The 56,056-nt window shown below is 65.3% G+C and carries 53 protein-coding genes (2 of these 53 only partly in view); 27 read left to right on the forward strand and 26 right to left on the reverse strand.

The features are described 5' to 3' along the window. The 3 genes from AC1RQP_RS04000 to AC1RQP_RS04010 all read right to left on the reverse strand — a co-directional run. Window positions 1–1,858, reverse strand: partial view of a penicillin-binding protein 1A gene (locus AC1RQP_RS04000; RefSeq protein WP_492936007.1) — the 5' portion only. The gene continues 644 nt to the left of window position 1, outside the view; the window shows 1,858 of its 2,502 coding nt (coding positions 1–1,858); its start codon is at window positions 1,856–1,858; its stop codon lies off the left edge, out of view. 229 nt (window positions 1,859–2,087) lie between these two features. Then, window positions 2,088–3,383 (reverse strand): N-acetylmuramoyl-L-alanine amidase, encoded by a 1,296-nt coding sequence (locus tag AC1RQP_RS04005; protein WP_239623397.1) that lies wholly within the window; start codon window positions 3,381–3,383, stop codon window positions 2,088–2,090. A 616-nt stretch (window positions 3,384–3,999) separates the two neighbouring features. Next, window positions 4,000–4,866, reverse strand: a complete 867-nt coding sequence (locus AC1RQP_RS04010; protein WP_492936008.1) for a hypothetical protein — start codon at window positions 4,864–4,866, stop codon at window positions 4,000–4,002. A gap of 21 nt (window positions 4,867–4,887) precedes the next feature. Here AC1RQP_RS04010 and AC1RQP_RS04015 point away from each other — a divergent pair, with 21 nt between their 5' ends. Together AC1RQP_RS04015 and AC1RQP_RS04020 are read left to right on the forward strand one after the other, a co-directional pair. Next, window positions 4,888–7,242 (forward strand): Rne/Rng family ribonuclease, encoded by a 2,355-nt coding sequence (locus tag AC1RQP_RS04015; protein ID WP_492936009.1) that lies wholly within the window; start codon window positions 4,888–4,890, stop codon window positions 7,240–7,242. 63 nt (window positions 7,243–7,305) lie between these two features. Continuing rightward, entirely contained in the window at window positions 7,306–8,538 is a 1,233-nt protein-coding gene (locus AC1RQP_RS04020) for an NAD(P)/FAD-dependent oxidoreductase (protein ID WP_492936010.1), read from the forward strand. A 93-nt stretch (window positions 8,539–8,631) separates the two neighbouring features. Here AC1RQP_RS04020 and AC1RQP_RS04025 read toward each other — a convergent pair whose 3' ends face one another. From AC1RQP_RS04025 to AC1RQP_RS04035, 3 genes are all read right to left on the reverse strand, one after another. Beyond that, window positions 8,632–9,966 (reverse strand): dicarboxylate/amino acid:cation symporter, encoded by a 1,335-nt coding sequence (locus AC1RQP_RS04025; protein WP_239623394.1) that lies wholly within the window; start codon window positions 9,964–9,966, stop codon window positions 8,632–8,634. A gap of 82 nt (window positions 9,967–10,048) precedes the next feature. Next, window positions 10,049–10,606: a biotin transporter BioY gene (locus tag AC1RQP_RS04030; RefSeq protein WP_239629749.1), complete on the reverse strand. Its 558-nt coding sequence runs from the start codon at window positions 10,604–10,606 to the stop codon at window positions 10,049–10,051. 90 nt (window positions 10,607–10,696) lie between these two features. Continuing rightward, the gene (locus AC1RQP_RS04035) at window positions 10,697–11,884 is read right to left on the reverse strand and encodes a pyridoxal phosphate-dependent aminotransferase (protein ID WP_239623393.1); all 1,188 of its coding nucleotides are present in this window, start codon (window positions 11,882–11,884) and stop codon (window positions 10,697–10,699) included. 191 nt (window positions 11,885–12,075) lie between these two features. On the opposite strand from AC1RQP_RS04035, the gene AC1RQP_RS04040 reads away from it, so the two are divergent. The 10 genes from AC1RQP_RS04040 (at window position 12,076) to aat (ending at window position 22,012) form a co-directional block, all read left to right on the forward strand. After that, window positions 12,076–13,476, forward strand: coding sequence for a M48 family metalloprotease (locus AC1RQP_RS04040; RefSeq protein ID WP_492936011.1), 1,401 nt, complete (start codon window positions 12,076–12,078; stop codon window positions 13,474–13,476). Between the two features lie 98 nt (window positions 13,477–13,574). Further along, window positions 13,575–14,342 carry a DsbA family protein gene (locus tag AC1RQP_RS04045; RefSeq protein ID WP_492936012.1) on the forward strand — a complete coding sequence of 256 codons (768 nt, stop codon included), beginning with the start codon at window positions 13,575–13,577 and terminating at the stop codon, window positions 14,340–14,342. 224 nt (window positions 14,343–14,566) lie between these two features. Further along, window positions 14,567–15,436: a DUF1236 domain-containing protein gene (locus AC1RQP_RS04050; RefSeq protein ID WP_492936013.1), complete on the forward strand. Its 870-nt coding sequence runs from the start codon at window positions 14,567–14,569 to the stop codon at window positions 15,434–15,436. A gap of 226 nt (window positions 15,437–15,662) precedes the next feature. Further along, entirely contained in the window at window positions 15,663–16,130 is a 468-nt protein-coding gene (gene aroQ / locus AC1RQP_RS04055; protein ID WP_239623389.1) for a type II 3-dehydroquinate dehydratase, read from the forward strand. 35 nt (window positions 16,131–16,165) lie between these two features. Then, on the forward strand, window positions 16,166–16,660 hold the full coding sequence (gene accB, locus AC1RQP_RS04060) for an acetyl-CoA carboxylase biotin carboxyl carrier protein (RefSeq protein ID WP_239623388.1): 495 nt from the start codon (window positions 16,166–16,168) through the stop codon (window positions 16,658–16,660). A gap of 82 nt (window positions 16,661–16,742) precedes the next feature. Beyond that, window positions 16,743–18,101: an acetyl-CoA carboxylase biotin carboxylase subunit gene (accC, locus tag AC1RQP_RS04065; RefSeq protein ID WP_239623387.1), complete on the forward strand. Its 1,359-nt coding sequence runs from the start codon at window positions 16,743–16,745 to the stop codon at window positions 18,099–18,101. A gap of 105 nt (window positions 18,102–18,206) precedes the next feature. Further along, a complete protein-coding gene (locus AC1RQP_RS04070) occupies window positions 18,207–19,733 on the forward strand; it encodes a sensor histidine kinase (RefSeq protein ID WP_239623386.1) in 1,527 nt (508 codons plus the stop codon). Continuing rightward, window positions 19,730–20,170 carry a response regulator gene (locus AC1RQP_RS04075; RefSeq protein ID WP_028177209.1) on the forward strand — a complete coding sequence of 147 codons (441 nt, stop codon included), beginning with the start codon at window positions 19,730–19,732 and terminating at the stop codon, window positions 20,168–20,170. The genes AC1RQP_RS04070 and AC1RQP_RS04075 overlap by 4 nt, the downstream gene beginning before the upstream one ends. Then, window positions 20,167–21,270, forward strand: a complete 1,104-nt coding sequence (locus AC1RQP_RS04080; protein ID WP_239623385.1) for a sensor histidine kinase — start codon at window positions 20,167–20,169, stop codon at window positions 21,268–21,270. Before AC1RQP_RS04075 ends, AC1RQP_RS04080 begins: the two co-directional genes overlap by 4 nt. Before the next feature lie 61 nt (window positions 21,271–21,331). Further along, window positions 21,332–22,012, forward strand: coding sequence for a leucyl/phenylalanyl-tRNA--protein transferase (gene aat, locus AC1RQP_RS04085; RefSeq protein ID WP_492936014.1), 681 nt, complete (start codon window positions 21,332–21,334; stop codon window positions 22,010–22,012). Window positions 22,013–22,031: 19 nt separating this feature from the next. Here the strand turns inward: aat and AC1RQP_RS04090 are convergent, their stop codons facing one another. Beyond that, a complete protein-coding gene (locus AC1RQP_RS04090; RefSeq protein ID WP_492936015.1) occupies window positions 22,032–23,048 on the reverse strand; it encodes a DUF2155 domain-containing protein in 1,017 nt (338 codons plus the stop codon). Between the two features lie 225 nt (window positions 23,049–23,273). On the opposite strand from AC1RQP_RS04090, the gene lipP1 reads away from it, so the two are divergent. The 3 genes from lipP1 to AC1RQP_RS04105 are packed head-to-tail and all read left to right on the forward strand — an operon-like array spanning window position 23,274 to window position 25,572. Then, the gene (gene lipP1, locus AC1RQP_RS04095; RefSeq protein WP_492936016.1) at window positions 23,274–24,221 is read left to right on the forward strand and encodes a LipP1 family hormone-sensitive lipase; all 948 of its coding nucleotides are present in this window, start codon (window positions 23,274–23,276) and stop codon (window positions 24,219–24,221) included. Between the two features lie 10 nt (window positions 24,222–24,231). Further along, complete coding sequence (locus tag AC1RQP_RS04100; RefSeq protein ID WP_492936017.1) at window positions 24,232–25,290, forward strand: Na+-dependent transporter; 1,059 nt, start codon at window positions 24,232–24,234, stop codon at window positions 25,288–25,290. A 27-nt stretch (window positions 25,291–25,317) separates the two neighbouring features. Continuing rightward, window positions 25,318–25,572 (forward strand): PepSY domain-containing protein, encoded by a 255-nt coding sequence (locus tag AC1RQP_RS04105; protein ID WP_239623380.1) that lies wholly within the window; start codon window positions 25,318–25,320, stop codon window positions 25,570–25,572. Between the two features lie 104 nt (window positions 25,573–25,676). Here the strand turns inward: AC1RQP_RS04105 and AC1RQP_RS04110 are convergent, their stop codons facing one another. From AC1RQP_RS04110 to AC1RQP_RS04140, 7 genes are all read right to left on the reverse strand, one after another. Next, window positions 25,677–26,006 (reverse strand): cytochrome c, encoded by a 330-nt coding sequence (locus AC1RQP_RS04110; protein ID WP_492936018.1) that lies wholly within the window; start codon window positions 26,004–26,006, stop codon window positions 25,677–25,679. Window positions 26,007–26,016: 10 nt separating this feature from the next. Then, window positions 26,017–27,258, reverse strand: coding sequence for a molybdopterin-dependent oxidoreductase (locus AC1RQP_RS04115; protein WP_492936019.1), 1,242 nt, complete (start codon window positions 27,256–27,258; stop codon window positions 26,017–26,019). A 46-nt stretch (window positions 27,259–27,304) separates the two neighbouring features. Beyond that, window positions 27,305–27,535, reverse strand: a complete 231-nt coding sequence (locus AC1RQP_RS04120) for a hypothetical protein (RefSeq protein ID WP_492936020.1) — start codon at window positions 27,533–27,535, stop codon at window positions 27,305–27,307. A gap of 219 nt (window positions 27,536–27,754) precedes the next feature. Beyond that, window positions 27,755–28,645, reverse strand: a complete 891-nt coding sequence (locus AC1RQP_RS04125; protein ID WP_492936021.1) for a LysR family transcriptional regulator — start codon at window positions 28,643–28,645, stop codon at window positions 27,755–27,757. Window positions 28,646–28,647: 2 nt separating this feature from the next. Further along, the gene (locus tag AC1RQP_RS04130; RefSeq protein WP_492936022.1) at window positions 28,648–29,706 is read right to left on the reverse strand and encodes a YeiH family protein; all 1,059 of its coding nucleotides are present in this window, start codon (window positions 29,704–29,706) and stop codon (window positions 28,648–28,650) included. A gap of 62 nt (window positions 29,707–29,768) precedes the next feature. After that, the gene (locus AC1RQP_RS04135) at window positions 29,769–30,812 is read right to left on the reverse strand and encodes an alpha/beta hydrolase (protein ID WP_239623374.1); all 1,044 of its coding nucleotides are present in this window, start codon (window positions 30,810–30,812) and stop codon (window positions 29,769–29,771) included. A gap of 246 nt (window positions 30,813–31,058) precedes the next feature. Beyond that, complete coding sequence (locus AC1RQP_RS04140) at window positions 31,059–31,997, reverse strand: GlxA family transcriptional regulator (protein ID WP_239623373.1); 939 nt, start codon at window positions 31,995–31,997, stop codon at window positions 31,059–31,061. A 108-nt stretch (window positions 31,998–32,105) separates the two neighbouring features. Here AC1RQP_RS04140 and AC1RQP_RS04145 point away from each other — a divergent pair, with 108 nt between their 5' ends. After that, window positions 32,106–32,792 (forward strand): DJ-1/PfpI family protein, encoded by a 687-nt coding sequence (locus tag AC1RQP_RS04145; protein WP_239623372.1) that lies wholly within the window; start codon window positions 32,106–32,108, stop codon window positions 32,790–32,792. Window positions 32,793–33,219: 427 nt separating this feature from the next. Here the strand turns inward: AC1RQP_RS04145 and AC1RQP_RS04150 are convergent, their stop codons facing one another. After that, entirely contained in the window at window positions 33,220–33,627 is a 408-nt protein-coding gene (locus AC1RQP_RS04150; RefSeq protein ID WP_239623371.1) for an NADH:ubiquinone oxidoreductase subunit NDUFA12, read from the reverse strand. A gap of 243 nt (window positions 33,628–33,870) precedes the next feature. Between AC1RQP_RS04150 and AC1RQP_RS04155 the strand changes: the two genes are divergently transcribed. From AC1RQP_RS04155 to AC1RQP_RS04165, 3 genes are all read left to right on the forward strand, one after another. Further along, complete coding sequence (locus tag AC1RQP_RS04155) at window positions 33,871–34,578, forward strand: BA14K family protein (RefSeq protein ID WP_239623370.1); 708 nt, start codon at window positions 33,871–33,873, stop codon at window positions 34,576–34,578. A gap of 242 nt (window positions 34,579–34,820) precedes the next feature. Continuing rightward, window positions 34,821–35,243 carry a response regulator gene (locus tag AC1RQP_RS04160; RefSeq protein WP_061876588.1) on the forward strand — a complete coding sequence of 141 codons (423 nt, stop codon included), beginning with the start codon at window positions 34,821–34,823 and terminating at the stop codon, window positions 35,241–35,243. Further along, the gene (locus AC1RQP_RS04165; RefSeq protein ID WP_492936023.1) at window positions 35,240–37,492 is read left to right on the forward strand and encodes a CHASE3 domain-containing protein; all 2,253 of its coding nucleotides are present in this window, start codon (window positions 35,240–35,242) and stop codon (window positions 37,490–37,492) included. Before AC1RQP_RS04160 ends, AC1RQP_RS04165 begins: the two co-directional genes overlap by 4 nt. A gap of 52 nt (window positions 37,493–37,544) precedes the next feature. Here AC1RQP_RS04165 and AC1RQP_RS04170 read toward each other — a convergent pair whose 3' ends face one another. Further along, window positions 37,545–38,441: a DMT family transporter gene (locus tag AC1RQP_RS04170; RefSeq protein WP_492936024.1), complete on the reverse strand. Its 897-nt coding sequence runs from the start codon at window positions 38,439–38,441 to the stop codon at window positions 37,545–37,547. 819 nt (window positions 38,442–39,260) lie between these two features. On the opposite strand from AC1RQP_RS04170, the gene AC1RQP_RS04175 reads away from it, so the two are divergent. Both AC1RQP_RS04175 and AC1RQP_RS04180 read left to right on the forward strand, forming a co-directional pair. Next, the gene (locus AC1RQP_RS04175) at window positions 39,261–43,031 is read left to right on the forward strand and encodes a vitamin B12-dependent ribonucleotide reductase (RefSeq protein ID WP_492936025.1); all 3,771 of its coding nucleotides are present in this window, start codon (window positions 39,261–39,263) and stop codon (window positions 43,029–43,031) included. 1,047 nt (window positions 43,032–44,078) lie between these two features. Further along, window positions 44,079–44,594 carry a ParB N-terminal domain-containing protein gene (locus AC1RQP_RS04180; protein ID WP_492936026.1) on the forward strand — a complete coding sequence of 172 codons (516 nt, stop codon included), beginning with the start codon at window positions 44,079–44,081 and terminating at the stop codon, window positions 44,592–44,594. Window positions 44,595–44,886: 292 nt separating this feature from the next. On the opposite strand, the gene AC1RQP_RS04185 is transcribed toward AC1RQP_RS04180, so the two are convergent. After that, window positions 44,887–45,153 carry a DUF2312 domain-containing protein gene (locus tag AC1RQP_RS04185; protein ID WP_024337920.1) on the reverse strand — a complete coding sequence of 89 codons (267 nt, stop codon included), beginning with the start codon at window positions 45,151–45,153 and terminating at the stop codon, window positions 44,887–44,889. A gap of 110 nt (window positions 45,154–45,263) precedes the next feature. On the opposite strand from AC1RQP_RS04185, the gene AC1RQP_RS04190 reads away from it, so the two are divergent. The 3 genes from AC1RQP_RS04190 (at window position 45,264) to AC1RQP_RS04200 (ending at window position 48,680) form a co-directional block, all read left to right on the forward strand. Then, window positions 45,264–46,046, forward strand: a complete 783-nt coding sequence (locus AC1RQP_RS04190; RefSeq protein WP_492936027.1) for a methyltransferase domain-containing protein — start codon at window positions 45,264–45,266, stop codon at window positions 46,044–46,046. Between the two features lie 231 nt (window positions 46,047–46,277). Continuing rightward, on the forward strand, window positions 46,278–47,483 hold the full coding sequence (locus AC1RQP_RS04195) for a calcium-binding protein (protein WP_492936028.1): 1,206 nt from the start codon (window positions 46,278–46,280) through the stop codon (window positions 47,481–47,483). 405 nt (window positions 47,484–47,888) lie between these two features. Then, a complete protein-coding gene (locus AC1RQP_RS04200) occupies window positions 47,889–48,680 on the forward strand; it encodes a transglycosylase SLT domain-containing protein (RefSeq protein ID WP_492936029.1) in 792 nt (263 codons plus the stop codon). Window positions 48,681–48,784: 104 nt separating this feature from the next. On the opposite strand, the gene AC1RQP_RS04205 is transcribed toward AC1RQP_RS04200, so the two are convergent. The 6 genes from AC1RQP_RS04205 to AC1RQP_RS04230 all read right to left on the reverse strand — a co-directional run bounded on the left by AC1RQP_RS04205 (window position 48,785) and on the right by AC1RQP_RS04230 (window position 52,394). Then, on the reverse strand, window positions 48,785–49,060 hold the full coding sequence (locus tag AC1RQP_RS04205) for a hypothetical protein (RefSeq protein ID WP_239623361.1): 276 nt from the start codon (window positions 49,058–49,060) through the stop codon (window positions 48,785–48,787). Between the two features lie 284 nt (window positions 49,061–49,344). Next, window positions 49,345–49,881, reverse strand: a complete 537-nt coding sequence (locus AC1RQP_RS04210; RefSeq protein ID WP_492936030.1) for a helix-turn-helix domain-containing protein — start codon at window positions 49,879–49,881, stop codon at window positions 49,345–49,347. 158 nt (window positions 49,882–50,039) lie between these two features. Continuing rightward, window positions 50,040–50,717 (reverse strand): cell envelope biogenesis protein TolA, encoded by a 678-nt coding sequence (locus AC1RQP_RS04215; RefSeq protein ID WP_492936031.1) that lies wholly within the window; start codon window positions 50,715–50,717, stop codon window positions 50,040–50,042. A 130-nt stretch (window positions 50,718–50,847) separates the two neighbouring features. Further along, window positions 50,848–51,252, reverse strand: coding sequence for a VOC family protein (locus AC1RQP_RS04220; protein WP_492936032.1), 405 nt, complete (start codon window positions 51,250–51,252; stop codon window positions 50,848–50,850). A gap of 206 nt (window positions 51,253–51,458) precedes the next feature. Then, a complete protein-coding gene (locus AC1RQP_RS04225) occupies window positions 51,459–51,818 on the reverse strand; it encodes a c-type cytochrome (protein WP_492936033.1) in 360 nt (119 codons plus the stop codon). Between the two features lie 123 nt (window positions 51,819–51,941). Beyond that, window positions 51,942–52,394, reverse strand: a complete 453-nt coding sequence (locus AC1RQP_RS04230; protein WP_492936034.1) for a pyridoxamine 5'-phosphate oxidase family protein — start codon at window positions 52,392–52,394, stop codon at window positions 51,942–51,944. A gap of 169 nt (window positions 52,395–52,563) precedes the next feature. Here AC1RQP_RS04230 and AC1RQP_RS04235 point away from each other — a divergent pair, with 169 nt between their 5' ends. Both AC1RQP_RS04235 and AC1RQP_RS04240 read left to right on the forward strand, forming a co-directional pair. Next, complete coding sequence (locus AC1RQP_RS04235) at window positions 52,564–52,737, forward strand: hypothetical protein (protein ID WP_018644642.1); 174 nt, start codon at window positions 52,564–52,566, stop codon at window positions 52,735–52,737. 110 nt (window positions 52,738–52,847) lie between these two features. Beyond that, on the forward strand, window positions 52,848–53,198 hold the full coding sequence (locus AC1RQP_RS04240; protein ID WP_028179780.1) for a zinc ribbon domain-containing protein YjdM: 351 nt from the start codon (window positions 52,848–52,850) through the stop codon (window positions 53,196–53,198). 6 nt (window positions 53,199–53,204) lie between these two features. On the opposite strand, the gene AC1RQP_RS04245 is transcribed toward AC1RQP_RS04240, so the two are convergent. From AC1RQP_RS04245 to AC1RQP_RS04255, 3 genes are all read right to left on the reverse strand, one after another. Beyond that, the gene (locus AC1RQP_RS04245; RefSeq protein ID WP_239623354.1) at window positions 53,205–54,125 is read right to left on the reverse strand and encodes a DMT family transporter; all 921 of its coding nucleotides are present in this window, start codon (window positions 54,123–54,125) and stop codon (window positions 53,205–53,207) included. A gap of 193 nt (window positions 54,126–54,318) precedes the next feature. Continuing rightward, on the reverse strand, window positions 54,319–54,573 hold the full coding sequence (locus AC1RQP_RS04250; RefSeq protein WP_492936035.1) for a hypothetical protein: 255 nt from the start codon (window positions 54,571–54,573) through the stop codon (window positions 54,319–54,321). A gap of 168 nt (window positions 54,574–54,741) precedes the next feature. Then, entirely contained in the window at window positions 54,742–54,945 is a 204-nt protein-coding gene (locus tag AC1RQP_RS04255) for a hypothetical protein (protein WP_061876629.1), read from the reverse strand. Between the two features lie 256 nt (window positions 54,946–55,201). On the opposite strand from AC1RQP_RS04255, the gene AC1RQP_RS04260 reads away from it, so the two are divergent. Continuing rightward, window positions 55,202–56,056, forward strand: partial view of a hypothetical protein gene (locus tag AC1RQP_RS04260; protein ID WP_492936036.1) — the 5' portion only. The gene runs 447 nt beyond the window's last position; the window shows 855 of its 1,302 coding nt (coding positions 1–855); the start codon lies at window positions 55,202–55,204; the stop codon falls past the right edge of the window.

Genomic DNA, 56,056 nt, shown 5'->3' on the forward strand with positions numbered 1-56,056 from the left:
GGTCCTGGATGCGGTCGATCAGCGTCGGCTTCACGCGGCGGCCGCCATTGGCGAGCATCGAGTAAGCCGTGACCATGCGCATCGCCGTGGTCTCACCGGCGCCGAGCGCGTAGGAGAGATAGTTCGGCAGCTCGTCATAGACGCCGAAACGGCGGGCGTATTCGCCGATCAGGGGCATGCCGATGTCCTGCGCGAGGCGCACCGTCACGGTGTTGAGCGACTGCCGCAGCGCATTGCGCAGCGTCACCGGTCCCTGGAACTTGCCCGAGGAGAAGTTTTCAGGCCGCCACACGCCGGCGCCCTGGCCCTGGTCGATTTCGATCGGCGCATCGAGCACGACGGTCGAGGGCGTATAGCCGTTGTCGAGCGCGGCCGAGTAGACGATCGGCTTGAACGACGAACCCGGCTGCCGATAGGCCTGCGTGGCGCGATTGAACTGGCTCTGGTCGAACGAGAAGCCGCCGACCATCGCGAGCACGCGGCCCGTCCAGGGATCCATCACCACCATGGCGCCGGAGACCTCCGGGATCTGGCGGAGCCGGTACTGGCCCTCGACGGGCTGGCCGTCCTTGTAGAGCGGATCGGCATAAATGACGTCGCCGGGCTGAAGCACCTGCGAGACCGCCGTCGGCGTCTTGCCCTTCGTGCCGCCCTGCAAGGCCCGCGCCCAGCGCACGCCGTCGACCGTGACGATGCCGGTCTCGCGCTGCTTGCTGATGGCGCCGCCGAGCTCGCGGCTCGGCTGGAAGCCGATGCGCGCCGACTGCTCGCTGGTCTCCAGCACCACCGCCATGCGCCATGGCGAGATGTCGGAGAGCGATTTGATCTCGGCGAGCTTCACGCCCCAGTCGCCCGAAACATCGAGCTTGCTCATGGCGCCGCGATAGCCCTGCTGCTCGTCGTAGTTCACGAGGCCGGCGACCATGGCCTTGCGCGCCATGACCTGGATCTTCGGATCGAGCGTGGTGCGAACCGACAGGCCGCCTTCATACAGCTTCTTCTCGCCGTAGCGCTCGAAGATGTCGCGGCGGACTTCCTCGGCGAAATATTCGCCGGCGAAGGTGTGGGCGCCGTTGGACCGGCTGGTGACGGCCAGCGGCTCCTTCCGCGCCTTGTCGGCGTCGGCCTGCTTGATCCAGCCGTTCTCCAGCAGACGGTCGATCACGTAATTGCGGCGCTCGACGGCGCGGTCGCGGTTGCGGACCGGATGCAGCGTCGCCGGCATCTTCGGCAGCGCCGCCAGATAGGACGCTTCCGCCACCGTCAGCTCGTTCACCGACTTGTCGAAATAGACCAGCGAGGCGGCCGCGATGCCGTAGGCGCCGAGGCCCAGATAGATTTCGTTCAGGTACAGCTCGAGAATCTTGTCCTTCGAGTAGGTTTTCTCGATGCGCATCGCCAGCAAGGCTTCCTTGATCTTGCGGGCGAAGGAGACCTCGTTGGTCAGCAGGAAGTTCTTGGCGACCTGCTGGGTGATGGTGGACGCGCCCTGCGGGCGGCGGTTGGAGCCGTAGTTCTGCAGATAAAGCAATCCGGCGCGTGCCATGCCGGTGTAGTCGATGCCGCCGTGCTCGTAGAAATTCTTGTCCTCGGCGGCCAGGAACGCGTTGATCACGAGCTTGGGCACGGCCTGGATCGGCAGATACAGCCGCCGCTCCTTGGCGTACTCGCCAAGCAGCGAACCGTCGACCGCGTGCACGCGGGTCATCACCGGCGGCTCGTAATCCTGAAGCTGAGAGTAGTCCGGCAAGTCCTTGGAGAAATGCCAGATCAGGCCTGCCACGGCCCCGACACCGACAAGGAACACCACCGTTCCCGCGGCGAACAGGAAGCCCATGAACCGCACCAGCAAGCGCATTATCTGTTTATCCGTTCAAACTCTGGATCAGCCCAGTATCAGCCCCATGGCGACCCCAAATGGCCGCCAACCTCACGTCGCGAATTCGCCGGCTTACGCAATCACATCAATGCCGGACTTCCGACGCTTGCCGAGCAGGATTCTCGCCGATTCCGACCCCCTGCGGGGTTTTTATAGAGCGTCCGCTGTGGCCAAACTAGGGCCTTTGGATCGGGCGGGATCAACCCATTCAGTTCGGAGTTCCGGCCGTGGCCATCCGCTTGGTCAAAAATCCGTCGATCGCCTGTGCCATCGAGCCAACGGCACGCGACCGCCACCCCTCGGAGACCAGGTGCTCGAGATCCCCCTTGTTGGAGACATAACCGATCTCGACCAGCACGGAGGGTACATCGGGCGCCTTCAGCACCCGGAAGCCGGCGGACTTCAGGGGATGCTTGTGCATCCGCACCGTCGCCTTCATTTCACCCATCAAGAGGCGGGCGAAACGGTTTGAAAAGGTGCGGGTTTCCCTCTGCGTGAGGTCGATCAGGATATCGGCGACGTCGTTGGGCTCCTCCGCGAGATTGAAGCCGGCGATCGCATCGGCCCGGTTCTCCGCATCCGCCAGCCGCTGAGCCTCGGCGTCGGACGCCTTATCTGAGAGCGTATAGATGGTCGCGCCCTGCGCATCGCCCTCGGCACGAGGCAGCGCATCGGCATGAATCGAGACGAACAATGCCGCCTTCTGGTTGCGGGCGATCTTGGTCCGGTCATTGAGGGGGATGAAGGTGTCGTCGTCCCGCGTCATCACCACGCGGTATTTACCGGCCTTTTCCAGCTTGTCGCGGAGCGCCAGACCAAAAGCGAGCACCAGGTTCTTCTCGCTCTCGCCCCCCGACTGCGTGCCGTTGTCGATGCCGCCATGGCCGGGATCAATCACGACCACCGGACGGCCGTCGGCCTTCTGCTGCGCGGCATCCGCGGTTGCCTTGGCGGGAACCGTGGCAGGCGGCGCCTCGGCGATCGCGGGCCGCAACTCGGGACGGTTTTCAGGCGGGAGCGATGCCACGAAGGCGGCGCGCTCGATCTCCTCCAGCTCGAGCACGAGCCGGGCCGGCTGGCCGTTGGCGGCTTCGACCACGTAGGAATTGGCGATCTTCGCCGGCCCCGTCAGGTCGAACACGATTCGCGAGCCGCCGGGCATGACCAGCCCGTAGCGGAAAGCCTTGACCAGCCCCCGCCCCCCGCTTCCGGTGCCGGCGGGCAGCTGGAAATTGACTTGCGGCACGTCCACCACCACGCGGAACGGGTCGGCCAGCGCGGCGGTGCGGAAGGTAATGGTCCGGTCGAGGTCGAGGATGAAGCGAGTCTGCTTGCCGTCGCCGGCCAGCCGGGCGGCCGAGGCCACCGGAAAATTCGCTGCGGCAACAACGGGCTGCGGCTGACTTTCCGCAGCAATGAGGCGCGAGGAATCAGCACACGGCAATGCCGCTGTGCACAGCAACACGCCTCCCAGCAAAACCCGTCGATTTGTGCGGCTCGCCACCGATTCCGTGCCTCCGAGCAGCCCTCTTAACGCAATAGAACCACAGGGTTAATCGCTCCCTAATGACAGAAGTGCGAAACTCGGCGACTGTGACCGCCGTGCGACGCTTCCCTTGCACGGATGGCTCATTCCTCGTATGTACGGAATGCTGACGGCCGATATTTCAGGTTGTGTCGCATTCAGCCTCCCGGCGCTGCGCCGGAACTCCCAAGATTTGGGGATTCCAGCGTTTTCCGTTTCCCTCTAAGACCAGCGCGGTGCGCGGCAGCGAGGTGGAGCGGGTCAGGCACCGGCGGTGGACGGTCTCGGGTTACCACTCATGTTACCGGGACGGTTCTGACGGCGGCGTAACCCATTACCCGGTCCCTTGATCCCAAGGGAGCGGTTCGTGATCCCCAAGGCGAGCGCGCTCGCGCCGTGCCTGGCCAGCAGCAACTGATTGAAGGGCGGCCTCGCCGCCCAATGTTTCATACGGGCCGACGCTTGATGCGCCAGACTGTGCCGACGAAATCTGAAGGACCATTCGCGACGCTGCGGAGTGACAATCCCGCGCGTCGCAACGGTCCTGAAGCTTCCGGTTCGGCAAGGCGCGAGAGACGGCGTTTCGGCCTTCCCCTCACCCCCGAATCAGGTGGACCGTCGCGTCACCCGGCGGCGCGATACGCGCCCACGGTTTATCGCGTCCGCCGCCGCCAAGAGTTAAGACATGCCCAACAAGATGTTGATCGATGCCACCCACCCGGAAGAGACCCGGGTCGTCGTGGTCCGCGGCAATCGCGTCGAAGAGTTTGATTTCGAAACCGCGCAACGCAAGCAACTGCGCGGGAATATCTACCTCGCCAAGGTCACACGGGTCGAACCCTCGCTCCAGGCCGCCTTCGTCGAATATGGCGGCAATCGCCACGGTTTCCTCGCCTTCAGCGAAATCCATCCCGACTATTATCAGATCCCGGTCGCCGACCGGCAGGCGCTGATCGAGGCCGAGGAACAGGCCCATCGCGAGGCCGAGGAAGAGAGCGAGAACCGCTCGCACGGCCGCCGCCGTTCGCGCCACCGCAACGCCCGCCGCCGCGGTCATGGCGAGCGCGTGCGCAGCGACATCGTCGAAGGCCTCGAGGTCGGTGCCGATCCCGCAGCCCAGCCCTCGGAGGGCGAGGCCCCGCGCACCGAAGGCGCGCCGTACGAGGGCGAGCATCTGCACGCCGATGGCGAGCACGAAGGCCACGACCACGATCAGGGCGAACATGCTCATGGCGAGCATGATCACGACGACCATCATGCCCATGATGACGAACACGCCCGTGATCACGATCACCGGCACGACCACGATCACGATCACCACCATGATCATCATGACCATGATCATGCCGACGAGACGCCCGCGCCCGTTGCGGCCGTCGGCGCCGAGCCCGTGGTCGCGACCGAGGCCGCTGCCGAGCCCCAGGATGCCGAAACCTTCGAAGCTCACGTTCCTGAAGCGCATGCGGAAGCTCTGGCTGAGGCCGTGACATCGGCCGCTGAGCCGGCCGATGCGGTGTACGCCGCCGGTGAGAATGCCGAGACGTCCGCCGAGGCTGCGGAAGCAACCAGCGACGACGATGAGGACGAGGACGAAGACGACGGCGAGGAAGCCGAAGAGGAAGTCGTCGAATCCGTCGGCGGCGACGATGTGCTGGAGGAAGTGCCGGAGCGCACCTTCCGTCCGCGCCGTCAGTACAAGATCCAGGAAGTCATCAAGCGGCGCCAGGTGATGCTGGTGCAGGTGGTCAAGGAGGAGCGCGGCAACAAGGGCGCGGCGCTGACGACCTACCTCTCGCTCGCCGGCCGCTATGCCGTGCTGATGCCCAACACCGCGCGCGGCGGCGGCATCAGCCGCAAGATCACCAGCGCGCAGGATCGTTCGCGCCTGAAGGAAGTGGTGCAGGATCTCGACGTGCCCGAGGGCATGGGCATCATCCTGCGCACGGCAGGCGCTTCCCGCACCAAGCCCGAGATCAAGCGTGACTTCGAATATCTGATCCGGATGTGGGAAACGGTACGCGACCTCACGCTGAAGTCGCAGGCCCCGACCCTCGTCTACGAGGAAGGCTCGCTGATCAAGCGCTCGCTGCGCGACCTCTACAACAAGGAGATCGACGAGATTCAGGTCGCCGGCGAATCCGGCTACCGCGAAGCCCGCGATTTCATGAAGATGCTGATGCCCGCCAATGTCGGCGCGGTGAAGCAGTATCGCGACGGCCAGCCGCTGTTCTCGCGCATGGGCGTCGAGAGCCAGCTGGACGCGATGTTCTCGCCGACCGTGCAATTGCGCTCCGGCGGCTACATCGTGATCAACCAGACCGAGGCGCTGGTCTCGATCGACGTCAACTCCGGACGATCGACGCGGGAGCACCATATCGAGGACACCGCGCTCAAGACCAATCTGGAAGCGGCCGAAGAGGTCGCCCGCCAGCTCCGGCTGCGCGACCTCGCCGGCCTGATCGTCATCGACTTCATCGACATGGACGAGAAGCGCAACAATCGCGCGGTCGAGCGCAAGCTGTCCGATTGCCTCCGGCAGGATCGCGCGCGCATCCAGGTCGGCCGCATCTCGCATTTCGGCCTGCTCGAAATGTCGCGCCAGCGCATCCGCGCCAGCGTGCTGGAGAGCTCGACCGATCCGTGCCCGCATTGCGGCGGCACCGGCCACGTCCGCTCGGTGTCTTCGGTGGCGCTGCAGCTGCTGCGCGGCCTCGAAGAGATCCTGATGAAGGGCGCGACCCACAATCTCGTGGTCCGCACCCGCACCGACGTCGCGCTCTACGTGCTGAACCACAAGCGTGGCCATCTGCGCGACCTCGAGAACAGCTTCAAGGTCACGCTGTCGGTGATCGCCGATCCCACCGTCAGCGGACCGCAGGCATATGTGATCGACCGCGGCGAGCAGGTGCATACGCTCGAAGCCGCCAAGGCGCTGCTCGCTGCGCAAGTGGCTGCGAGCCCGCCGCCACAGGCCGAAGAAGCCTATGACGACGAGGATGGCTTCGACCTGGAAACCGAATCCGAGGTCGAGACCGACGAGACCGAAGGTCTTGCTGACGAGCAGGCTGCCGGCGAGGCAGCCTCCGAGCAGGACGGCCAGCGCCGCAAGCGCCGTCGCCGCCGGCGCGGCCGCGGTGCTCAGCGCGAGGGTGAGTTGCGCGAGGATACCGCCCCCACGCTTCCCGAAGCGGCCGTGATGGCCGGTGAAGGTGAAGACGATACCGAGTCCGAGCAGGACGGCGAGGAAGGCGAGGAACAGGCAGCGCGTGGCGAGCAGCAGGGCAGCGGCGAGCGCCGGCGTCGGCGTGGTCGCCGCGGCGGACGCCGCCGTCGCGGTGGCGGCGAGGAAGGTCTCGCCGGCTCCATCGGCGACGAGCTCGGCGCCAGTCAACCGTCGGAGGCGACGGACGCGGTTGCCGATTTCGACGGCTTCGGCAGCGAGCCTGCGCCCTCCATCGCGCAGGCCGAGCATATCCAGGCCGAGCACGCCATCGAGCCGCAACACGCCATCGAGCCGCAAATCGTGCAGCCCGAGCCGCGCGCCGAGGTTCGGACCGAGGCGCCGGCCCAGCCGGAGCCGGCTTCCGCCACGACGACGGCAACGTCAGAAGAGGAGTCCGCCAGCGACAAGGCCGCGCGGCGCCGCTCCACCGTCCGGGAAAAGGTGAGCTTCCTGCTGAACAGCCAGCCCGAGCCGGCAACGCCGGTGGCGCAGGTGACCGAGCCGGTCGCTGCGCCCGCGCCGGCACCCGAGCCTGCGCCGGAGCCCACAAGCGAAACCCCGACGGCCCCGCGCCGCGCCGGCTGGTGGTCGCGCCGCTTCGGCGGCGGCGAATAACAGGGACATCCATGAAACCGCCCGGCCAAGCCGGGCGGTTTTTGGTTGGCAAGGTCAGTTTCGATGCGACGTGCAATAGTTCTCGGCGGCGGCATGGTCGGTGTGAGCGCGGCGCTGCACCTGCAGCAGCGCGGTTGGTCCGTCACGCTCGTCGACCGCAGGGAGCCGGGCCGCGAAACCAGCTACGGCAATGCCGGGATGATCCAGGCGGAAGCGGTGCGCCCCTATCCCATGCCGCGCGACTTCGCCTCGCTCTTGAAGATCGCGACCGGCCGCACCAACGACGTGCGCTACAGCCTCTCCTCCCTCCACCTCCACATCGAGCCCCTGCTCCGCTACTGGTGGCATTCGGCGCCGAAGCGGCATCGCGAGGCGATCGAGGCGTGGGCACGGCTGATCGCCTACGCGACGGCCGAGCACGACATCCTGATCCGCGAGGCGCATGCCGATAATCTCATCCGCCGTGCCGGCTACCGAGCATTGTTTCGCGACCGCGCGTCACTGGATCTCTCGATCAAGGCCGCGGAAGAGGATCAGCGCGAATTCGGCGTGAACTTTCGCGTGCTGTCGGGCAGCGAGCTTGCCAAGGCCGAGCCGATCCTGCGCGACGATCTCCCCGGCGCGATCCATTGGCTCGACACCTGGACCGTGTCGGATCCCGGCGCACTGGTCACAGCCTACGCCGAGTTGTTCGAGCGCCTCGGCGGCACGATCGTGCTCGGTGATGCGCAGTCGCTGCAGCAGACTGCGACCGGCTGGTCGGTCGACACCGACAGCGGACGCCTCGATGCTCCCGACGCTGTCGTGACGCTCGGGCCGTGGTCGCCCGACCTCCTCCACAAATTCGGCTACCGCATCCCGCTGGTGCGCAAGCGCGGCTACCACATGCATTACAGCGGCGGTGCGTCGCTCGACCTGCCGCTGATCGACAAGACCGGCGGCTATGCCATGGGTCCGATGGCCAAGGGCATTCGCATCACGACGGGAGCGGAGCTGACGGGGCCGGATGCGCTGGCAACACCGGTGCAGCTCGCCAGCGCCGAAGCCTCGGCACGCGAGCTGATCGACCTCGGCAAGCGGGTCGAGCCGGACCCGTGGTTCGGCACTCGGCCCTGCACGCCCGACATGCTCCCGGTGCTCGGCCGCGCCCCGCGCCACCCCGGCCTCTGGATGAACTTCGGCCATGGTCATCAGGGCTTTACGCTGGGACCTGCGACCGGCCGCCTGCTCGCCGAGATCATGAGCGGCGAGACGCCGGCGGTCGATCCCATGCCATACCGGCCTGAGCGCTTCTAAGCCTCAATAAAAAGGGCTGATCGAGAATCTCGACCAGCCCTGTCATTTCAAGATCTGACGGCGCGGCCTGCGCCGTCGGACGCGGTTTGCAGATCAGTCCGTCGTGATCGCGGTCTCCATGTCAGTCGGATCGATCTGCTTGGCGAGGTTGGCGTTGAGCTTGTCGCGGTCGAGCTCGCCTTCCCACCATGCCACGATCACGCAGGCGACGCCGTTGCCGCACAGATTGGTCAGCGCGCGGCACTCGCTCATGAACTTGTCGATGCCGAGCACGATCGCCATGCCCGGCACGAGGCGTGGATCGACCACGGCGAGCGTCGCCGCCAGCGTGATGAAGCCCGCGCCGGTGATGCCGGAGGCGCCCTTCGAGGTCAGCATCGCCACCACCAGGATCGTGAGCTGCTGGCCGAAGGAAAGATCGACGCCGAGCGCCTGCGCGATGAACAGGGTCGCCAACGTCATGTAGATGTTGGTGCCGTCGAGGTTGAACGAGTAGCCCGTGGGCACCACGAGGCCGACCACCGACTTGGAGCAGCCGAGCCGCTCCAGCTTCTCCATGAGGGACGGCAGCGCGCTTTCCGAGGACGAGGTGCCGAGCACGATCAGCAGCTCGTCCTTGATGTAGGCCAGGAACTTGAAGATCGAGAACCCTGCCAAGCGCGCGATGAGGCCGAGCACGACGAACACGAACAGCGCCGCGGTGACATAGAACGTGGCGATGAGACCGATCAGGTTGAGGATGGCGCCGGTACCGAACTTGCCGATCGTATAGGCCATCGCACCGAACGCACCGATCGGCGCCGCGCGCATCACGATCGAGATGACACCGAACACCGCGTGCGCAGCATCGTCGATGAAGCTGCGAATCGTATGGCCACGCTCGCCGAGGCTCATCAAAGCAAAGCCGAACAGCACCGCGAACAGCAGCACCTGCAGAATTTCGCCTTGCGCGAAGGCGCCGACCACGGTGTCGGGAATGATGTGCAGCACGAAGTCGACGGACTTCTGGCCGGCGGCCTGCTTGGCGTAAGTTGCGACGGCCGCCTCGCTCGCCGCCGCATTGCCGAAACCGGAGCCCGGCTTGACGAGATTGCCGACGACGAGGCCGATCACCAGCGCGAAGGTCGAGACGACCTCGAAATAGACCAGCGCCTTGACGCCGATGCGTCCGACCTTCTTGGCGTCCTGGATATGGGCGATGCCGGAGACCACGGTGCAGAAGATGATCGGGGCGATCACCATCTTGATCAGCTTGATGAAGCCGTCGCCGAGCGCCTTGATCCATTCGTTGGTGGCGAACTGAGGCCACAGCCAGCCGACGATGGCGCCGAGCACGATGGCGATCAGCACCTGGACGTAGAGGACCTTGTACCACGGCTTGGCGACGGGCGGCGCGACCGGCGCTCCCGCCATCGTTGTCGTCGTCATGGTTTCACTCCCCCTCAAAACACCGGGCCAGCCAAGATCAACTTGGCCGGCGCTGTCAATTGGAACTGCTCGCTACCGGCTTTTACCCGCGGCGCTCGACGATCCGGCGCGCCGCCGGCATCAGGGCCGCCCCGAGCGCATTCTTGACCAGTGAGGCCGCAATGAACGGCACGATGCCGACCTGCCAGGCCTTGGCGGCGCCGAGGCCAAGACCGAACGCCAGCCAGCCGAAGCCCGCAGCCAGAATGACGATGTGGCCAACGGCCATCGCCGCAAACAGCAGCATCACGCTGCGATCCCAGCCGCGCTCGGCGAGCCAGCCGGTCACGAAGGCAGCCAGCACGAAACCGAACAGGTAGCCCGCGGTCGGACCGACCAGCGGCGCAATCCCAGCCACGGGACCGGCGAACACCGGCAGCCCCATCGCACCCTCGGCGAGGTAGGCAATCATGGTTGCGCTGCCAAGGCGCCAGCCATAGGCGGCGCCGATCATCAGCACCACCAGCGTCTGCAGGGTCATCGGCACATAGGGCAGCGGCAGGTTCACCTTGGCCGACAGCGCCATCAGCGCGGTGCCGAGAACGATCAGCACGGCGGCACGCAGCGCGCCGACGGCTTCGCCCGGCCGGGTCGGCCACATCAATGCGGCGAGAGAAGAATGCGGTGCGGCGGCGGACGGGGCGGAACTGTCTGACAAGTTGAACTCCGGAAGGCTGTCGAAAGCTGGCGGCTATTTAAGCCAGTGAGCGATCCGGTCAACTGCCTCGCGCATCTCATCGGGCGAGCGGGCATAGGAAAACCGGACGAATGAACGGCCATGGATGGGATCGAAATCGAGGCCGGGCGTCGCCGCCACGCGCGCCTGCTCCAGCATTTGCTGGGCGAACTCGAAACTGTCCGAGGTGAAGTCCGAGACGTCGGCGTAAAGATAGAAGGCGCCGTCGGCCGGCAGGAATCTCGTCAGTCCGGCCTTGGGCAATCCGTCGATCAGAATACGCCGGTTTTCCTGATAGCCGTGCTTGATTTCCTCCATCTCGGCCGCGCCGTCGAAGGCGGCCTCTGCCGCGATCTGCGACAGCGACGGCACCGAGATCGAGAGGTTCTGTTGGAGCCGCTCGATCGGCCGCACCAGGATCTCGGGCACGACCATCCAGCCGACGCGCCAGCCCGTCATGCAAAAATACTTCGAGAACGAGTTGATCACGAGTGCGTGCTCGGACAGCGCCGCCGCGGTCACGGCTGGAAACGCGTAATCGAGCCCGTGATAGATCTCATCCGAGATGAAGCGGATGCCAGCATCTTCCGCGGCCGCGATGAGGCCGGCGAGCGCTTCGCGGGACATCATCGTGCCCGTCGGATTGGCGGGACTGCCGACCAGCACGCCCTTCAGCGGCGCCTTGCGATGGGCGGCGATGAGCGCCTCACCGGTCAGCGCATGGCGCGTCTCGTTGGTGGTTTCGATCAGCACCGGCTCGCAACCGAGCGCGGTGAGGATATGGCGGTACGGTGGATAGCCCGGCACGGTCACGGCGACGCGATCGCCGGGCTCGAACATCGACAGGAAAGCCAGGATGAAGCCGCCGGAGGAGCCTGTGGTCACCACGATCCGTTCGGGGCTGACGTCGCAGCCATAGGTGTCGCGATAATGGCGCGCGATGCGCTCGCGCAGACTGGGAATGCCCAGCGCGGAGGTATAATCGATCCGTCCGGCCTCCAGCGCCGCATGGGCGGCTGTGATCGCAGTCCTGGGCGCGCCGGCCGCGGGCTGGCCGACCTCCATATGGATGACATGACCGCCGGCGGCCTCGATTCGGGCCGCCGCCGCCATGACGTCCATCACCATGAACGGGGGAACATCGCTGCGGCGGGAGGGCTCGAGCCACTGCCCCAACCGGTTCCTCAAGGTCGCATCGTGCATCGATTTCTGCTATTCGCTGGCGGACCGGATCCGTCCGGTCCGGAAAACAGGGCGCTTGCGCCCCAGACTGGCCGCATTGTACGGCTCATAAAGGGCGCGGCTCACAAGGGGCATATCGCGGATCCGGTCTGCCGCCAATCGCCAAACCAATCACGAAACTGCTGACCAAGACCGTTTGACCAGACCGCTCGATGTTGCTCAGGATCGCATTGCGCCAGAAGGCCTCCGCTCTCACCGCCCTCGCCACGGCCGCGGCCATCGCGCTGACGCCGTTCTCGGCCGCGCGGGCACAGGCCAAGGGGCCGCCGGTGCTGCGCGACACCGAGACCGAGCAGCTGCTGCGCGAATACACCCGTCCGATCCTGCGTGTCGCGGGTTTGGAGAAGCAGAACATCCAGATGGTGATCATCAACGACGGCTCGTTCAACGCGTTCGTCGCGGACGGCCGCCGCATCTTCGTTAATTGGGGCGCGATCCTCCAGTCGGAGACGCCGAACCAGATCATCGGCGTGCTCGCGCACGAGACCGGACATCTGGCCGGCGGTCACCTGTCCAAGCTGCGCGAGCAGCTTGCCACGGCCCAGACCCAGATGATCATCGCGATGCTGCTCGGCGCCGGCGCAATCGCCGCCGGCAGCACCCGCAGCTCGAGCGCCGGCAACAACGGGCTGGCCAATGCCGGCGCGGCCGCGATCGCCGCTCCGCAGGAGATGATCCGCCGTACGCTGCTATCCTACCAGCGCCAGCAGGAGGAGAACGCCGACCGCGCCGGCGTGAAATTCCTGACTGCGACCCAGCAATCGCCGAAAGGCATGTACGAGACCTTCAAGCGCTTCACCAGCGAGAGCCTGTTCGCTTCGCGCGGCGCCGATCCCTATCTCCAGTCGCATCCGATGCCGGCCGAGCGCGTCGCCGCACTCCAGGAATTCGCGGGCACCAGCCCATACTGGAACAAGAAGGACGATCCCGCGCTTCAGCTCCGGCACGACATGGTCCGCGCCAAGATATCAGCCTTCATGGAGCGGCCGGAGACGGTGTACCGCCGCTATCCCCAGACCAACGACAGCCTGCCGGCGCGCTATGCCCGCGCCATCAGCACCTATCTGCACGGGGATTTGCGCAGCGCGCTCACTCAGATCGACGCGCTGATCCAGGTTCAGCCGAACAACCCCTACTTCTACGAGGTGCGCGGCCAGGCGCTTTTGGAGAGCGGGAAGCCGGCGGAGGCGATCGCTCCCCTGCGCAAGGCAGCGCAACTCTCGAACAACGCCCCCCTCATCGAGATGTTACTTGGGCAGGCTCTGGTTGGAGCCGATAATAAAGCCTACACCGACGATGCCGTTCGGATTCTCCGCGCTGCGGTGGCCCGAGAGCCCGAGGCGGCGCTCGGTTATACCCAGCTCGCAATGGCCTATGGCCGGAAGGGAGACTACGCCGAGGCCGATCTCGCCTCGGCCCAGGCCGCTTACTTGCGCGGCGACAACAAGACCGCCCGCGAGCTTGCAACGCGCGCGAAAACACGTTTCGCCATCGGCACGCCCGGATGGGTCAAGGCCGACGACATCGTGGCGGCGAAGCCGCCGCGCAACTGACGCAACTCGAACGACGCCCGATACCACGACGTCACGACACCGAGCTTAAGTCCGCCGGGACGTTTATCGAAACCTGCTTTGGATAAGAGGATTTACCTATGCCTTCGCTGCGCCTGCTTGCTCCCGCATTGTTCGCGCTCGCCATGTTCGGCGCAGCCGTGCCCGCGTCGGCCGACAGCTTCTCCGATGCCCAGCGCACCGACATCGAAACCATCATCAAGAACTACCTCGTCAGCCATCCCGAGGTGCTCGAGGAGGCCATGGCCGAGCTCAGCAAGCGTCAGGCCGCGGCCGAAACGCAGAAGCACGAGGCCAGCATCGCGCAGAATGCCAATGCGATCTTCAACTCGCCGCGCCAGGTCGTGCTCGGCAACAAGGACGGCGACGTCACCTTCGTCGAGTTCTTCGACTACAATTGCGGCTACTGCAAACGCGCGATGGACGACATGCTGACCATCATGAAGAGCGATCCGAAGCTGAAGGTCGTGCTGAAGGAGTTTCCGGTGCTGAGCCAGGGTTCGGTCGAAGCGGCGCAGGTCGCGGTCGCCGTGCGCATGCAGGATCCCACCGGCAAGAAATATCTCGACTTCCACCAGAAGCTGCTCGGTGGCCGGGGCGCTGCCGACAAGGCGCGCGCGATTCAGGCGGCGAAGGAAGCCGGCCTCGACACCGCTCGAATCGAGAAGGACATCGCCAGCCCCGAGGTGCGCGCCACCATCGAGGAGAACTTCAAGCTTGCCGAAGCGATGGGCATGAACGGCACGCCGAGCTACGTCATCGGCAAGCAGATCGTGATCGGCGCTGTCGGCGTCGAAGGCCTCAGGGAAAAGATCGGCATCGCCCGCTGCGGCAAAGCGGCCTGCTAAGGCGACTTGCTTGATCGCGCCTTTCGCAACTCGTGCATGCAAAAGGGTCGGCTGAAGAGCCGGCCCTTCTTTTAGCGCGCCCAACGTTGGCGTCTTCGTGCAAAGTCGTTCATCCAGCGTTCAACAAACAAATGCCGCGGAACAGACGAAGTTCCGGAACAACTCAAATCTCCTTTCGTTGTCGGCGCGGGCAATGACGCAGGAAACACGTGAGGAGAATTTCGATGTTGAACCGCTTTATGATCTCGGTTGCCGCAGTTGCACTCGTCGCGGGGACCGATTTGGCAAACGCACAGGGCAGCATGGGCCGCGACAGCGGTGGCGGCGCCGGTGGCTCGCAGCAGATGCAGCCCTCGCAGCCCTCCGGCGGCGGCGCTGAGCGCGGCTCGATGGGGCGCGACTCCATGAGCCATGACAAGGGCACCGTCGGTCAGGCCGGCGGCTCCAGCACGATGAAGTCCGATCGGGCCTCCGAGGACAAGTCCGGTGCGATGAAGGACGAGCGCCCGGGCGCCGCGATGAACAAGAACGCGGCCGAGGACAAGGCCGGTGCCACCAAGGGCCAGCGCACCGATGATCGCGCGCAGGGCCAGATGGACAAGTCCCAGCAGGACAAGTCCAAGAGCATGAGCCAGGACACCAGCAAGTCCGGCAGCAAGGACCAGAAGGACATGAAGGCTGAGGGCAGCAAGAGCGGCACCTCGACCAACAACGCCGAGACCCGCCCGGGCACCGGCACCAGCACCAACCAGAATGCTCAGGGCCAGACCGGCACCAGCACGACCCAGAACGCGCAGGGCCAGAGCTCGACCACGGTCGGCCAGGCCGGCGCCGCTGCCAAGCTTTCGACCGAGCAGCGGACGCAGATCACGTCGGTGATCCGCGAGCAGCGCGTCGCTCCGGTGACGAACGTGAACTTCTCGATCTCGGTCGGCACCCGCATCCCGCGCGAGGGCATTACGCTGCACGCCCTGCCGTCGCGGGTCGTGACCATTTATCCGGAGTGGCGGACCTACAGGTACGTCCTGGTCCGCGATGAGATCGTGATCATCAATCCGGACACCTACGAGATCGTGGCGGTCCTGAACGTCTGAGGCAGGATACCGGCAAGCTCGGGGCGGGCAGCGATGCCCGCCCCTTTGCATTCGGCCCGCAGCCATGCTTCGGACTGGTTAACAAGCAATTTCCGTAGTTTCCGCACAGGTTTTTGCGCACTGGGTGAGGTGCTTGAACCCGCCCCTGAGGCCCTTCGAGGCTTCCCCTCACGCGCTTTGTTACCTATAACCCCGCCACGCCGAAGCACCTCTTTCCGGGATTGGAATGGCCGAAACTGCAACCGACACGATCCTCGTCCTGAACGGGCCGAACCTCAACTTGCTGGGGACGCGCGAGCCCGAAAAGTACGGTCATGCGACGCTGGCCGACGTCGAGGCGCTGTGCCGGGAGACAGCGGCGACCTTCGGCCTGAAGGCCGATTGCCGGCAGTCCAACCGCGAAGGCGAGCTGATCGACTTCATCCATGAGGCGCACCGGCGCAAGATGAAGGGCATCGTCATCAACGCCGGCGGCTATTCCCACACCTCCATCGCGCTGCACGACGCACTGCTCGCGGTGCAGATCCCGACGGTCGAGGTGCACGTGACCAACATCCACGCCCGCGAGAGCTTTCGTCACCATTCCTACACCGCACGCGCGGCCTTCGCCTCGCTCTGCGGTTTCGGCATCGAGGGCTACCGCCTCGCCATTCAGGGCCTTGCCGCCAAGCTCGGCATCAAGCCCAACGCCTGACGCCCCCTTCCAACAGAACATTCGGATCAAACAACATGGCGCGCCAGCCAGACGACAAAGCAGCCGCAAAGTTTTCCAGCGAGGATTCGGCGCTCATCCGCGAGCTTGCCTTGCTGCTCGATGAAACCAGCCTGACCGAGATCGAGATCGAGCGGGCGGGGCTGCGCCTGCGCGTCGCCCGCAACATCAGCGTGGCCGCGACCATGCCGATGCCGATGGCGGCCGCTCCTGCCGCCATGACGGCGGCTGCAAGCGCGGCCGCGCCCGGCACTGCCGCGGCCGATCTGTCGAAGCATCCCGGCGCCGTGACCTCGCCGATGGTCGGCACCGCCTATTGGGCGCCGGAGCCGGGCGCAAAGCCGTTCATCGAGGTCGGCACCAAGGTCTCGGTCGGCCAGACGCTGCTGATCATCGAAGCCATGAAGACGATGAACCAGATCCCTTCGCCGCGCGCCGGCACGGTGACGCAGATCCTGGTCGAGGATGGCCAGCCGGTCGAGTACGGCGAGCCGCTGGTGATTATTGAGTGACGCGAATGGGGAATAGCGAATAGCGAATGGCGTCAGCCTTTCCTACTCGCCATTCGCCACTCGCCATTCGCTGCAGGACAATATGTTCGACAAGATCCTCATAGCCAATCGTGGCGAGATCGCCCTTCGCATCCTCAGGGCCTGCAAGGAGCTCGGGATCGCGACCGTCGCCGTGCACTCCACGGCCGACGCCGACGCCATGCATGTGCGGCTGTCGGACGAGAGCGTCTGCATCGGGCCGCCCTCGTCCAAGGACAGCTATCTCAACGTGCCCGCGCTGCTCGCGGCCTGCGAGATCACGGGCGCCGATGCCGTGCATCCCGGTTACGGCTTCCTCTCCGAGAACGCGCGCTTTGCGGAAATCCTCGCCGAGCACAATCTGCATTTCATCGGCCCGAAGGCCGAGCACATCCGCCTGATGGGCGACAAGATCGAGGCCAAGAAGACGGCGAAGCGCCTCGGCATTCCCGTGGTGCCCGGCTCCGATGGCGCGGTCGGCCCCGATGACGACGCGATGGCGATCGCCAGGAAGATCGGCTTCCCGGTGCTGGTGAAGGCGGCGGCCGGCGGTGGCGGCCGCGGCATGAAGGTCGCGCACAGCGAGGCCGACCTCCAGCTGGCGCTGTCGACGGCGGCCAACGAGGCCAGGTCCGCCTTTGGCGATGCGTCCGTCTATCTGGAAAAATATCTCCAGAAGCCGCGCCACATCGAGATCCAGATCCTCGGCGACGGCCGCGGCGGCGCCATCCATCTCGGTGAGCGCGACTGCTCGCTGCAGCGCCGGCACCAGAAGGTCTGGGAGGAAGGCCCCTCGCCCGTGCTCTCCGCCGCAGCGCGAGCCAGGATCGGCGAGACCTGCGCCAAAGCGATGCGCGAGATGAAATATCTCGGCGTCGGCACCATCGAGTTCCTCTACGAGGACGGCGAGTTCTACTTCATCGAGATGAACACCCGCATCCAGGTCGAGCATCCCGTCACCGAGAGCATCACCGACATCGACCTCGTGCTGGAGCAGATCCGCATCGCCGCCGGCGGCGACCTGCCCGCCAGGCAGGACGAAATCCAGGTCATCGGCCACGCGATCGAGTGCCGCATCAACGCCGAGAATCCGCAGACCTTCCGCCCCTCGCCCGGCCGGATCCTACAATATCATCCGCCCGGCGGCCTCGGCGTCCGGATCGATTCCGCCGTCTATCAGGGCTACACGATCCCGCCTTATTACGATTCGCTCGTCGGCAAGCTGATCGTGCATGGCAAGACCCGCGCCGAATGCCTGATGCGGTTGCGCCGGGCGCTGGACGAGATGGTGGTCGAAGGCATCGAGACCACGCTGCCGCTGTTCCGGGCGCTCGTGCGCGAAGACGCCATCATCAACGGCGACTACCACATCCACTGGCTGGAGCAGTACCTCGCCGGCAAGCCGGAACCCGAAGCGGGATAGTCCTCCTCTTGTGGAACCCTTTGGCCCCAATCGCGTTCTGGACGGTTGGGGCTAGTTCCAAAGGGGGCGTTTTGATCTCCATTGAGCGCAGACAGGTGAACCGCCGTGACGGCTGAAGGCCAGCGACGGCGCGCATTCTGGCAGATCCTGCTGTTCGCGGCGGGCCTTTTGGTGCTGACCGTGATCAGCGCCGGCTCCGTCTATCTCGTCAACAAGGCGCGGGAAGACAGCAAATGGGTGGTTCACACCATCGAGGTGGAGAACCAGATCAACGCCCTGCTGCTCGAAATCCGGCGGGCCGAGAGCGGCGCTCGCGGCTATCTCCTGACGCAGGGGGAGAATTTCAGGGTCGACCATGAAAAGGCCGTGGCGGCAATCATCCCCGCCCTCGACAAGCTCACGCGCCTGAGCGGCGACAATCCAGGGCAGCGCGAGAACGTCGAAAAGCTGAGCGCGGCGATTGAAATCCGCCTCGGCCAGTTCGCGCAGGAAATGGTGTTCATCCAGCAAGGCCAGCCGGACAAGGCCGCGGCACTGGTGCGTGAGGCCGCGGCCCAGGACACCACGACGAGGATCGCCACCGTCGCGAACGCGATGATCCAGGAGGAGGAGCGCCTGTTCCGCCTCCGCACTGCCAACTCCGACCACAGCCAGACCCTCGCCGCGTCGATGACCGGCATCGGCTCCGGCCTCGTGGTGGTGCTGGCGATGCTCTCGATCTGGTTGGTGCGGCGGTCGGCCCGCGCCCGGGACGAAGCCGAATCCCGGCTGCGCGATGCCAACGTCAATCTGGAGGCCGTCGTCGACGAACGCACGGCAGACCTGCGCGAAGCCAACGACGAGATCCAGCGCTTTGCCTATATCGTCAGCCACGATCTGCGCTCGCCGCTCGTCAACATCATGGGCTTCACCAGCGAACTCGAGGAGCTCGGCGGCGACATCTTCCGCCGCATCAGCAGCCTCGCTCACGTCCCCGCGGAGGGAGCGCCGCTGGCCCCCGCCGGGCCGGGCGAGATCGCGCTCGAGGGCGCCGACAAGCAGCTCTCGGAGGATTTTTCCGAAGCGCTCGGCTTCATCAAGTCGTCGATCGCCAAGATGGACCGGCTGATCTCGGCCATCCTCAACCTCACGCGCGAGGGCCGGCGCGAATTCCAGCCGGTGAAGATCGACACGCGCGAGCTGATCGAGGCCATCGTCTCGACGCTGGCGCACCAGGCGGCCGAGGCGCAGGCCGAGATCCACCTCGAGCCCCTGCCGAACCTCGTGAGCGATCGTCTCGCACTCGAGCAGATCTTCTCGAACCTGATCGACAATGCGGTCAAATATCTCAAGCCCGGCATGCCCGGCGAGATCAGAATCCGCGGGCGGACCAAGCTCGGCTACGCTATCTTCGAGATCAGCGACAACGGCCGCGGTATCGATCCGAAGGATCACCAGCGGATATTCGACCTGTTCCGCCGCGCGGGAACCCAGGACAAGCCCGGCCAGGGCATCGGTCTTGCGCATGTCCGTGCCCTTGTGCGTCGCCTCGGCGGCACCATGTCGGTATCATCGGAACTGAACGCGGGCAGCACCTTCACGATCACGCTGCCGATCGCCTGGAATGTGAGCAACCGGAACACAGATCGATGACCCAGCCTGTCACCATCATCATGATCGAGGACGACGAGGGCCACGCCCGCCTGATCGAGCGCAATATCCGTCGCTCCGGCGTCAACAACGAGATCGTCTCCTTCCAGAACGGCACTGACGCGATGATGCACCTGTTTGGTGCCGACCGCTCCGGGCTGGTTCAGAAGGGCAACGCGCTCCTGATCCTGCTCGACCTCAACCTCCCCGACATGACCGGGATCGACATCCTGAAGCAGATCAAGGAGAACAAATATCTGAAGGCCTCGCCCGTGGTGGTGCTGACCACCACCGACGATTCCCAGGAAATCAAGCGCTGCTACGAGCTCGGCTGCAACGTCTACATCACCAAGCCCGTCAACTACGAGAATTTCGCCAATGCCATCCGGCAGCTCGGGCTGTTCTTCTCGGTCATCCAGGTCCCGCCCGCCGCCACATGAACCAGCCCACGCCGACACTGCTCTACATCGACGACGACGACGCGCTGGCGCGCCTGGTCGACCGCGGCCTGACGCGGCGCGGCTACCGGGTCGTTCACGCCGCGAGCGGCGAGGAAGGTCTCGAGCGCATCCGCCGCGCCAGCGCCGAAGGCGGCATCGATGTCGTTGCGCTCGATCAGTACATGCCGGGCCTCGACGGGCTGGAGACGCTCGAGCAGATCATGGCGATCCCGGACGCGCCGCCGGTCGTATTCGTCACCGCCTCGCAGGATTCCAGCATCGCGGTCACCGCGCTGAAGGCGGGTGCGGCCGACTATCTGGTGAAGGACGTCCAGGGCGACTTCATCCCGCTCCTCCACGTCGCCGCCGAAGGCGCGCTGCGCCAGGCCGCATTGCAGAGGGCGCGCGAGGAGGCCGAAGCCGAGATCCACGCCTCGCGCGACCGCTACGCGGCGCTTGCCGCCGAACGCGAGCTCCTGCTGCGCGAGGTCAACCACCGTGTCGGCAATTCGCTCCAGATCATCGCCTCGTTGCTGCACCTTCAGGCAAGCTCCGCCGCGCAGGACGAGGTCAAGGCGGCACTGACCAATGCGATGGGCCGCGTCGCCGCGGTCGCGCAGGTGCACCGCCGCCTCTACACCTCGCAGGACCTGAAAAGCGTGGTCCTGAACCAGTATCTGGACTCACTGCTCGAGGATCTGCGCCGCTCGGCCGAAGGCAACCGGATGTCGCGCCTGACGCTGAAGGCCGAGCCGATCGAGATCGACCCGGACCGTGCGGTCGCCGTCGGCATCATCGTCAACGAGCTGGTGATGAACGCGGTGAAATACGCCTATCCCGACGGCGCCGGCCCGATCCATGTCGAGCTGGTCTCGCATGGCGACGATCTCCTGCTCGCGATCACCGACGATGGCGTCGGCGACAACGTCAAGGCCGATCCGCGCTCCACCGGCATGGGCCAGCGCATCGTCGCCGCCATGGCCTCCAAGCTCGATGCCTCGGTCGAGCGCGATCCCGCGCATTCCGGAACCCGGGTCGTGCTGAAGTTCGGCCGCGTGCCCGCAGCCCCCGGCAAGACCAGCACCGCCGCCGCGAGCTGACCTCGCGCCGGGTTGCGCCACCCATCGCAACCGCATTGCGATCCTGCTATGATGGCAAACCATGACTTCGCGCGACTCCGCCCCGTCTGAAATCACGCCGGCCGTGCTGCTGCGCGCTTATGCCTGCGGCATCTTCCCGATGGCGGAAAGCGCCGATGATCCGACCCTGTTCTGGGTCGAGCCGGAATTGCGCGGCGTCATCCCGCTCGACGGATTTCGCGTCGCCTCGCGGCTTGCACGCACCGTACGGTCCGACGCCTTTCGCGTGACCGTCAACACCGCCTTCAAGGCGACGATCGCCGGCTGCGCCGCGCCGCAGGCCGGACGCGAGGACACCTGGATCAACAAGCGCATCCGCGACCTCTATGGCGGCCTCTTCGAGCTCGGCCATTGCCACAGCGTCGAGGCCTGGCAGGGCGACGACCTCGTCGGCGGCCTGTACGGCGTGAGCCTCGGACGGGCCTTCTTCGGCGAGAGCATGTTCCACACCGCGCGCGATGCCTCGAAGGTCGCGCTGGTGCATCTGGTCGCGCGGCTCATCTATGGCGGCTTCGAGCTGCTCGACACCCAATATGTCACCGAGCATCTGAAGAGCTTCGGCGCGGTCGAGATTTCGCGGCGACGCTATACGGCGCTGCTCGACAAGGCGCTGGCGGGCGAACCCGGCGACTTTCTGAGGCTCTCCGACGGCGAAGCGATCCCCGGCGCACGCGCGCTCGAGATCATCGCCTCGCGGCAATGATCGACAGCCGGGCTCGATTTTAGCGGCCGAGCCCGGGGATACCGAACAGACCTGGCCGCTGCTCCGGCGGCGGCGGTGGCGGAGCCGGTTGCTGCTGCGGCGGCAAGGGCTGCGGCGGACGCTGCTGCACGGCCTGCTTGGGCGCAGCCTTCTTCTGCGCCGGCGGCGGCGCTGCAGGCTTGGTCGCAGGATCCGGTGCCGCGGTCGCAACGGTCTGCTGCGGCTCCTTGCAGTCGGTCAGCCAGATGTCGTAGATCGGATGCTCGACGCCGTGCAGGCCCGGGCTTGCCGCATACATCCAGCCGGAGAAGATGCGCTTCACCTCGCCCTGCAAGGTGATCTCGTCGACCTCGACGAAGGCGTCGGTGTTGGTGGCCTCCGTTGCCGGCCGCGTATAGCAGGCGTCGGTCTTGACCCTGAGCGCGCCGAACTGGACGGTCTCGCCGATCTCCTCGTCGAAATTGATGATGCGCCCGGTGATCTTGTCGAGGCCGGAGAAGGTCGCCTTCTTGTTCACGATCTTCTGGGCCGGCGGCTCGGTCACGACCTCGTCGCCCGGCTGGAGGCTTGCCGGGGTCTGCGGGACCGTGCCCGGCGCACCCTTCTGCTGGGGCTGGCGCTGACCAGGCGCACCTTGCGGACCGGGCGGAGCGATCGCCGCGGACGGCGGCTGGTTTGGCGGCGCCACGGTCGAGCCCGGCGGCGGCGCCAGCGGCTGGCTCTCGACCGGCCCCGGCATCACGTTACCTTGGCGGCCCGGCGGCGGCGCCATCGGGCGGGACGGCAGCACGCGGCCCTGCGGCGGCAGCTCCGGCACCTCTTCGTCGTCCTCGGGGACCTGCGGCTGCGGCTGGCCGCGCGGAATGCTGCCGGGCGGCCGCAGCGGCGGCGGATCCGAAAAGATCGTGCCGATCTGCGCCTGAGCCGGCGTCGCAACGGTCAGCGCGGTGGCGGCCAGCAGTGCCGCAAGGCCTGTCAGGGAAAAGGTTTTGAACATCTCGCGCGGCTTCAACAGCGAATCGGGCTCGTTGGACATTTTACAGGGGATACCGCCGCTCGCAGGCCTCCGGTTAACACGGGGAATACGGCGGGGGAAGGGCGGCATCCCTGCCCTTCCCGGCGCGGTCTGGCCAGGCCAGCTCCCGGATGGGATAGTCATGGAATAGTTTTGGGATCGTCATGGCCCCTCCCCCCGGGGCCGAAGGCGGGCGTTGCGCCGAATGACATCCAACGATCACTGGAAACTCCAAGGTCCCCCTTCATGCCCGTTGTGCTCGATCCCGACGCCGTCGCCGTCTACAAGGCCTTCCAGGAGGCCGGCCGCCCCGCCTACGAGACCCTGACCGCGGACGAAGCACGCGCCTATTATTCCCAGGCGCGGTTTGCCACCAACCCTGACGCGCCGGAGCTCGCGCGCGTCGCGCCGCTGGCGATACCGGCACCGCACGGGGCGATCCCAGCCCGCCTCTACGTGCCCAAGGAACCGCGCCAGCACGACGGCCTGTCGCCGGCGCTGGTGTTCTTCCACGGCGGCGGCTGGGTGATCGGCGATCTCGACTCCCACGACGTCGTCTGCCGCCAGCTCGCGGCCGAAGGCGCACTGATCGTGATCTCGGTCGACTACCGCCTCGCGCCCGAGCACAAGTTTCCTGCCGCCGCCAATGACGCGATCGCCGCAACCAGATGGATCGCCGCGCATGCGCGCGATCTCGGCGTCGACGCCTCGCGCCTGTCGATCGGCGGCGACAGCGCCGGCGGCAATCTCGCCGCGGTCGTGGCGCTCGCCGCGCGTGACGCTGGCGGCCCCGCGCTCGCGGGTCAGGTGTTGATCTATCCGGCGACCGATTTCGCCATGACGCACGACTCCCATAGCGAGCCCGAGACCAGCGTGCTGCTGACGCATTCGGTGATCCGCTGGTTCCGCGACCACTACCTCAATGGCGCCGCCGACATCCACGACTGGCGCGCCTCGCCGGCGCGCGCGCAGAACCTTGCCGGCCTGCCCCCCGCCTACGTGCTGACCGCCGGCGCCGATCCCTTGCGCGACGAGGGCGACGAATATGCCGAGCGCCTCAGGCAGGCCGGCGTGCCCGTCACCTACAAGCACTTCCCCGGCCAGTTCCACGGCTTCTTCACCATGGGCAGGCTGTTGCGGCAGGCGAACGTCGCCGTGAGCGAGATCGGCGCCTGGTTGAAGGGATTGGGCTGACCCCTCCGGCATGCCTTCCGTTCTTCATCCCATCTTCGCTCTTCCCCTGCGCGGACTGACATGGCTCGGCAGCCAGGGCACCCGCGCGGTCGCCGCCGTCGCCTTCATCGCGGTCGCAGTGCCGCCGCTCGGCGCGCTGCTGCGCCCCTATGTCACCGAGGCGATTTTCCTTCTGCTCTGCATCTCGTTCATGCGGGTCGATCTGGCCGCGCTCTACGGCCATCTCCGCAGGCCGGCGCTGGTCGCGACGGCAACGGCCTGGACCACGATCGGCGTGCCGCTGATCGTCGGATTGATCGCCCATACAACGGGACTGGCGAGCCACTCGCCCGGCCTTGCTCTCGCGCTGATGCTCCAGGGCATGGCCTCGCCGATGATGGCCTCGCCGGCACTCGCCGCGCTGATGGGGCTCGACGCCACTTTGGTGCTGGTCACGCTGGTGACCTCGACCGCGCTCGTTCCCTTCACGGCGTCGATGTTCGCAGGTCTGTTCCTCGACGGAATGCTCAGCATCTCGCCGCTTGCACTCGGCCTGAAGCTGCTCGGCATTCTCGCCGCGTCGCTGCTCGCCGCGACCGTCATCCGCTGGATCTTCGGCGCGCAGGCGATCCAGCGCCGGAAGCGGCCGATCGATGGCTTCAACATCATCATCCTGTTTGTGTTCGCGTCCGCAGTCATGGGGGATGTCGCGAGCGAGCTGGTGAGCCAGCCGGTGTTCACCATCGGCCTCGCACTGCTGTCCTTCGCGATCTATTTCACACTGCTCGCGATCACCACGCTGCTGTTCCGCCGCATCGGCTATGAGCGCGCGCTTGCGCTCGGGCTGATGGTGTCACAGCGCAATCTCGGCCTGATGCTGGCGGCGACGGCCGGCGCGCTGCCGCCGACCACCTGGCTCTATTTCGCCATGACGCAATTCCCGATACATCTTGCGCCATACATGCTGATGCCGATCGCGCGGCGCCTGACGGCACGGGCAGATGCGTCCAGCGGGGAAAACAAGGCTGACGTTCACTCATTTGCGTCGCACCGACGCAGCGGAGGAACATCAATTCATGGCCCCCGTTGAAACCTCTCATCGAAAAGGAGGTTCGCGATGAAGTTTGCCACAATTCTGGTTCTCGGCTCGCTCGCCGTGGGCTCGGCAGCGAGAGCCGATCAACCCGGACCCGACTGGATGCCGATGGAGCAAGTGAAGGCCAAAGTCATGGAGTCGGGCTATTCGGAGGTCACCAAGCTTGAAGCCGACGATGGCCAGTGGGAGGGCGAAGGCGTCAAGAACGGACAGAAGATGGAATTCCATGCCGACCCCAAGACTGGCGCGATCGTGCGCGAGAAGCCCGATCGATGAGCATCGCCGAAGTCCGCTTCTAAGGCGGGAGATTCAGCGGTGGTCGACTTGGACGAACGCCCTGGTCTCATCCGTTCAGCAGCGCTTGTCAGCGGTGCCGAACATCACTGGCCGCTTCCTTTGACCTTGGCAAGATAGTCGACGATGGCGGGCACATCGCTGTCCTCGACGGGAGCTCCATAGACCTTGATCATCTTGTGCACCTCGGATTCCCAGGTGGACCTGGGCAAGGCCGGCTGGTTCAGCACCATGTCTGCCGAATGGCAAGCCAGGCAGTTGTTGTTGATGGCATCCGCTTCGGGTCCGCCGGGAAACAGCGCGTCGCCCGCCGGAAGCTCCACGGTCGTGGAGGAAATTGCGGGGGCCGGCCACGCGGGCGTGGATGCCAGCAGAGCGGCGAACGAGGTGCCGAGGACGAAGATGAGGTGACGCATGGTGTTGCTCCTAGATCGCGGTGAGTTGAACCGTCTCGACGACGTTGCGCATGAAGCCGCTGGTGTTCCAGTTCGATGCTGCCGGCTGAACGTCGCCGGCGGTGTTCGTGCAGCGGACCATCAACGAATGGCCGCCCTTCATCAGTTGGGGAATGTCGACCTGCCAGCGGCGAAAGCTGTACTTGCCGTGGTCCTCGCCAAGCATCGCGGGTTGCCACGTCCTGCCATCATCCATCGATAGCTCGACCTTGGCGACACCGGCATCACCGCCGAACGCGATCCCGCGGATTGTTGCGACTGCGCCCGCCGGAAGCGATGCGCCGTCCACGATGTTCGTGAAGAATGACCGTGGCACCATGCGGCTGATCGGAACCATCTTTACGCCGGTCTGGCCCGGCTTGATGTTGGCATGCGGCGTATCCGGAACGGTGTAGGCAGTCGCCATCCAGTAATTGTCGTCCTGGCGATCGAGAACCTCGATGTCGCTGAGCATCTTGACCCAATAGGTCGAGTACCATCCCGGCACGATCAGCCGCAGCGGGAAGCCGTTGAGGAGCGGCAGTTGCTCGCCGTTCATGGCAAAGGCGATCATGACCTCGCCGTCACGGGCGTGATCGACATCGAGCGATTTGCGGAAATCGGGTGCGTCGGGCACGACCGGCTCGTCCAGTCCGTTGAAGCGGACCTGAACTGCGCCCGGCTTGACGCCCGCGCGGTCCAGCACGTCCTTGAGTAGGACTCCCGTCCACCGCGCATTGCCCATCGCGCCATGCGCCCATTGCGCGCCCGGCACGCGAGGCAGGAAGAACCCTCGCGAATTGCCCGAGCATTGGTTGACGGCGGCAAGCTCGACACGGGGCAACTTAAGCAGGTCGCCGATGGACAACGAGAGGGTCTGGTTGACGTGACCGCGCACGGACAGTCTGAAGGCGTCAGCATCCACCGAGGTCGGTATCACCGCCCAGTGCCAGCGCACATAGAACTGGTCGTTGGGGGTGAACACGCCGCGGTCGAACACCTCCATCGGGGTCTCGAGCAGTGGCGGTCGCGTGCGCTGCAGGATCATGCTCCCCTTTTGCGGAAAGTCATGCGTGATCGGCCGGTCACGCGGCTCGCCCGCGATCGGTAGCCGGATCGATTGATCGGCGCGGACCGATGAGCCGGCGAGCGTGAGGCCGGCAACCCCGATGGCTCGAAGCATTGCGCGGCGGGACAGTGCCGGAAAGCGTGCATGGTCGAAATGTTGGGACATCGAACGTTCCTCATGGAATGGATTTGTGCTGATTCAGTCCCGCGGCTCATCCGAGGATCAAGTCCGCGAGCGGATCTTCGACGGGCTGGCGAGGTTGCGCCTGCCGGATGGTGGGAAGATGCCTGTCGATCGGGCGAAAGCCTCGTTCCGGGTGAACGGCAACTCTGGGATCCGGCACGTGCACCGGGCTGCCGGCAAGCGCGGTCGGCGCACCAAGCGTGGACGCGGCGGCGACGAACAGGGCGATCGCAAGGAAAGCGCGACGTGAATGGGTCATTTTCGTTCTCCATCTCTGTATTTCCGGCACGCAGTGCTTGAAGTGCCTGCCTGTGTCCAAAGAGGTAGACCTCGGCGCATCGGCAATCCAACGAGATGATCAGATCGTTCTGATCGCCGACAGCGATCGAATTCCGCAGGCGCATGCGCGCGCACCGGCTCCGGCGAGACCTGGATTCGATCGTTGCGGAATACATGCAACGGGCGGGCGCAGCTCTGCCTACGGTGCAGCGCCGGCAGCGATGCTGGACATCAGGGCGGCTTCCGCCTTGCTGATATGCCGCTCCTTGTGACGGAGCGCGTAGAACGAACGCTTGGCCAGGTCGTCCTCGAGCTGGACCAGCCGTTTTGCCGTTATCGCCTTTTCAACCACGAGATCGGAGACGGCCGCAGCGCAGCCGCCCGCCTCGACCGCGGTTCGGATCGCCTCGTTCGAGGCCAGTTCGAGCTGCACCGTCAGGTCGGCGAGGCGCACCCCGCGCTTCTTTAGGGCGCGCTCGAACATGGCCCGCGTTCCGGAGCCCGGCTCGCGAAGGATCCACGGTGTCCTGGTCATCCAGTCGGCGGGCAGCTTCTTTTGGTTCGCCAGCGGGTGCCGCGCACCCACGACGGCGACCAGCGCATCGCCGTCGACCCGGCGGGCGGACAATGCGGCGTCGTCAATGTCGCCCTCGACGAAACCGACATCCGCCATGCCGTCGCGAACGTCGGTTGCGACCTGCTCGCTGTTGGCGATCCTGACGTTGATTTCGATGCCGGGATGGACGGCCTGAAACGCCAGCAATCTCATCGGAAGCCAGTAGCTCCCAACCGTCTGGCTCGCCGCGATCACCAGTCGGCCGGCCTTGAGGCCGGCAAAATCGCGCAGGACCTGCTCGGCGGCGTGCGCACGCGCCAGCACCGCACGCGCTTCCCCGAGAAACGTGCGGCCCATATGCGTCAGAACGATGCCGCGTCCCACCCGATCGAACAGCTTGACCCCGTAGCGTCCTTCGAGCGCGGCGATTGCCGCGCTCGTGGCCGATTGTGTCAGATTCAATTCGTGGGCGGCCTGGGTGACGTGCTGCTTGTCGGCGACAGCGGCGAAGATCCGGAGCTGTTCGAGCGTCATGGTCATCCAAAGAGTTTGATGAGGATCAGGCTGAAGGTTGCGATGAAGAGAAACGCCAGCCCGCCCAGCATAGCCGGACGCAGCCCCTCCGCGTACAATTTCGAGACGTCGGTCTCAAGGCCCATGGCCGCGAGCGCCATGGTGAGCAGGAAGGTCGAAAGCGTGATCGTCGCGCTCCTGAGGCCCGCCGGAATGCACACGACGCTGTTGAGTGCGGCTATCGCGACAAAGCCGATCGCGAACCAAGGGATCGGCGGCCTTGCCGACTTGCCGCCGGCCGGCTGCGCCGAAGCCCGGGTGACGACGCTCAGGGTCAGCACGACCGGCGCGAGCAGCATGACGCGGGCAAGCTTTGCAACGGTTGCCATTTCGCCCGCGCGCTGGCTGTTCTGGAACGAGGCGGCAGCCACCTGGGCGATCTCGTGGATGGATGCGCCGCTCCAGAGGCCGTACGCGTCTGCATCGAGATGCAGGAGGCGAGGCAGCATGGGATAGACGAACATCGCGATCGAGCCGTAGACCGTGACGCACGCGATCGCATATGCGACGTCCTCGTCGGAAGCTTCGGTGACGCTGTTGGTCGCGACGACGGCTGACGCGCCGCAGATCGAGGTGCCCGCGGCGATCAGTCGAGCGAGATTGCGTTCGACGCCCAGCGCACGCCCTGCTGCGAGCGTGAATCCGAAGGTGGCAACGAGCGTGCCGGCGACGATGAGGAACCCCTTGGTGCCGACGCTGGCAAGCTGGGTCAGCGTGATCTGGAAGCCCAGGAGCACGATCGCGAGCCGAAGCAGCCGGCGCATGCTGAAGCTGATTCCAGCGCGGGCGAGAGCTGGCGTTCCGGCGAGGTTGCGCACGGCCATTCCGATCGCGATCGCCAGGATCATGGGACTGAACGTCGCGACGGCAGGAATACTGCGCATCATGTTGGCGACCACGGCAATGGTCGCGGCCAGCGCGACGCCGGGGACGATTGCAAGGGCGGAGTCCCGATATGACAGGATGTTGTCGCGCATGGCACGCGTGGCCGGGTATGGGCGGGAATTCTGAACGATGGTCATTGGCGTATCTCCGGGGAGCGAGGGACGCGACGGCGAACGCCGCCGCGTCTCTCATCGATCGGTCAATCGGTCGCGGCTGCGAGATGCCGACGCAGGCCCTGGTTCACCTGATCGATCGCAGCCTCGGTGGAGGGCACGTGACGCAGTGCGTTGAGCAACACGAAATCGTGGATCGTGCCGTTGTAGCGAACCGCATCCACACTGACCCCGGCCTCCTTCAGCTTCCTCGCATAGGCCTCGCCCTCATCGCGCAGCGGATCGTTCTCCGCGGTGATGACGAGCGCGGGGGGCAGTCCCTTCAATTGTTCGCTGCTGGCGCGCAGCGGCGATACGTAAGGATTGTCCCGGATCTTCGCGGCGGGCGCATAGAGATCCCAGCCGTACTTCATGAAGGCGCGGGCGAGGAAACGGCCGGCTCCGTATTCATGATATGACGCCGTATCGACGCTGGCGTCGGTCGCAGGGATGAGCAGCGCCTGGTACCTGATCTGCGGCCCGTTGCGGTCCTTCGCCATCAGGGCCAGTGCCGCACCCATGTTGCCGCCGACCGAGTTCCCTGCAATCGCGATACGATGGCCGTCGGCACCGAATTCGTCGGCATGCACCGCGATCCACTTGAGCGCGGCATAACATTCTTCGAGTTGCGTCGGATACTTCGCTTCCGGCAACGGCGTGTATTCCACGAACAGGCCGATCTGCCCCGAGCCCACGACCAGGTCCCGCAACAGGCGCTGATGGTTCTGGAAGTTGCCGGCGATCCAGACTCCGCCGTGGATGAAAAGCACGACGCCAGGTCTGCCGGTCAGACGCTCGGGCTTCATGACGTAAAGCTTCACGGCGCGCCCGTCCTGCTCGATGGTCAACGCGGTCGTGGTGACGCCGGACATGTCCACTGCAGTCTGAGACTGCAGCGATGTCAGTACGCCTTGCGGCTCGGGTTGGGGCAACTCCCAGAATGGCGAGCTGTCCTTGTTGATCTCGGCGAGAAATGCACGGACCTCGGGATCGAGGCGCGGATCGTTGGCGGGAGCCGGCGCAGCCGTTGCCGCCTGATTCATCAGGCTTGCTTCAGTGACAGGGGTTGCAAACGTTGTGGTGCGGTTCATGGGATTGATCCAATGCTGGTTGGAGTGACTCACTGAGGGGTCTCAGCGCAGCGAGGATCGGAGAATCCAATTAATTGATCCAACGAATTGTTATTGTTTAACCAATCGATAAAATCGATTATTTTGGCTGCAGCAGGCGCAGGCCAGCCGATCGCGGAATAGGACGTCGCGCACGAGCTAACACTTGTGAGATCGGACTAGTCCCGAACTCCTCGAGGCCAGTCGCGAACGAGGTCCGTAGCGCGCCTACCCCACCCGCGCCGCGCGCCGCAGGGCCTGCGGCGGCTGGCCGAAGGCGCGGATGAAGGCGCGCCGCATTCGCTCGGGATCGCGGAATCCGGTCGTTTCCGCAACGAGCTCGATCGCCTCGCGCGAGGACTGCACGCGCTCGCGCGCGACTTCGAGCCGCAGGCGCTCGATCGCCTTGGATGGCGTCGTGCCGGTCTCGGCGGCAAAGGCACGGGCAAAATGCCGAGCGCTCATGCCGGCGCGATCGGCGAGATCTTCCACCGTCAGCGGCGTGTCGAGGTTTTCACGTGCCCAGGACAGCAGTGCGCCGAACCGCCCGTTCGGCGTCTTCAGCTCCAGCAGCGAGGAGAATTGCGACTGGCCGCCGCTGCGGCGGTGATAGAGCACGAGCTGGCGTGCGGTCTGCTGTGCGATCTCCTCGCCGTGGTCCTCGGTGATCATCGCGAGCGCGAGATCGATGCCCGCGGAGATGCCTGCCGAGGTCCAGACATTGTCGTCCCGGGTGAAGATCTGGTCCGGCTCGAATTTCACCTTGGGAAAGCGCGCGACGAAATCGCGCGTCCGCCCCCAATGCGTGGTGGCGCGGCGGCCGTCGAGAAGTCCCGCTTCGGCGAGCACATAGGCGCCCGAGCAAACGCTCGCGACCCGAACGCCACGCTTTGCCAGCCGCTGCAAGAAGGCCCGCGTGACCTCGCAGCGCGCGGCATCGGCAACGCCCACGCCGCCGGCCACGACCAGCGTCGTGATCGCGCTCGCCGCCTTGAAGTCGCGCGCCATCATCTCGACCCCGGATGAGCTGCGCACGAGCCCCGGCTTGACTGCCAGCACGCGGATGGCCGGCGTCTTGCCGGTGCAGCGCGCTGCGATCTCGAACGCCGAGATCGGGCCTGCCGCATCGAGCAGCTGGAAATCCGGGAAGATCAGGATGCCGATCATGGGCCAACTCCTAACGATATGTCCGAAAGTGAGGGAATTACGCCATTTCGGACGGGAAGGCAGCATGACATCGTGCCGGCGTCAAGCTCGCAATTGGAGGATCTGCCGATGTCGTCACCGCTCCAGATTGGTCTGTTGGTGTTTCCGCGCGTCACCCAGCTGGACTTCACCGGCCCCCTGCAGGTGTTCGCCATGGTCCCCGGCGTAAAACTGCACCTCGTGTGGAAGCGGATCGAACCGGTGCCGAGCGATTCCGTGATGACGCTGACGCCGACCACGACGTTTGCGGACTGCCCTCAACTCGACGTGATCTGCGTGCCCGGCGGCAGTGGCACCAACGACCTGCTCAACGACGAGGAGGTGCTCGACTTCCTGCGCAGACAGGCCGACGGCGCCAAATACGTCACCTCGGTCTGCACGGGATCGCTCGCGCTCGGCGCCGCAGGCCTGTTGAAGGGCTACCGCGCCGCCACCCATTGGAGCGCGATGGACATGCTCGCCCAGTTCGGCGCGACGCCGACAAAGACGCGCGTCTGCATCGATCGCAACCGCATCACCGGCGGCGGCGTCACCGCCGGCATCGATTTCGCGCTGACGCTGGTATCGATCATGGTCGATCGCACGACGGCGGAAGCGATCCAGCTCCAGATGGAATACAATCCGGCGCCACCGTTCAATTCGGGCTCGCCCGACACCGCTTCCGCCGAGGTGAAGGCGTTGCTGAAGGAGCGCGGCGCACAGAACCAGGCGCGGCGGCTCGAAGCGGTGAAGCGCGCGGCTGAAAGGGTGATGTAGCGCACGCCGGTAGTCTCGTGTCCCGGACGCGCCGCACCGCTGAAGAAGCGCTGCGCTGCGTCCGGGACACGAGACCTTCGCAAGCCCCCCAAAAGAAAAAGGCCGCTCGGTTTCCCAAGCGGCCCTTCCTGTCTTACGGCGGCTGCACATTCACATCGGGCGATTTCGGAGCTTCCAGACCGGGGGCCTATCTCCCGATCGAGTCCTGGTCGGCGGCCGCTGCATCTCGGGACAGTCGCGAGCTGTTGCCCGAACCGAACGCGATGGTCTCCCATCTCCGTAAGATGGGATCATTGAGCCGCATCGCCCGCGTCAATGCAACGCTGGCGCGAGCGGCATCCCCGCTGTTCCCGTTGTCCACAGGAGTGCGGCGCGGATGCATGTGCATCCGCTTCGGACGATGGCAGTTCGCGGGTGGGCGGAAGGGCTAGCCTGGCGTCCAGGGCTGGTAGTCGCCGGTCGCCTTTGGACGCCGGCCGCTGGCAAGCGTCGAACCGGAGGGCCGATACGCCTTCGCCGTGCCGGTGAGGTTCGGCTGGTGCGGCTTTTCCCACTCGCGCGGCTGGTAGTTGGCCTCGGTCGGCGGCACGTCGACGACGTGATGAATCCAGCCATGCCAGGACGGCGGAATCCGGCTCGCTTCCGCGTAGCCGTTATAAATCACCCAGCGCCGCTCAAAACCGAGGGTGGGATCAATCGCACCGCCACGGGTGCGGTAGTAACGGTTGCCCTGCTCGTCCTCGCCGACCAGCTCCCCGTACCGTTTGGTCCAGAGCTGGGTGCCAAAAGTCTGGCCATTCCACCAGGTAAAGAACTTGAGGAAGAATTGTTTCATGCGGCAAGGGCCCTGCTTCGTCAGGTCCTGATGCCATCCGGGCAGCGAAATGTCCAGTTCGGCAGCTGCGGGGGTCTCCCTCCGCAATCCGGCCACCGAGCAGGAGCCTGCCGCAAAGCGGTCGCGATTCATTCATGCCCGGTACAGTGGCAGCGCGTGAGGCTCCATTCGCGCGCAAACCGGCGTGATCCCAAGGAACCCCCGCGCATTCATAGGGTTTGCTTTCCGGAAAGGAGTTAAACCATGAACAGTCTGAAAGTCTTGAGTGCCGCCGCGGCGGTGGCGCTGGTTCTTCCCTTTGCGACACCGAGCTTTGCCCAGCGTCCCGGAGTGGGCGGGGGCGGGGGCGGTGGCGCCCATATCGGCGGCGGTGGCGGCGGCGCTCACTTCGGTGGCGGCGCGCGCATGGGTGGCGGCGGAGGTGGCGGCGGCGCTGCGTTCCGTGGCGGTGGCGGCAATTTCGGGGCCGGTGCTGCAGTACGTCCGGGCGGAGGCGGCTTCGCGGCCGGGACTGCGATGCGTCCGAGCGGAGGCAGCTTCGCGGCCGGCACTCCTATGCGTCCGAGCGGCGGCAGCTTCGTAGCCGGCGCAACGCCCCGGCAGGCCTTCGGTGGCACCCGTAGCGTCGCAACCGCGGGCAACTGGCACGGCGGAAGCAACTGGAGCGGCCGTCACGGGCATCATCATCGTCGGGGCGGCTTCTGGCCGGGCTTCGCGACCGGCGTCGCAGTCGGCGGCCTCGGCTCGTACGCCTATTATGGCGGTTACGGCGGCGGCTACGGCTATTACGATGATCCCTACTACTACGGCGGCTATTATGACGAACCGTCGGTTGCGGTGGTGCAGGATGGCGGCGGCGATTCCGCCTATTGCGCGCAGCGCTTCAAATCGTACGACCCGGCTTCGGGCACCTATCTCGGCTACGACGGCCAGCGGCATCCCTGCCCGTAAGCAGACCGCCAGGGCGTGAGGCTGAAGGCGCCGCTGCGATGCGGCGCCTTTGTCGCGCCCGGGGTATCCCTCGCCCGCGTCGATTCCGTCCTGCTCGCCCGAGGACGCCGACGACCGGAGGCAGGCGGACCTTTATGCACTGCGCCGTGCATATCCTTGGGGGACCAATCCAAAATTGACCGGACACACGATTCGCGGATATCACCAAATGCAGTGGGGACTTCGATCACCTGGGAAGTGTCATGCCGCGTGTTCTCGTGGTTGATGACGATCCGATGGTCGGCGCGACCATCGAGGTCCTCCTGCAACGTCAGGGCTTCGACGTCACGCTGGCCGACGGCGGCGAAACGGGACTGGCTGCGCTGGAATCGCAGGCCTTCGACGTGATGCTGGTTGACATCTTCATGCCGCATATGCGCGGCTTCGAATCCATCCGCATCTTTCACGAGCGCGCGCCGACCACTCCGCTGATCGCGATGTCGGGCTACGCCTTCGCCTCATCCGCCTCGCCCTCTCCCGATTTTCTCCGCATGGCGCTGGAGCTTGGCGCAACGCGCTGCCTGCGCAAGCCGTTCACGCCGGAAGCGCTGATGACCACGATCCGGGAATGCCTCGCCGGCGCAGGCGAGAGCGCACAGCCGAAGGACAAGAAAGAAGCCCCTTGATTCCAACGCAGCGCGTCATTTTCGGTGCTGGACTTGCCATCCTCCTGATCATCGCCGCGGCCTCGATCGCCCTCGACGTCAAGTCGCGGTCCGACGCGGCATGGGTCAACCATACCGTCCAGGTGCAGAAGAAGATCTCGGATCTGCGCGTGCTGCTGCGCCGCGCCGAGAGCGCCGCGCGCGGCTACGAGCTCTATCGCACCCCCGGCTTCAGCGATGAGTTTCAGGCGGTGCACGCCAGGATCGCGCCGGCCCTCGCCGACCTCAAGCGCGACGTGCGCGACAGTCCCGATCAGGTCGCTCTGCTGGAGAGCACCGAGCCGCTGGCGCTGCGCCGGATGGAGATCGCCGCCACAGCGATGCGCCTCCGTGCCGAGAACGACCAGGCCGGCATTGCCGCGCTCAACAGCAGGGCCGAGGGCCGCGGCCTCATGGACACGGTGATGGCCAATCTCGACCATCTGAGCGCCGAGGAAGAGCGCCTGCTCGCCGAGCGATCCCGGGATTCGCGCCGCACCGGCATCGCGCTGCTCGGCATCGACGTCGCCGGCGCCGTGCTGATCCTGCTCCTGGTCGCGCTGGTGATGCGCGAAAGCCGGCGCACCACGGGCGAGCTCCAGAGCTCGCTCGAGCAAACACAGGCCGCCAAGACGGCGCTCGAGGCGGCGGTAGCGGAGCGGACCGAGCACCTCGTCACCGCGCATGACGAGCTGCGCCTGTCGGTCAACGTGCTCCAGAGCACGTTTCGCAGCATGGCGGAGGCGGTGCTGGTCATCGACGCCGAGGGCAATGTCCTTCTGTCCAATCCGGCCGCCGAGCGCATGCTGTTGCATCGCGCCGGCATGAACCTGAGCAACCTGCGCGCGCTGTCCGATGTGTTTCACGGCGACGGCGTCACGCCGCTCGAGGCCGACGAGCTGCCATCGACGCGCGTGCTGCGCGGCGAGCAGTTCGAAGAGCTGGAGATGATCGTCCGCCCGCACAGCGGCAATCCTCCCCGCCATCTCATGATCAGCGGCCGGCCGATGCGAGACGGGCAAGGCAATGTCTCGGGCGCGGTGCTGGTCTATCACGATGCCACCACCTCGCGTGAGACCGAGCGGCAGCTGCACCAGTCGCAGAAGCTGGATGCGATCGGCAAGCTGACCGGCGGCGTCGCGCACGACTTCAACAACATGCTGACCGTCATCTCCGGCAACACCGAGACGCTGGTGGAGAGCCTGAAGGGTCAGCCCGAACTCCAGCGCACGGCACGGCTGATCGACGACGCCGCCGAGCGCTGCGCCGAGCTGATCCAGCATCTCTTGGCGTTTGCGCGCCGGCAGCCGCTCGAGCCGCGCAACGTCGAGATCAACGCCGCGATCGCGGACATTGCGAAGCTTCTGCGCCCCACCCTCGGCGAGCAGATCCAGATCGAGACCGTGCTGGAACAGGGGCCGATGACGACGCATATCGATCCGTCCAGGCTGACCAATGCGGTGCTCAACATGGCGATCAACGCCCGCGACGCCATGCCGAACGGCGGCAAGCTGCTGCTGGAGACCCACCGCGTGGTGCTGGACGAGGCCTATGCGCAGGCCAATGCCGACGTGACGCCCGGCCCCTATATCATGCTCGCGGTCAGCGATACCGGCACCGGCATGTCGGTGGAGATCCAGCAGAAGGCGTTCGAGCCCTTCTTCACCACCAAGGAGGTCGGCAAGGGATCCGGCCTCGGCCTCTCCATGGTCTACGGCTTCGTCAAGCAGTCCGGCGGCCACATCAAGATCTACAGCGAGGAAGGCCACGGCACCACGATCAAGCTCTATCTGCCTCCGGGCGAAGGCACGGCGGAGGTGACAGCCGGCATGGCGCCGCAGGCCGAAGGCGGCGCCGAGACCATCTTCGTGGTCGAGGACGACCCCTTGGTGCGCAACTTCGTCACCACCCAGCTCCAGAGCCTCGGCTACAAGACGGTGGCCGCGCCCGACGGCAAAGCCGCGCTGGAATTGATCGGGGCTGGCCAGAAGTTCGATCTCTTGTTCACCGACGTCGTCATCCCCGGCGGCATGAGCGGCCGCGAGCTCGCCGAAGAAGTGGCCAGGCGCCGGCCGGGTGTGAGAGTGCTCTACACCTCCGGCTACACCGACAACGCGATCATCCATCAAGGCAAGCTCGACGACGGCGTGATGCTGCTGACCAAGCCCTACCGCCGCAACCAGCTCGCCGAGACGATCCGCAAGGCGCTGGGCGGCGGAGCGGGAGCATGATCCGGAAAAGTGTGCAGCGGTTTTCCGACAAGATCATGCTCAAACAAAAAGGCTAACGCGTCGCCAGCACCACGGCGGCCAGCGTGAAGACCAGCGCCGCGATCTGCCCTGCCCCGAGCGGCTCGCCCAGCGCGATCGCCGAGGCGACGACGCCGATGACCGGCACCGCCATGGTGCCGATCGCGGCGACCGAGGCCGGCAGGCGCGCCAGAGCCGCGAACCAGCTGACATAGGCGATGCAGAACTGCACCACGGTCGAATAGACCAGCAGCCACCAGCCGAGCGGCGTCACCTTCGACAGATGCGTGGTCTCGACCAGCAGGCCGACGATCGAGATCGGCAGGCAGCCGATCCCGATCTGCCAGGCCGCGGCCGTGATCGGCGGCAGATGGATCGGGTACTTCTTCGAGAACACCGTGCCGACGGCGAAGCCGAACGCGCCGGCGAGCGCCATGATGATTCCCGGCGCCTTCTCCGCGCTGGCGGCGATGCCGTTGCCGCCCATGATCGTGGCCAGGCCGGCAAAGGCCATCACCAGCCCCAGTGTGCGCAAGACCGTCGGCCGCTCGCCCAGCACCGGCCAGGCGATGATCGAGGCCCAGACCGGCATGGTGTAGGCGATCAGCGCCGCCTCGCTCGCCGGCAGCCAGAGCAGCGCCAGCCCCATCAGCACCATCCAGCCGGTGACGTTGAGCACGGCCGCGGTCAGGAGGCGCGGCCAGACCGCGCCCTCCACCCGCAGGCTTTGCCGGCGCATGATCGCGAGCAGCGCCAGTAGCACCGCCCCGAGCACGCCGGTGACCCCGCGCAGGGTCAGTGGCGGCAGCTCGGCCAGCAGGAATTTCGTCACCGGCCAGTTGAAGCCCCAGCCGATCGAGGTGATCGCGAGGAACATCAGGCCGGCCGGGGCGATGCGCGGTCGCGCATCCCGGCGGGTCGAATCATGCATGTCAGGTGGTCCGGCAAAAACTCGGGCTCAGCTTGGCCCGGATTCGCAGGCCGAACCACCGTCCCGGCGGGCATGCCTGCCCTCACCTTCCGTAGGGCTACGTGAGTCCCCCTGGCGCAATCCCGGTCCGGAAAAATATACCTGCCCTGTGAACAGCGGGATGAAGCCTCCGCAGCTCGCCGGATACGAATTTTTTCGGTTGGGAATCCCTGAGGACTCACTGATACTTGGCTCCACAACAGGCGCGGCGAAGACCCCTGTTATCCCCCACAATCCACCATATTTAGTATTTGATTCAGGAACTCGCACTAGTTCTTGACGGGCGCAACGGAGAGTCCTAGCTTTCGGTCCGTTCGGCGCGAGTGAGTTTGCGTCCCGCCGGCACTCCCCCAAAGGGTCTCGCAAATCTCAGCTCCGCCAGCCGGCCAAAGGCAGCGGGATGGGGGCTCGTCTGCCCTCGACATGCGAACGACATGCGGACTCCCCGGGGGCGCTGGAACGGGCCGGCAACAGGCTCGGAAGGCAGACTTCACGGTGGTTTCGAAGTGACACCTGCGTGAAGTGAGAGAAGTAGCGGCGTTGTGGGGCGTTGAACGCATGTCGCGCACATCCCCTTGGGGGCGGATGGGTGTGGACGTGCCGGCGGGATGATCGATGCACGCATCGACGTCGCGCCGGGAAAAAACAGGGCCGGATCCACCGGCTGAACTGCGGTGACCGAAGGCCGAACGGCCGCAAGGTGCCGCGAAACGAAATGTCGACCCGGCACGCCCTCAATGAGGGGCGGGACCGGTCAAAGATTAAGGACGGGGCAAGACCATGCGGATTGAGCGGCGCCACACCACTTCGGGACAGTCACCTTATGCGGGAATCGAATTCCGCCTGACCACGTCGGAGATTCGCAATCCCGACGGCTCGGTCGTGTTCAAGCTGGAAAACGTCGAGGTGCCGGCCGAATGGTCGCAGGTCGCCTCCGACGTGCTGGCCCAGAAATATTTCCGCAAGGCCGGCGTTGCCGCGCACCTGAAGAAGGTCGAGGAGGAATCCGTCCCCTCCTTCCTGTGGCGCTCCGTGCCCGATACCGACGCGCTTAGCCAACTGCCTGAGAAGGAGCGCTATGTCAGCGAGCTCTCGGCCAAGCAGGTGTTCGACCGCCTCGCCGGCTGCTGGACCTATTGGGGCTGGAAGGGCAAGTATTTCTCGACCGACGAGGACGCCCAGGCCTTCTACGACGAGCTCCGCTACATGCTCGCCAGGCAGATGGTCGCGCCGAACTCGCCGCAATGGTTCAACACCGGCCTGCACTGGGCCTATGGCATCGACGGCCCCGGCCAGGGCCATTATTACGTCGACCCCTTCACCGGCAAGCTGACCAAGTCCAAGTCGGCTTACGAGCATCCGCAGCCGCACGCCTGCTTCATCCAGGGCGTCGGTGACGACCTCGTCAATGAAGGCGGCATCATGGACCTCTGGGTCCGCGAGGCCCGCCTGTTCAAGTACGGCTCCGGCACTGGCTCCAACTTCTCGCGCCTGCGCGGCGAAGGCGAGAAGCTCTCCGGCGGCGGCCGCTCGAGCGGCCTGATGAGCTTCCTCAAGATCGGCGACCGCGCCGCCGGCGCCATCAAGAGCGGCGGCACCACGCGCCGCGCCGCCAAGATGGTCGTCGTCGACGTCGATCACCCCGACATCGAGACCTATATCGACTGGAAGGTGAAGGAGGAGCAGAAGGTCGCCGCCCTCGTCACGGGCTCCAAGATCAACCAGAAGCACCTGAAGGCGGTGCTGAAGGCCTGCGTGAACTGCGAAGGCTCGGGCGACGACTGCTTCGACCCCGAGAAGAACCCTGCCCTGCGCCGCGAGATCAAGCTCGCGCGCCGCAGCCTCGTGCCTGACAATTACATCAAGCGCGTCATCCAGTTCGCCAAGCAGGGCTACAAGGACATCCAGTTCGACACCTACGACACCGACTGGGACAGCGAAGCCTACCTCACCGTATCGGGCCAGAACTCCAACAACTCGGTCTCGCTGCGGGACGACTTCCTGCGCGCGGTCGAAACCGACGGCGACTGGAATCTCACCGCCCGCACCTCCAAGAAGGTGACGAAGACGCTGAAGGCACGCGACCTCTGGGAGAAGATCGGCTACGCCGCCTGGGCCTCGGCCGACCCGGGCCTGCACTTCAACACCACGATGAACGACTGGCACACCTGCAAGGCGTCCGGCGACATCCGCGCCTCCAATCCGTGCTCGGAATACATGTTCCTGGACGACACGGCGTGCAACCTCGCCTCGGCCAACCTGCTGACGTTCTACAACACCGAGACCAAGCGCTTCGACGTCGAGGGCTACGAGCACCTCTGCCGGCTCTGGACCATCGTGCTCGAAATCTCCGTCATGATGGCGCAGTTCCCGTCCAAGGCGATCGCCGAGCTCTCCTATGAGTTCCGCACGCTCGGCCTCGGCTACGCCAATATCGGCGGCCTCCTGATGACCATGGGCCTGCCCTATGACAGCAAGGAAGGCCGCGCGCTCTGCGGCGCCCTGACCGCCGTGATGACCGGCATCACCTACAAGACCTCGGCGGAGATCGCCTCCGAGCTCGGCACCTTCCCCGGCTACAAGAAGAACGCTCAGCACATGCTGCGCGTGATCCGCAACCACCGCCGCGCCGCGCACGGCCAGTCCAACGGCTATGAAGCGCTCAGCGTCAACCCGGTGCCGATGGACCTCGTCTCCTGCCCGCAGGCAGATCTGGTCAGCCACGCCCAGGCGGCCTGGGATGCGGCGCTCGAACTCGGCGAGACGCACGGCTATCGCAACGCCCAGACCACGGTGATCGCGCCGACCGGCACGATCGGCCTCGTGATGGATTGCGACACCACCGGCATCGAGCCCGACTTCGCGCTGGTGAAGTTCAAGAAGCTCGCCGGCGGCGGCTACTTCAAGATCATCAACCGCGCGGTTCCCGCAGCGCTGCGCGCGCTCGGCTATCGCGAAGCTGAGATCGCCGAGATCGAGGCCTACGCCGTCGGCCACGGCTCGCTGGCGAATGCCCCCGGCATCAACGTCACCACGCTGAAGGCCAAGGGCTTCACCGATGAAGCCATCGCCAAGGTCGAGAAGGCACTGCCGACCGCCTTCGACATCAAGTTCGCCTTCAACAAGTGGACTTTTGGCGAGGATTTTATTCGCGACCAGTTGGGCATCGGCGCTGAAGCCATTGCCGCGCCAGGCTTCGACCTGCTCCAGGCCGTCGGCTTCACCAAGCGCGAGATCGAGGCGGCCAACGTCCACATCTGCGGCGCGATGACGGTGGAAGGTGCCCCGCACCTCAAGGCCGAGCACTATCCGGTGTTCGACTGCGCCAATCCCTGCGGCAAGATCGGCAAGCGCTACCTCTCGGTCGAGAGCCACATCCGCATGATGGCGGCGGCCCAGCCCTTCATCTCGGGCGCGATCTCCAAGACCATCAACATGCCGAACGACGCCACGGTGGAGGACTGCAAGTCCGCCTACATGCTGTCGTGGAAGCTCGCGCTGAAGGCCAACGCGCTCTATCGCGACGGCTCCAAGCTCTCCCAGCCGCTCAACTCGCAGCTCATCAGCGACGACGAGGACGAGGACGATGCGGTCGAGCAGCTCTACGAGAAGCCGATGGCCGCGCGCGCGACCCAGGTCTCGGAGAAGATCGTCGAGAAGCTGGTCGAGCGCATCATCGTGATGCGCGAGCGCGAGAAGATGCCGGATCGCCGCAAGGGCTACACCCAGAAGGCGGTCGTCGGCGGCCACAAGGTGTACTTGCGCACCGGCGAATATGACGACGGCCGTCTCGGCGAGATCTTCATCGACATGCACAAGGAAGGCGCGGCGCTCCGCTCCTTCATCAACAACTTCGCCATCGCGGTGTCGCTCGGCCTGCAATACGGCGTGCCGCTCGACGAATATGTCGACGCCTTCACCTTCACCCGCTTCGAGCCGGCGGGCCCCGTGCAGGGCAACGACAGCATCAAGTACGCGACCTCGATCCTCGACTACGTCTTCCGCGAGCTCGCGGTGAGCTACATGTCGCGGTTCGATCTCGCCCATGTCGATCCCAACGAGACCGGCTTCGACGCGCTCGGCAAGGGCGTCGAGGAAGGCAAGGAGCCGGACGAGGACGGCGGCCACCACGCCACCCGGCTGGTCTCGCGCGGCCTCACCCGCTCGCGGACCGACAACCTCGTCGTGATGCGCGGCGGCAGCGCCGCGGTCACGCAAGGCAACGACAGCGCGCCCTCCGGCGGCAGCAAGGTCACGGCGATGGCCTCGCATGGCGCGAGCGCCCGCGTGGGCGATACCCTCGAAGGCGCCGTCGCCCTGAAGCAGGAAGTCCAGCACGACCTCTCGCCGACGGAGAAGCTCGAGCAGCTCCAGTGGAGCAAGGCCGGCACCGCGCAAACGCTCGTCCCCACCAAGGCCGAGCGCCGCGCCGAAGCCAAGGCCAAGGGCTATGAGGGCGAGATGTGCTCGGAGTGCGGCAACTTCACGCTGGTGCGGAATGGGACCTGCATGAAGTGTGATACGTGTGGCAGCACAACGGGTTGCAGCTGAGGGGGTAGACTGTCGTCACTGAGATCATCTTGTTTGGGCTTGGCCCGGACATACACGGAGGGCGGCCAAGAGGCCGCCCTTTCCTTTGGGTCATGTTCACGCATGCAAGCGGCGCGGTGCCCGGTTATGCTACCGGCGAGACCTCAACTAGCATTTCTCTGCATCTTGCACTAAGTGACTGGGAATATTATGTAAATGACATTCAACCGGACATTGAGCTGTCTGATTTCCAAACCTTTGCAGACAATTCGCAGCTCGAGTCCGCGCCTTCGGAGGAAGTATGTCTCTGTCGCTCGCGGATAAGCAAATCTTGAATGGTCTCTCGGGCGTCTTCTATGACTTCTTGCCGGCGAGCTTCAACAACAATACCTCGTTTCCGATAGCCGCAGATCGCGCAGGGGTGCCAGAGTGTTGGGAGTTGAGTGGAAGCAAAGGCCCTGCTGTTACACAGCTACTGACTCGGGTGCTGGAGACACGTCGCTCTCGCTTTTGCCCACTGATAATCCAGATAGTTGAACTAGGGACCGCTTATCGAAGTCGCAAAGGCAATCCAATAGCTAGGCACGAAATTGACCGAGTGAACGCGTTGCTTGCACAACTCGAATTAAAGATACCTGAGCTGCACGACGTGAACACACTCTCCATGGGATCTGATATAGAATTTTCGCTTGAAATTCGAGTCCCGGCTCTGAACGGATATTCGGTCGGTATCCCTGAATATTCGCAGCCGGCCGAAATGTATCCCGGAAAGCTGAGACTCAACTTTTCTGATCACGGCAGAATCACCGTATCGGACGAAGGCCACTTCATTCGCCTTATACGTGGATATTTAGCGTCAGAGCCGGTTAAGCGAGTCGTACTATCGCTCCTGGCCCAAGCGAAGCAGGCCTAGTCCGTAGGATGGGCTGAGCACTTGCAGATCGGTCCGGCTTCGGTGCTCATCAATACCCTGCCGCCGAATTGCCTTTGCGGTCGAGCCCTTCCCTTCTAAACTCCCAACTCCACCGGCATGGGTTCCGACGGGCCCGGTAGAAGCGGAGTCGAGTTATGCCCAAACCGGAAAGCTTCCCGATCGAGAAGATCTTCGTTCCAACAAAGCAGAAGAAGGCTATCAAGCCCGAGATCGTCGCGGAGATCGCTGAAAGCATCCTGGACATCGGGCAACAGGCCCCCATTTCCGTTCGGCTCGACGGAGACCGCCTCGTTCTGGTCGAGGGACTGCATCGGTTAGAGGCCTGCAAGGCGCTCGGCGAGACGACCATTCTCGGCGTCCTGGTCCCGGCCGAGCTTGCTCAACACAAGCCGCTGCTAGCCGAGCGACCCGAAGTCGAGGCAGAGCGCATCAAGATGGCGCGATTGAAACAGTTGCGCCTGGAGAAGGAAGCCGCAGAGGCTTCGACGGCTGCCTTGAAGAGCGTCAGCGCAACGCAAGTGCCGCGCACCCGTCCGACGAAGGGCACCCGCGACAATCCGAAGGCATCACCGGGCCGGACTGCGAAATCGACACCGAAAACCTTGTCGGACTGGATCACGCAGCAAAAGGGCAGCGGCGGCCGCTATTGATGGCAGGCTCCAGTTGAATGGATGGGTAGAGCGGAGCCAAACCCGTCCTGCGCGCTGCCGTTCCGACGAAGACACTCCTTTGCGCCGTCATTCCGGGGCGCGCCCGCTTGGGCGCGAGCCCGGAATCCATCGGGCGACACGACGAGTGGCGCAATGGATTCCGGGCTCGCGCTTCGCGCGCCCCGGAATGACGGTGAGTTCCGCTGCGCTCCACCTGGCGTGGTGCCACCGCATGATGGCCGCAATCCTTTCGATCGCAGCCATCTCTCCCTCACCGATCAACCTGTCCGTCTCACGCCGCTTTCGCCTGCTCCGGCGTGGCCGTCTCCATCGCGCGCATGTAGAGGTCGAGCAGGCTTTCGCGTTCGTCGCGCTCGTTCTTGTCTTCCTTGCGCAGCTTGATGATCTCCTTGAGGATCTTCACGTCGAAACCCTCGCCCTTGGCTTCCGCGAAGACTTCCTTCTTCTGTTCGCTCAACTCCTGCATTTCGCTGTCGAGGTTCTCGATCCGCTCGACGAAGGAACGGATCTTGCCGCCGGGAATGGTGATGTCGGACATGGTGCCTCTTTGCTGACTGAGGTCGTGAAAATGACCGCAGAAAAATGACCAATGTGTTAACCTCGTCGCCCGCGCATTGCGCCCTGTGGAAACGCCGAGGGAGCCGTTCCATGCCCGAGCTTCGCTTCGATGACGGTGCCGCCTATGAGCAGATGATGGGAGTCTGGAGCCGTTCGGTCGGCGAGGTCTTTCTCGACTGGCTGAAGCCCGCGCAAGGGCTACGCTGGATCGATGTCGGCTGCGGCAGCGGCGCCTTCACCGAGCTCGTCCTGGCACGCTGCGCCCCCAGCGACGTGCAGGGCATCGATCCCTCCGAGGGGCAGCTCGCCTTTGCCCGCACGCGCCCCGGTGCGCGCGGCGCCGTGTTCCAGACGGGCGACGCCATGGCACTGCCTTTTGAGGCGGCGAGTTTCGATGTCGCGGTGATGGCACTGGTTCTCGTCTTCGTGCCGGACCCGTCGAAAGGTGTCGCGGAATTGGCGCGGGTCGTTCGTCCCGGCAGCCTCGTCGCAACCTACATGTGGGACATGCTGGGCGGCGGGTTTCCTCTCGATCCGATCGTCGACGAGATGCACGCGATGGGGCTGTCGCCGACGCGTCCGCCCCACATGGAAGTGTCCACCCTTGCGGCGCTTCAGGACCTTTGGCGCGCGGCCGGGCTGCAGCAGATTGAGACCCGCGAGATTGCCGTGCAGCGCACGTTTGCCGATTTCGACGAGTTCTGGACCGTGGAGACGAAGTCCCCCTCCATTGCGCCGGTGATCGCAGCCATGCCGTCGGCCGATGTCACAGCGCTCAAGCAGCGCGTGAGGGCGCATCTTCCCGCCGGCGCGGACGGCCGCATCACCTGCAGCGCCCGCGCCCACGCGATCAGCGGACGCAAGCCGGGCTGAGCACGTGGGGAAGCAGCACTTCTTGTCATAGGATACGCAAACATGCGGAGGCGATTTCGACGATCGCCGCCGCGGTTCCATCCATGCAATCAAACTCTCTCCCGAATTCCTGCAAATCTCTGCCATCTACCAAAGGTAGATTGCTCCCCTGAAGCGTGGTCAACAACGCGACTTGCAAGAAACTCTGCAGGCGTCAGGCCCCGCTTCCGACAATGAAATGGGAGTTACGCCATGCAGCATCTGCCCAACGACACCATCGACGTCCTGCTCGACCAGTTTGGTCAAATCGAAACCATCTACGGCGATCCGAATTTTCCGACCGCCACGGACGCCTGGGGCGGCAACGACACCGTGACGGTAACCGTCACCCAGCCTGAAGTGGACGTCACGATCTTCGGCGAGGACGACACGACGCTGCATGGCCACTCCCGCGGCGGCAACGACACCTTGACCGTTACCTTGAATTACGGCTGGAACGCGTTCCTCGTGGTCGGCGATGCCCAGGCGATGACCGACGATGCCAGGGGCGGCAACGACACGATCAGTGTCGGGGCCGATTCGCTGTACACCGACGTGCATGTTTTCGGCGATGTCGCCGGTGACATGTCGGGCAATTCACACGGCGGCAGTGACACCATCACGGGCGCGGTGGGCTGGCGAAGCTACGACCACGTGTACGCCGGCGATGCCGGCGGTTCCATGACCGGCTCGGCGCATGGCGGCAATGACACGCTCGCCATCACAGTGGATACCCTGCAGGGCTTTGCGACAGCCAGCGGCGATGCCATCGGCTCCATCGGTGGCGATGCGCAGGGCGGCAACGACAACATCACCTTCACCTTCGGCACCGACGTCGCCATGACTGGCGGATTTGGCTACGGAGATTCGGTGACCTCGCTGACCGACAATGCCCGAGGGGGAGATGACATTCTCACGCTCGAATTCGATGGTGTCGACACCATCCAGTTTGCACACCCGGAGCTCTACGGCGATGCGCGGACCATGTCCGGCAATGCCCAGGGCGGCAACGATATCCTCACCGGCGGGGCAACTCACGATCACCTCTATGGCGATGCCGCGAGCTATGCCCCTGCCACGCCGGGCTCGATCACCGGCGGCAGGGATATCCTCAACGGCGGCGCCGGCGATGACCAGCTTTCCGGCGGTGGCAACAGCGACACCTTCGTCTTCAACACCGGCTCCGGCAACGACCTGATCACCGACTTCGATCAGGGCAACAAGGCGGTCGGGAGCACCGTGACCGAGCAAGACCTCATCAATGTGCACGACTACGGCTTTGCGGACTGGACGGCGCTGTCGAGCCTGATCAGTGACAATGCCGCCGGGGATGCCGTGATTCAGCTCTCGGCCAACGATTCGATCACGCTCGACGGCGTCCAGGCCGCAAGCCTGCACCCGACCGACTTCCTCATCTGAGCGAGTTGCTTCGGCGCAACGATCTCGCCCCGCCTGCAGCGGGGCGAGACGCGGATTACACCTTCCCTGCCCCGCAAAAATCCCTTCGCCCCAGCGCAGTCGTATACGGGAAGCAGACGCCTGCAGCCATCCTTCGAGACGCCCGCTTTGGCGGGCTCCTCAGGATGAGGGCGGAGTATGCGGCAGCAGTATCAGCGGGCGCGGTGCCCGTTAGCCTCATCATGAGGAGACCGCTGGAAGCGGTCGTCTCGAAGGACGAGGCGCTTGTTCAGTCCGTTCCTACACATCATATGCGATTAGCCCTGCCCTCGACCCGATGGGTGGAACGAAGCGATTCCCGTCCTGCGAACTCCTTCGCAGAGAACAAGAACTCCACAGTTTCCGCAATTGCACGCCCACAACGCCATGCCAACGAAAAGCAAGAGCCTCCGCCTGCGCAGCGTCCGGCGGGACGCTCGGTGGGTGCAAAAGAAGTTCGCGCGGGCACCGCGGATGGTTCGTATCGCGGGCAGCGTGGCGGTGATACTTGTGACCCTCGCGCTTCTGAACATCGTCTATCAATTGATCCGCAAGCCGACCGAACTGTTCGTCCTTGTCGGCCACGCCCTCGACAAGGAGCCAGCGGAGACCTGGGCGAGATACGGGCCGCTGTTCCGGAAAGCTTCCACCGCGACGATCACGCCGGAATTGCTGGCCGCGCTGGCGCAGGTCGAGAGCTCGGGCAATCCGGTGGCGCGCACCTATTGGCGCTGGCGATGGAGCTTCAATCCGCTCGCGATCTACCGGCCCGCCTCCAGCGCCGTCGGCCTCTTTCAGATGACCGATCCGGCCTTCGCCGAGGCCGCGCGGTTCTGTGTTCGCGGCAACGCGGTTACGCAGACTGGCTGCGGCTTCACCAGCCTCTACATCCGCGCGGTCCCGAGCCATGCCATCGAGCTGGCCTCGGTGTATCTGGACCGCCAGGTGGGCATGGTTCTCACTCTCGCGGGCGATGCGAAGGCGAGCGCGCAGCAGAAGCAGGATCTGGCCGCCTTCATCCATCTCTGCGGCGCAGGTCCGGCCACGGCCTATGCGCGGCGCGAGTTTCAGATGCTCGCCGGCGAGCGCTGCGGCGATCACCTCGTCGCGGGCTACCTCGCCAGGGTCAACGCGATGAAGCGGCAGTTTCTGCGGCTTGCGGCGGAGGGCGGCGGTTAGCCGTAGCCCGGATGAGCGAAGCGGCATCCGGGACTTCCGTTACCGAATCACCCCGGATATCGCTTCGCTCATCCGGGCTACGAGACCACGCGCGTGGCCCGGCTCTACCACCAATACGGCCAGCGCCATCCCTCGTAGCGAACGTAAGACGGCACCAGCGGCGGACCGTAGGGATCGACCTTGTCGTCCTCGGGGCGATAGCGATAGCGCGGAACGATGTTGTAGTCCCATGGCGTCGGCCGCAGCACCGGCGCCGTGACGATCAGCCGCTCCTGCGGTGCGCGAACCACTTGCTTCCGCGGCTTTGCGTCGGCGGCCGATGTTGCGAGGCTCAGCACCAGGGCCGTTCCGAGCGCATAGGCGATGGTCGTTTTCTTCATTGCATTGGTCTCCTTCCCCCGAAGAGTGCAAAAGGATGCCAGGCAAGGCAAGCGAATTTCGCGCGAGAATTTTTCCGCGGCCATCCTTCGAGACGCCCGCTTTGGGCGGGCTCCTCAGGATGAGGACGGAGTGCGCGGCAGCAGCTTCAGCAAGCGCGATTGCCGCTCAGCCTCATCTCGAGGAGACCGCCACCGGGTCCGCGACGGCGCGGCCCGATGACAAGCTCCGCGGTCGTCTCGAAGGACGAGGCGTGCACTCGGACGCTCCAGCGGGCTACGAAGGCCTAGCCCGCATTGGCCTCCTCGGGCACCGGCCCCGCAACCAGCCCGTCGAGACCGACCATCAGCAGATCCGCGATGTGCATCAGCTGGTACAGCGGAATGTCCGCCTCGCCCTTCTCGGCCGATGCCACAAAGGCGGGCGTGACGCTGAGGCGCTCGGCGAGCTGGGCTTGCGTGTAGCCGCGCTTTTCGCGCGCGGCTTTGACGCGCGCGCCGATGCCGAGGCGGTGCCGGGACTGTTCCCCCGCGGTCATCATGGCGGCCTGCTCGTCCACGCTGGCATAGCCGTCCGCGAACGCGCTGCCGATCAGCCGCTCCTTGCGCCAGGCAACGCGGCAGGCCTTGCGCAGGCCGCTCGCGAAAACCAGCGTGAACGCTTCGGCGACCCATAGCGAAGAGTTGAGTTGCAGTCGCGCGCCGGTGGCGGAGACGTCGCGAATCGTACAGGGCACGCTGACGGTGCTGCCGGTGCCGTTGTCGAATTCGACGATGCCGGTGCGCAAGGTGTGATGCCTGACTGCGGCGCGATGATCGCTCATGACAGATCCCGTAATCTTGCGTCGGCGTCGCACGGCGTGTCCGACGCATCCGCAATCGCAGCGAAGATACCGCAGAATTTTGGCGCAACTCCTAAACGTCCGGCGGTTCGGCCGAGACTGGATGGCGTGGTAAAGGAATCCCTCCCGGCCTGCGGGCCCTACTCCCGCGCCCGGCGTAGCGCCTGCTCTAGCTTCATCCGCTGCTTGTCCCAGCGGCCCTGCTCGGCCTCGGCGCGCGCATCCAGCGCAGCCCGCTCCGCCTCGATCTCCTCGCTGCGTGCTTCGTGCTCCCGCCTCGCTTTGTCCAGCGCCGCCTGCGCGGTCGCGACCGCCTTGTCCCGGCGCACGCGCTCCCTGGCGCGGGCGGCCTCCTCTTTCTTTCGCTCGGCTTCGCGCCGCCGCTCCTCCTTGTCGAACGCCGCCGCGGCCTTGCGCGCGGCCTGATCGTCGATCTTGCGCGACGGTTTCTTCGCGGCCTTGGCCGGACGCTTCGTGGACTTGCTCTCGGGCTTGCTCTTGGACTTGCTCTTGGGCTTGCGTTCGGATTGGCCCTCGCCCTCGCCGAGATCGGTCGGCAGCTCCGCGCTCTCGGTGAACGGGCCGTCCGAGCCGACCGGACGTCTGAGCACGACACCCGGCTTCGCCATCGTCGCCGCGACGATGTCAGGATCGTCAGTCTCCTTCGCGGCGCCCTGATGGAACAGGTTGGAGCTGGCGCCCCAGGCCTGAAGCGCCGCCTTCATCGAGGGGGCGGCGATCGCCTGATCGTAGAAGCCGAGCGAGGTCTGGTAGGTCTTCAGCTTCCTCGTCGACTTGCTTGTTTGCTTTTTTGCCATGTCGCCCCGATGTCCGCTCACGATCGTAGCAAGCGTAGCCCGGATGAGCGAAGCGATATCCCGGATTCATCGTGCCGAGGCATTTCCCGGATGTCGCTTCGCTCACCCGGGCTACGCACCCGGTCGCGAACTACGAACTCCCCAACAGCGCATCATACCCTCTCGCGCTGAACGCCAGCAGACAGAACCCGTGCCCGAACGGATCGGCCAGCACCGCGATCCGCCCATAGGGCGCATCGCGCGCGGGCGCCTCCAGGATCGCACCCGCGCCGAGCGCGCGCGCCACAGCGGCGTCGACATCGTCAACGACGACGTCGATATGCACGGGCGTCCAGTGCCGCTCGTAACGGCGGCGATCGCCGCCGGCGCCGATCGTGCCGGCCTGCTTGGTCAACAGATACACCGGCGCCGGCCAGCCGTTGAGCTCGACGAAGTCGGCGCCGAAGCGGCGGCCGACCGTCAGGCCGAAGGCTTCGGTGTAGAAGGTCGTGGCTTTGGCGACGTCGGGGACGTCGATGTTGAGGAGGAAGGTCATGGCGGGCTCGTCGCGCGTTGCGGGCGGAGGTTACGCATCGAGCGCAGGGGCGTCGAGACGACTCCACCGTGACATCATGCACCTGTTTTGCCCGACGGCGCAAACGAAATTCGGTATCGCCGAAGTAAGATCAAATCCCCAGCGATTTCATGGCGATGCCTACTGTGCATGGGGTTGTTTTCGCGAAATGCAGTTTGGCCGGTCCCTCATTTGCTCTTCAGGCTTAGGATATAGGCCGACAGCGCATCCGCCTGCTCCGGCGAGATCACCAGGTTCGGCATCTCCCGGTGGCTGGTCCGCCAGAACACCTTGAGCGACAGCGCGGTGGTTCCGCTACGGTCGGCGATGGCCTGGAAGCTCGGCGCCTCGTCGAAGAAATCGGTCATGCGCCGCTCGACCGCGTGACACGACTGGCACCACGCCTGCGCCAGGCGCTGTCCTTCGGCGATCGTGCGCGAGCCGGGCCTTGGGGCCCCCGCGGCGGTGTGGACGACGCTGAAGAGGAACAGCAGCGACAAGGCGATCAGAATGACGATGCCGATGGAGATTCGAACAGTATGCGACATCGCCAGACCTCACCGCGGTTGCATCACCGATCGAGCCTAGATTTGCACCGAAAGGCCGAGTTGATCTGCGTCAAGGGAGGCGCGGATGATTGCCCTCGTCTTCGCAGACCACCGCGCGCATCATCAGCACGTCACGAGATCGGTGTGACCGAAGCCCTTGGCGTAATCGAGCAGCGAGATCACCGTCGGCGTGAGGCGGATCAGCCGCACCTCTGAAGGCTTCGGCACCGTCAGGCCCAGGGCCTTCTGCTCGGGATAGCGCGACATCAGCAGCGCGATCGCCTTCTCGGCTTCGGCCAGATCGGTCACGGCCACTGCCCGCGCCGCCATGGACAGGCCGGTGATCTCCATCACTTCCGCCGGGTCGTCGTCGATCGTCAGCGAGACGCGGTCGTCCCGGGACAGGTTCTGCGCCTTCTGGCTGTCGATGCCGCAGAGGAAGTAGATGGTGAAGCCTACGTTGGCGTAGCCGACGGTCGTCACCTGCGGCCAGCCATCCGGACGAACGGTTGCGATCCGCATCGTGCGGTGCTGGTCCAGCAAGGCCTGGATCTTTGCTCTGAGAGTGTCGTCCATCGCTCGCCTCCGGTGGTCATTTCCCCAGGAGGATACGATCCTCGCGCGCAATGCCGTTGACGCAGCTCAACCCCGCGCGGGCGACGTTGGCTCATTGATCATGCCGCTCGCCAGGATCACGGCGACCGCATAGGCTCGGCGCTCATCCGACGATTCAGGAGGCATCACCATGAACGGCAACCGCTATTACGGCGTCCGCGTCGAGGGCGCGAAATACGGCGTGGGATTCGGCTCGGCGCTCGCCATCGCGATCTCCTACACCAACAACCATTCGATCCTGTGGGCGATCATCCACGGCATCCTGGGCTGGCTCTACGTGATCTTCGTCGCGCTGTTTCGGTGACATCGCACCGGCAGTCGAGGCCCTGCCCGCGCGGCTTGCAGCTTTTCCTTGCTTTCCCGGTTCCCGCCTCTACGGTCGCGCCGCGAACGAACCGTTGAGACGAGACAGACATGACCGACACGATGAAATGCCCGGCCTGCAGCTCCGAGCACGCCTATCAGGACCGCGATCTCTGGGTCTGCCCGGAATGCGGCCATGAATGGAGCGGCACGGCGGAAGCGGCCGCGGACACGGCGCAGGATGCCGGCGTGCGCGACGCCAACGGCAACGTGCTCGCCGACGGCGACAGCGTCATCGTGATCAAGGATCTCAAGATCAAGGGCTCGTCCTCGGTCGTCAAAGGCGGCACCAAGGTGCGCAACATCCGCCTGCAGGACGCCAGCGACGGCCACAACATCGCCTGCAAGATCGACGGCATCGGCGCGATGAATCTGAAATCGGAGTTCGTGCGGAAGGCTTGAGATCCGCTAGCTTTGCCGCTGGGCCAGATAGAACCCGCACAGCACCGTGACGAGCCCTGCCGTCTGCAACATCGTCGGCGGCTCGCCCAGCAGCAGCCAGCCGGTGAGCAGCGTCAGCGCCGGCACGCAGGCCGGAAACACCGCGGCGCGGGCAACGCCGAGGCGCTGGACCGAGACGGCGTAGAGATAGAGCGCAGCGGGGCCGGCGAGCACGCCCTGCGCCAGCGCCTGGATGGCGTTCTCGGTCACGCCGATCGCCGCAATATGGGCAAGGCCGACGGTTGCGATGTAGACCGGTAACAGCAGCAGCGATAGCACGTTGATCACCAGCGCAGCCGACACGGCCGAGACGCGCCAGCGGCGCAGAGCAGCACCGAAGCCGGCGAACATGAACCCGGTGAGCACGAAGATCAGATCGCCCTGGACGCCGTCGGTCCCGATATGGCCGATCGATTCCGCGCCGATCACGCCGAGGCCGCCGACGATGACGATCGCGCCGGCAAGCCGCGAGGCGGAGATCCGTTCCTTCAGCACGACCGCCGCGAGCAGCAGGCCGCCCAGCGTCGCGCAAGAGGGCTGGATCACGCTGCCGTGGCCGAGCGGCACGAACAGGAAGCCGGTGTAGGAGATCAGCGACATCACGGGGCCGCCGAGCACCATCAGCACGAGGCCCCTGCTCCAGCCGATGCCGCAGAGATCTGAGATGCCCGCACGCGCGACCAGCGGCAGGAACACGATGCCCGACCAGACATAGCGATGCACGAGCAGATCGACCGGCGTGAAGCCGACCTTGAGGCCGTGCCGCGTGGCGGCAAAGCCAAGCGCCCAGAACAGCGCCGCGGCAAGGCCGCAGGCCACGCCGAGCAATGCCGGCGCTGCATCGTTCTTCTGAGTGAGAGCGTCAGCGCCGCTCGCCCGCTGATCCATGGATCAAGCGATATGTCGGCGCGCTGAACCGCTCAACCCACGCGGTTGCAGGGCTGGCACGCAGGCATCGCGACGATGCCGCGCAGGACCGTGATTGCCGCACGCGCAATGCGCATGCGGCTTCGTCGTGGCCGCACGAGGCGGTGAAATCTCGCTCAGCGCGAGGCCCCATCTGCCTCAGGCGACCTCAGTCTCAGCGGGCCGTGCCCGTGGTGACGTCCGCGGTCGTCACCTTGCGCGGGCTGAGCACCTTCGCCTGGTGGACCGAGGCGACCGTGGCGGGCGCGGCGACCTGCTGCTCGACATGCGCAGCCCCGAGCACGCGCACCTGCAGCGGAGAGACCGGCAGGCCGTTGGCCTCATAGGTCGGCAGCTCGGCGGCGACGGCGGCGGTGCCGCCCACGATCGTCAGGATGGCGGCGGCGATCGACAAAGTCTTCTTGTTCATGGTGATGCTCCGAGGGTGAAGGTCGGAGCCTATTTAGGCGCGTTTTGCTGCATTGCGACATGCTTTGTTGCATCGCAACAGCGCGCGCGTTGCATGGCGATATGCCTAATGCGTACAGGCCCTTGGGCGAATCACGCTGGCCGCGACACGCGTTTCCGCGGGCGGTACTCAACCACCCAGCACGTTGCCCCAGCCATCGAAGAGGTAGGTCTTCCAGGCTACGGTTCCATCCCCAGCGGGCCTGCTGGCACGGCGGTAGTCATCGGCCTGATCGGCGGTCCAGGTGATGATCGTGTCTGAAAGACGATCGTGCAGGATGGCGGGCTCGGTGGGATCGAAGGCGTCCATGGGACGAAGCGTGGGATGCGTCATGGCGCCTCCAACGCAGCAGCATCCGTAAAGTTGCGGCACGGCCTCGGGCAAAGCACCGCGTGGAACCCTGCGTTGCAGCTCGGCAACACCCGCCGCGAAAAGGCCGCATCCGCCGATTGCGCCATTGCGCCGCCACACCATCCCCCGAACAATCGACAAGCTGCGTGCCTTTCCGTGCAAGACTGTTTCGTCAACTGTTTGCATCATGACTGTTCGGACAAGATGGTTCGGACAGAACCGTTTGGAGGCAGGGATCATGAACGATCGGCGGTCTCTTCTGGTGGCGGTATCGTGTCCCTCGGCCGTTCTCGCCGGCTGGCTGGTGTTGTCTCTCTCCGCCTATGCGCCTGCCCTCATCGAGAACAGCGGCGCCAATGTGGCTGCCGTCTCGCGCGTCAAGGATGTCAGTCGCCTCGAGCTCGCCGACGTGCCGCGCGCTGCAACGATCGAGGACGGCATCGCCTTGACCGCCGACATCGCCGCCGCCGTCGCTGCGGCGCCTGCCCCGATGGCGACGTCGCAGGACACGCCGGAGGAGCATGCCTCAACCGTCAAGCTCGCTTCGGCCGACCCGGCGCTGATCCTGCCGACGGAGGCGGCGCCCGCACCGCAGATTGCGCCTGAACCGGAAGCTATCGTCAGCGAGGATGCTCCCGCGCCAGAGCCCGTCAAGCTCGCCTCCGCCGATCCCACCGAGATCGTCACGACGGACGCACTGTCACCTGCGGCGATCGCAAGCGGCCCCGCCACGCCTGCGGCCAAGCCATCTCCGCCGGCCGACACCGTCGCCGTGCTCGACGAATGCTTCGTCATCGAGGCCTGCATCGACCGCTACCTCTGGGCGCTCTATCAGCGCACCGCCAAGGAGGACTCGATCAAGGTTCAGGAGCGGCGCGCCGTCACCGTCAAGCGCAAGGGCAAGACGGTCACGGTGATGCGTAGCTTCACGAAGCTGGTCGATCAGGACTTCGGCTGGAAGGATCCGAAGGCGGCCGAGCGCGCCGGCATGTCGATGATGGACTACGTCATCGGCGGCATGGACAAGAGTTTCAAGAAGAAGCTGTTCCGCACGCTGCTCGCTGCCGAAGCCGCCGGCCTGTCGCCGGGCATC

This window comes from Bradyrhizobium sp. GW821-FHT13H06 (assembly GCF_058803975.1).

Bases quoted from the DNA above. Each gene is read 5' to 3' on its own strand.
- accC (WP_239623387.1), top strand. From the start codon at position 16,743: ATGTTCGACAAGATCCTCATAGCCAATCGTGGCGAGATCGCCCTTCGC.
- AC1RQP_RS04240 (WP_028179780.1), top strand. From the start codon at position 52,848: ATGACCGACACGATGAAATGCCCGGCCTGCAGCTCCGAGCACGCCTAT.
- aat (WP_492936014.1), top strand. From the start codon at position 21,332: ATGACTTCGCGCGACTCCGCCCCGTCTGAAATCACGCCGGCCGTGCTG.
- AC1RQP_RS04035 (WP_239623393.1), bottom strand. From the start codon at position 11,884: ATGCACGATGCGACCTTGAGGAACCGGTTGGGGCAGTGGCTCGAGCCC.
- AC1RQP_RS04040 (WP_492936011.1), top strand. From the start codon at position 12,076: ATGTTGCTCAGGATCGCATTGCGCCAGAAGGCCTCCGCTCTCACCGCC.
- AC1RQP_RS04110 (WP_492936018.1), bottom strand. From the start codon at position 26,006: ATGCGTCACCTCATCTTCGTCCTCGGCACCTCGTTCGCCGCTCTGCTG.
- AC1RQP_RS04050 (WP_492936013.1), top strand. From the start codon at position 14,567: ATGTTGAACCGCTTTATGATCTCGGTTGCCGCAGTTGCACTCGTCGCG.
- AC1RQP_RS04120 (WP_492936020.1), bottom strand. From the start codon at position 27,535: ATGACCCATTCACGTCGCGCTTTCCTTGCGATCGCCCTGTTCGTCGCC.
- lipP1 (WP_492936016.1), top strand. From the start codon at position 23,274: ATGCCCGTTGTGCTCGATCCCGACGCCGTCGCCGTCTACAAGGCCTTC.
- AC1RQP_RS04190 (WP_492936027.1), top strand. From the start codon at position 45,264: ATGCCCGAGCTTCGCTTCGATGACGGTGCCGCCTATGAGCAGATGATG.
- AC1RQP_RS04185 (WP_024337920.1), bottom strand. From the start codon at position 45,153: ATGTCCGACATCACCATTCCCGGCGGCAAGATCCGTTCCTTCGTCGAG.
- AC1RQP_RS04210 (WP_492936030.1), bottom strand. From the start codon at position 49,881: ATGAGCGATCATCGCGCCGCAGTCAGGCATCACACCTTGCGCACCGGC.
- AC1RQP_RS04090 (WP_492936015.1), bottom strand. From the start codon at position 23,048: ATGTCCAACGAGCCCGATTCGCTGTTGAAGCCGCGCGAGATGTTCAAA.
- AC1RQP_RS04220 (WP_492936032.1), bottom strand. From the start codon at position 51,252: ATGACCTTCCTCCTCAACATCGACGTCCCCGACGTCGCCAAAGCCACG.
- aroQ (WP_239623389.1), top strand. From the start codon at position 15,663: ATGGCCGAAACTGCAACCGACACGATCCTCGTCCTGAACGGGCCGAAC.
- AC1RQP_RS04175 (WP_492936025.1), top strand. From the start codon at position 39,261: ATGCGGATTGAGCGGCGCCACACCACTTCGGGACAGTCACCTTATGCG.
- AC1RQP_RS04075 (WP_028177209.1), top strand. From the start codon at position 19,730: ATGACCCAGCCTGTCACCATCATCATGATCGAGGACGACGAGGGCCAC.
- AC1RQP_RS04215 (WP_492936031.1), bottom strand. From the start codon at position 50,717: ATGGCAAAAAAGCAAACAAGCAAGTCGACGAGGAAGCTGAAGACCTAC.
- AC1RQP_RS04125 (WP_492936021.1), bottom strand. From the start codon at position 28,645: ATGACGCTCGAACAGCTCCGGATCTTCGCCGCTGTCGCCGACAAGCAG.
- AC1RQP_RS04080 (WP_239623385.1), top strand. From the start codon at position 20,167: ATGAACCAGCCCACGCCGACACTGCTCTACATCGACGACGACGACGCG.
- AC1RQP_RS04250 (WP_492936035.1), bottom strand. From the start codon at position 54,573: ATGAACAAGAAGACTTTGTCGATCGCCGCCGCCATCCTGACGATCGTG.
- accB (WP_239623388.1), top strand. From the start codon at position 16,166: ATGGCGCGCCAGCCAGACGACAAAGCAGCCGCAAAGTTTTCCAGCGAG.
- AC1RQP_RS04230 (WP_492936034.1), bottom strand. From the start codon at position 52,394: ATGGACGACACTCTCAGAGCAAAGATCCAGGCCTTGCTGGACCAGCAC.
- AC1RQP_RS04010 (WP_492936008.1), bottom strand. From the start codon at position 4,866: ATGCGCTTCAGGAACGTGAGCTTCGAAGGTTTCGGCATCCTGGGGCTC.
- AC1RQP_RS04255 (WP_061876629.1), bottom strand. From the start codon at position 54,945: ATGACGCATCCCACGCTTCGTCCCATGGACGCCTTCGATCCCACCGAG.
- AC1RQP_RS04020 (WP_492936010.1), top strand. From the start codon at position 7,306: ATGCGACGTGCAATAGTTCTCGGCGGCGGCATGGTCGGTGTGAGCGCG.
- AC1RQP_RS04025 (WP_239623394.1), bottom strand. From the start codon at position 9,966: ATGACGACGACAACGATGGCGGGAGCGCCGGTCGCGCCGCCCGTCGCC.
- AC1RQP_RS04150 (WP_239623371.1), bottom strand. From the start codon at position 33,627: ATGAAACAATTCTTCCTCAAGTTCTTTACCTGGTGGAATGGCCAGACT.
- AC1RQP_RS04030 (WP_239629749.1), bottom strand. From the start codon at position 10,606: ATGTGGCCGACCCGGCCGGGCGAAGCCGTCGGCGCGCTGCGTGCCGCC.
- AC1RQP_RS04170 (WP_492936024.1), bottom strand. From the start codon at position 38,441: ATGCATGATTCGACCCGCCGGGATGCGCGACCGCGCATCGCCCCGGCC.
- AC1RQP_RS04195 (WP_492936028.1), top strand. From the start codon at position 46,278: ATGCAGCATCTGCCCAACGACACCATCGACGTCCTGCTCGACCAGTTT.
- AC1RQP_RS04225 (WP_492936033.1), bottom strand. From the start codon at position 51,818: ATGTCGCATACTGTTCGAATCTCCATCGGCATCGTCATTCTGATCGCC.
- AC1RQP_RS04160 (WP_061876588.1), top strand. From the start codon at position 34,821: ATGCCGCGTGTTCTCGTGGTTGATGACGATCCGATGGTCGGCGCGACC.
- AC1RQP_RS04100 (WP_492936017.1), top strand. From the start codon at position 24,232: ATGCCTTCCGTTCTTCATCCCATCTTCGCTCTTCCCCTGCGCGGACTG.
- AC1RQP_RS04180 (WP_492936026.1), top strand. From the start codon at position 44,079: ATGCCCAAACCGGAAAGCTTCCCGATCGAGAAGATCTTCGTTCCAACA.
- AC1RQP_RS04245 (WP_239623354.1), bottom strand. From the start codon at position 54,125: ATGGATCAGCGGGCGAGCGGCGCTGACGCTCTCACTCAGAAGAACGAT.
- AC1RQP_RS04045 (WP_492936012.1), top strand. From the start codon at position 13,575: ATGCCTTCGCTGCGCCTGCTTGCTCCCGCATTGTTCGCGCTCGCCATG.
- AC1RQP_RS04115 (WP_492936019.1), bottom strand. From the start codon at position 27,258: ATGTCCCAACATTTCGACCATGCACGCTTTCCGGCACTGTCCCGCCGC.
- AC1RQP_RS04105 (WP_239623380.1), top strand. From the start codon at position 25,318: ATGAAGTTTGCCACAATTCTGGTTCTCGGCTCGCTCGCCGTGGGCTCG.
- AC1RQP_RS04145 (WP_239623372.1), top strand. From the start codon at position 32,106: ATGTCGTCACCGCTCCAGATTGGTCTGTTGGTGTTTCCGCGCGTCACC.
- AC1RQP_RS04155 (WP_239623370.1), top strand. From the start codon at position 33,871: ATGAACAGTCTGAAAGTCTTGAGTGCCGCCGCGGCGGTGGCGCTGGTT.
- AC1RQP_RS04200 (WP_492936029.1), top strand. From the start codon at position 47,889: ATGCCAACGAAAAGCAAGAGCCTCCGCCTGCGCAGCGTCCGGCGGGAC.
- AC1RQP_RS04140 (WP_239623373.1), bottom strand. From the start codon at position 31,997: ATGATCGGCATCCTGATCTTCCCGGATTTCCAGCTGCTCGATGCGGCA.
- AC1RQP_RS04205 (WP_239623361.1), bottom strand. From the start codon at position 49,060: ATGAAGAAAACGACCATCGCCTATGCGCTCGGAACGGCCCTGGTGCTG.
- AC1RQP_RS04130 (WP_492936022.1), bottom strand. From the start codon at position 29,706: ATGACCATCGTTCAGAATTCCCGCCCATACCCGGCCACGCGTGCCATG.
- AC1RQP_RS04135 (WP_239623374.1), bottom strand. From the start codon at position 30,812: ATGAACCGCACCACAACGTTTGCAACCCCTGTCACTGAAGCAAGCCTG.
- AC1RQP_RS04235 (WP_018644642.1), top strand. From the start codon at position 52,564: ATGAACGGCAACCGCTATTACGGCGTCCGCGTCGAGGGCGCGAAATAC.